Source organism: Paraburkholderia tropica (assembly GCF_900109265.1).
In the GTDB taxonomy this organism is placed as follows: domain Bacteria; phylum Pseudomonadota; class Gammaproteobacteria; order Burkholderiales; family Burkholderiaceae; genus Paraburkholderia; species Paraburkholderia tropica.
The window spans coordinates 1-56834 of record NZ_FNZM01000027.1 but is presented as its reverse complement, the minus strand read 5'-3'; the positions used below and the strand labels follow the sequence as shown (position 1 = coordinate 56834).

Sequence of the window (56834 nt, the reverse complement as noted above, 5' to 3'; positions counted from 1 at the left end):
GCGCATTTTCGGCTACGCGGAAGCGGAAATGATCGGCCGCTCGGCCGACGTGCTCTCGACCGAGGAGGATCGCGCCAACAACGTCGCGCAGCGCGAATTCGCCGAAGCGCGGCTGAACGGCCGCACCGAGGAAGACCGATGGCACCTGCGCAAGGACGGTAGCCGTTTCCTCGCGAGTGGTGTGCTCTCGCGGCTCGACGAACCGGGCGTCAGCGGTTTCGCCAAGATCGCACGCGATCTGAGCGAATTCCAGACCGGCTCGTCGCCCCGGAGCGCGCGCGGCGAAATGCCGGCGGAAAATGGCGAGCGCGACGCGCAGCGCCGCCGCGACGAATTCCTCGCCGTGGTCTCGCACGAACTCAAGCATCCGCTCAATCTGATTTCGGCGAGCGCAGAAATGATTGCCCGCGCGCCCGAAACGCGGCAGAACCTGAATCTCTCGCGCGCCACCGACACGATCCGACGCACGGTGATCGGCCAGGCGCAGATCATCGACGACCTGCTCGATATTTCGCGTGTGCGCACCGGCAAGCTCTCGATCGTGCGCACCATCGTGGATATGCGGGAAATCGTGCAGCGCGTGGCGAGCGCGGTGCGCGAGGAAGCGGAACACCGTGGCCTCGCGCTGCATGTTTCGACGGGCGCGGTTCCCGTGATCGTGCATGCCGACCTGACGCGTGTCGAGCAGATCGTCTGGAACCTCGTCAGCAATGCGCTGAAGTTTACGTCGCGTGGAGCGGTCAGCGTGACGCTGGAAGTCAGCGAACATGCCGAAGCCGTCTTTCGCGTGGCTGATACCGGCAGCGGCATCGAGCAGTCGCTGTTGCCGCACGTCTTCGACATGTATCAGCAGAGCCGCGATTCCGCGGTGCGCCGCTCGGGCTTGGGTATCGGACTTGCGCTCGTTCGTGATCTGGTGACGCTGCACGGCGGCGCGGTGCGCGCAGAATCCGAGGGCGCGGGCCGTGGCGCGACGTTCACGATCACGCTCCCGACGCATCGCGCCCGCTTGCAGACGCCGCACGACGACGGCGTGTCGTCTGCCTCGTTTCACGGTCTCGAGATTGTGATGGTCGATGATGACCCGACCACTGTGGAGACCTTCAAGTTGCTGCTCGAAGGCGAGGGCGCGACCGTGCGAACGGCCACGAGCGGGCCGGATGCGCTCGCGATGCTCGACGGCAACCGCCCCGACCTCGTGCTGTCCGATCTGGGCATGCCGGGCATGGACGGATTCGAGTTCGTCGGCAAGCTGCGTGAGATGCCCGCCATGGAGTCGATCGTCTGTATCGCGTTGAGCGGCTATGGCAACGAATCCGATATGCACGAGGCGCTGAGCGCCGGTTTCAACGCGCTGCTGAAGAAGCCCGTGCTGCTTGACGACCTGCTCGCTGTCGTGTCGCGCTTGCGGCAATGAGATCGCGCGAGCCGTACTGGAGAAAGGATTGGCCCACACCTATTTCTACATCAACAGCGCGAGCGACGGCAATTTTCCGGAGCAGGAACTCATACGGCTCGACAAGGCCGGTTATACCGTGGCGCTGAACCGCGTGGCGGTCGACAACGTGCCGCCGTACGTCGGCGCGCAGGAGCGCAGCGCGTTGACCAATGTGCTGCGGCGCGCGGCGGCGGGCGACGAACTGGTGGTGCTCGATCTGTCGTGCCTCGGTTCGAGCGCGCGCGACGTGCTGTCCACGTTGCTCAAATGCCGCAAGGAAAGGATCGCCGTTCGCTGCGTCGAACTCGGTGCTATCGACCTCGCCGGTCGTCCGGAGCCGGCCGCGTTCAAGATGCTGCGCGCCGTGGTGCGCCTCGAAACCGCCACGCGCAGCGAACGCAGCAGTTTGAGCCTCAAGCTTGCGCAACAGTGTGGGCGTTCCACCGGGCGTCCTGTGTCGCTCTCCGGTCAAGATCGCGAGCGCGTCGCCGCCCTGCTGAAAAAAGGCGTGTCTGTAAGCGAGACAGCGCGCCGGTTCGGCACCTCCCGGCAGACCGTCATGCGCATACGCGCTGCTTTCTCGGCCCCCAATATTCCCACCGTTGCCCGGCGCGCCTGAAAGCGGCGCGAGCACGACCCGTCCCTGCGCAGCCCCGCTCGCCAACGAAGGGCAGATGTCCGCAAGCGACCCTTTACGGACAAGCTCAACACGTCCACAAATCACTCCCATTGGGCTAGGCTGTCCTTAACGGTCGCGCTGCGGACACCGGAACTCAGCCTTCAACATCGAGCCCTATCGGGCCGCCGCATTGATCGTTCCCGTTAGTGTCGAAGCGCGCGACGGATTGAACCGTCATGGGACGCCGCCGTCGCGTCGTGCATGCAAACGCGCATGAACAAACAGGAAAGACCTGCACGCCTCATATTTCCGTTGCATGCCGGAGATAGCATGGACAGCGACAACACGCAGACATTGTCTCTCGATGACGTGCTCATCACTCACGCAATGGCGCGCCGACCTCAGCGCCGGCGCGACCCGAGCGCCATCGCTACGGCCTTTGAGCAACTCGGCCGCGAGCTGGCTGGCGATTGCAGGCCCGTTTTGCAGTCTGTGTCTGAGATCGCGATTGGACTGTGCGGTGCCGATTCGGCGGGCGTCTGCGTGATCGAAACCGCGCGCCCCGACCTGTTGCATCTGTGCGTGGCCTCCGGGCCGCTTTCCCGTTATATCGGCTCTCGCATGCGCCGCGACGAGCGCCCGTGCGGGCTGGCCATCGAGCGCAACGCGCCGCAACTGTTCTACGAACCGTCGCGCCACTACGCCGCGCTGGCCCGGATTGAGCCGCGCGTCTTCGAAACCCTGGTTGTACCGTGGTCGGTGGACGGCCTGGTCGCGGGCAGTCTTTGGGCGTGCGCTCACGCGCCCGGGGAACGCTTTTACCCGGGCGACATGCGCTTGCTTGCCGATCTCGGTGCGTTCGTGGCGGCGGCGTGGCGTCTGAATCTTGCGCTCGACGCGGCGAAGCTCGCCTGTGAGCGCGAGCGCGTGAAGGACGAGTTTCTCGTGACGCTGGCGCACGAACTGCGCAATCCGCTAGCGTCGATCAGCAATGTTGTCGAGTTATGGCGGCGGGAGCGAACGGACGGGCCGCCGCCCGAACGGCCCTTGGAGATTCTCACGCGCCAGGTGCGGCACGTGACGCGCCTTGTGGACGATCTGCTCGACGTGTCTCGTATCGCTCGCGGCAAGATCGACTGCAACCTGCAACCGACGCTGCTGGCCGACGTCGTGAATAGCGCGGTGCAGACCTGCAAACCGTTTTTCGAGAAGAGTGGACAGGCGCTCATCGTCGTGCTGCCCGATGGGCCGATCCGTGTGCTGGCGGATGCGGTGCGCCTTGAACAGATCATCACGAATCTTCTGCACAATGCGGCAAAGTACAGCGAGCCCGGCGCGCAGACGCGCTTGACAATTGCGCGCGCCGACGACGGATCTGCCGAAATCGCGGTTCTCGACCGCGGTGCGGGCATTCCTGAGCATCAGCTTGCCCATATTTTCGAAATGTTCGCGCAGGCACACCGGAACACCACGGCCGGCAAACGTGGACTGGGAATCGGCCTTACGATGGTTCGAAGGCTTGTCGAACTGCATGGCGGCCAGGTCGAAGCGCGCAGCGCCGGCGTCGGCCATGGCAGCGAGTTCGTGGTGCATCTGCCGGCGTTTCACGGTGCCGACGCGACGCCGCAGGCACAAGTTGCTGATCGCATCACGGATAACGTTGTCCGCGCTACTCGCGATTTCGCTGCCGATGCATCCCGCAAGCGCGCCACGAGGCCCAGCCGGTTTCTTTCTGGATTCCCCTCTATGTCTCGCGATATGGAGCACACGCTTGCCGTTACGACCGCGGTGTTGCGCCCCGATGACTACGAGGTTTCATGCGGGCAGAAGGTGAACGCGCTGGGGAGCTATATCGGCTATCTGCGCGTGCGCCGGAAAACCGACGGCAAGCTTATCTATCCCTTCGACGGATGCGCAGTACCCGGACCATTCGCCACGCCGGACGAAGCGCGGCGCGCGGCGCTATCGATGGCGCAAGAGCTGGTGCGCCTCGACATCGCCAGTCCGGAGAGTTGAGCCGCCGCGTCGTTTTGCTCCGGGCTGCAGAAGAAATCCGCGTGCGTATCCGGGGGATCGAAGGGAAGGCACGCGCGATGCGCGTCGATTGGCATTCGTCCAGTCGATGAGGTCCGCATCGTGAACCCTCGGAAAATCGTAGTCATCGCGGCGTCGCGCGGCGGCTTTTACGCATTGCGGACCCTCGTGGCGGGTTTGCCGGCGACGTTGCCAGCGGCGGTCTGCATCGTACTGCACATTGGTCGTCACAAAAGTACGTTACCCGAATTGATGCGCGGCTGGGGGCCGCTGCACGCGACACATGCGAAAGATGGCGAAGCGTTGATCGCGGCTCGGATCTATATCGCGCCGCCGGACCGTCATCTGCTCGTCGAACGAGGTCACATGCGCCTTTCCGATAGCGCGCCGGAGAATTTTTCGCGTCCGGCCGCGGATCCGCTGATGCGCAGCGCGTCGATGGCGTACGGCAATCGAGTCGTCGGAGTGGTGCTGAGTGGCGATCTCGACGATGGCGCGGCAGGGCTCGCCATGGTGCATGCGCGCGGCGGCCAGTGTCTTGTGCAACGCCCCGCCGAGTGCGAGGCGCCTTCCATGCCGAACGCGGCGCTGCGCGCCGTGGATGGGGCCGCCATTATTGAAAGTGTGGAGACGATGGCGGCGGCCATCGTGAGCGCCGTGCATGCGGCGCCGCGCAAATCGGAGGATGCAGTGAAAGCGGACAGACTGATCAGAGAGGAGGCGGAAGTGGCTTCGCGAGGCGTCGTTTCGCCGCAGGATCTGGATCGGATAGGCCAGCGCTCCGCGCTGACTTGTCCCGAATGCGGCGGGTCACTGTGGCAACTGGAAGACGAGCGCCCGCATCGATACCGCTGCCACACAGGACACGCGTTTTCCGAATTGTCGCTGGAGGACGGCATTGTGCGCGACGTCGAACGGGCGATATGGAGCGCCGTGCGCACCGTTAGGGAGCATCGTGTGTTCGCGCGCGAACAGCACGAACGCGCGCTGCGCTCGGGCGACACCGCACGCGCCGCGAAAGAGGACTCGCGCGTCGAGCAGGCCGAGGCGCTCGATGCCATTTTGCGGGACGCGTTGCACAAGATGGCGGACAGTGAGCGAGCCGACGATTGAGGTCAGCCGCGTGTGGGGCCGACTTTCGTGCGTGCCGGGGTCACCGCCTGGCCGCCAGGTTCACATGTCGACGGCCCGCGAAGGCCAGCAGGACAGCGTCGCCGCGCGGCGTCAGCCTAGGCGATGCCGGACCGGTAACGGCTGCGTCCAGGCTCACCAGTTCGAGGCGCAGCAGGGCTGCCAGTTCGTCGTGACCGATGTCTAGCCGGGGGGCTGTATCCCGGATCACCATCAGTGTTGCGATTTCGTGTGGGCTCAACATGGCGGGTGCCTTGGGGATAAGGCGCTGGACGCGCGGTGTGACGTTGAGAGTAAACCAATCGGAAATCAAAAAATAGCGACGCCTGCCGTACGTATAGCGAGTGTTGCGGACAGAGCGCTCGGGACGATTGTGCGATTTCGCGTTTGGGCACACTCGATGCGCTATGTCGACTCGAGCATGTCCATGCTCCGCCCCGCGCGGCGGCGGTGGAAGATCCGCTACCCCGGGTTTTACATGTTTGATGCAATGGAGGCAGCGATGACAGCCGGTTCGAATCAGCAACAGAGCGTGGGAGGCAAGTCCGAGAACCGCATCGATAACGCGGTCGAAGCGACTTTTCCGGCAAGCGATCCGCCTGCCATCGGTGGGGCGACTCGCATTGATGAGGGCGCGTCCGAGCGTCACGATCGCGAAGATCGCATTCGCCAGCGCGCGTATCAACTGTGGGAACTGGCGGGCGCGCCGGAAGGCCGCCCCGACGATTACTGGCATCAGGCCGAAGCGGAAATCAACGAGGCGCAGCCCGACAAGCACAGCCGTGAGGAAAGCGGACGATGACTGCGGATTTCGGGCGTTACGAGTCCGTCGCATGGCGCGGAGAAGTCATGACACTTGCACAGATCTATTCCCGAATATGGGACTGCCTAACCCGCGCGGCGGCTGACGCGCCGCCGCAACCGTCGTCCTTCAGCACGGTGCAGGCGGCGACCGTCGGCCCTGACGGTTCGCCGAGGGTGCGCACAGTGTTACTGCGCGGAGTCAACGAGCCGGACGGTCGGCTAGCGTTTTATACAGATCGGCGCTCGCCGAAGATCGCTGAACTGGGCAGGGACCCGCGCATCGCGCTCGTCGGCGTGGATGCCATGCACAATATGCAGATACGAGTGACCGGTGAAGCGTCGATCCTGCTTGACGAAGGGGTGCGGCGGCTCGCTTGGAAATCGAGCTCCGATCAGAGCCGACGCATTTATCGGACCACGCTTGGTCCCGGTACACCAATTGACGATCCCGAAGATGCGTTTGCCAAAGGACACGGCGCCGATGAAATGGAAGGGTTCGCGAATTTTTGTGTCGTGGAAGTGCGCGTGAACACTCTCGAATGGCTAAAGCACTCGGCCAATGAGCGCCATGAGCGCGCCCGATACGTTCGAAACGGAGACGGGTGGGAGGCAGGCTGGATTACGCCGTGAAGCTGCTAGAGTGGGCTCAACCGTGCATAGCCGCCAAGGCGATTCGCCCTTACACACAGGTCATGCCACCGATAAGCGCTTGCGCGACTTGACGACCATGCTCGAATAGCCTGCAGCTGTATCTAAGTGCGGCGGTGCATGTGCAGGTGTAGGTGCAGTGATATGTCGGCATTCACCGGCAGATGATAACGACGACACCTTGTGGTTGCGTAGCTCGCGGATACAGGCTGTAAGGCGAGCGCCTTTCGCGTGGCCGAGACGCTGGCTTGGCAGAAGGATCACTTCTTGCCTGCGTTCCCGGCGTTTGCCGCCTTTCTCCGCTCCTCTTTGCCATGACAAAATTGCGACCGCCGTATCCCGCCGAATCTCGCACGGACGTGACGGCAACGTCCAAATTGGATCCAGACGGGTTCGTTCAGGTCCGCGGCGCGCGCGAGCACAACCTCAAGAGCGTCGATGTCGATGTCCCACGCAATTCGCTTGTGGTGTTCACGGGCGTATCCGGTTCAGGCAAATCGTCGCTTGCGTTCGGCACGTTGTACGCGGAAGCGCAACGGCGCTATTTCGAGTCCGTCGCGCCGTACGCGCGGCGCCTGATCGAGCAGGTCGGCGCGCCCGATGTGGATGCGATCGAAGGTCTGCCACCCGCCGTCGCATTGCAGCAGCAACGCGGAGCGCCGAACGCGCGTTCTTCGGTGGGCAGCGTGACGACGCTGTCGAGCGTCATCCGCATGATGTATTCGCGCGTGGGCAGCTATCCGCCGAAACAGCCGATGCTGTACGCCGAGGATTTTTCTCCCAATACGGTGCAAGGCGCCTGCAAGACCTGTCACGGACTGGGCCGCGTGTACGACGCAACCGAGCGCTCGATGGTCCCCGATGACTCGCTGACGATCCGCGAGCGCGCGATTGCCGCGTGGCCGCCTGCGTGGCACGGGCAGAATCTGCGCGACATCCTCGTTACGCTGGGATATGACGTCGATACGCCGTGGCGCGATCTGCCCAGGCGGGATCGCGACTGGATCCTGTTCACCGACGAGCAACCGACCGTGCCGGTCTATGCGGGATTCACGCCGAAGGAGACGCGCGCCGCGCTCAAGCGCAAGGCGGAGCCCAGCTATCAAGGCACGTTCTCCGGCGCGCGCCGCTACGTGCTGCACACTTTCGCGAGCACGCAGAGCGCGTTGATGAAGAAGCGTGTCTCGCAGTACATGATCAGCAGCGTCTGCCCCACGTGCCACGGCAAACGCCTGAAACCGGAAGCGCTTTCGGTGACCTTCGCGGGTTTCGATATCGGCGAACTCTCGCAGTTGCCCATCGCGCGGCTCGCGTCCCTGCTCGAACCCGTGTCGCGCGGCGAGTGGGCGCTCGACGCGGTGGAGAAGGGCGGCGCGGCGCTCGACCGCGAGGCGCGTCGCGCGGCCACGAAACGCCGCGTCGCGGCGGGCGGCGCGAGGCACGATTCCGCGCCGGACGTGCGCCGCACGCCCAACCTCTCGGAAGAAAAACGCGTGGCGGCGCAACGGCTCGCGATCGAGTTGCTCGACCGGCTCAAGACGCTGATCGACCTGGGGCTGGGCTATCTCTCACTCGACCGCGCGACGCCGACGCTCTCCTCGGGCGAGTTGCAGCGGCTGCGGCTCGCGACCCAGCTTTCGTCGCAACTGTTCGGTGTGGTGTATGTGCTCGACGAACCGTCGGCCGGACTGCATCCCGCCGATGGCGATGCGTTGCTCGAAGCGCTACAGCGCCTCAAGGCCGCGGGCAATTCGCTGTTCGTCGTCGAACACGATCTCGGCGTGATGCGGCAAGCCGACTGGCTGGTCGATGTCGGGCCGGACGCGGGCGAAGCGGGCGGCGAAGTGATCTACAGCGGGCCGCCGGATGGCTTGAAGCAGGTGGCCGATTCGCATACGCGCCGGTATCTGTTCGCGGACGATGACGCCCGGCCCGCGCGCACGGCGGCGCAGCGCCGCGAACCTCGCGGCTGGTTGCGGCTGAAGGGTGTGACCCGCAACAATCTTCACGCGCTGGATGCCGCCTTCCCGCTCGGATGCCTGAGCGTCGTGACCGGCATTTCGGGCTCCGGCAAATCGAGCCTCGTCAGCCAGGCGCTGCCGGATCTCGTCGCTGAGCATGTGGGCCGCGTGGCCGAGACGCCCGAAGAAGACGAAGTCGATCCGTTGTTCGCCGCCGGGTACGCCGGCACGGAAGGGCGGATTACCGCGGGCATGGAGCATATCCGTCGTCTGGTGCGCGTCGATCAGAAGCCGATCGGCCGCACGCCGCGCTCGAATCTCGCTACCTACAGCGGGCTGTTCGATCATGTGCGCAAGCTGTTCGCGCAAACGCCTGCCGCGCGCAAGCGTCGCTACAGCGCCGGACGGTTTTCGTTCAACGTCGCCCAGGGACGCTGCCCGACCTGCGAGGGCGAAGGCTTCGTGATGGTGGAACTGCTGTTTCTGCCGAGTGTCTATGCCGCCTGCTCGACCTGTCACGGCAGCCGCTACAACCCGCAGACGCTCGAAATCCGCTGGCGCGAACGCACGATCGCTGATGTGCTCGCGATGACCGTGGAGAGCGCGTGCGAATTTTTTGCGGGCGAAGCGCCGATCATGCGATCGCTCGACGTGCTCCGTGCGATCGGCCTGGGCTATCTGCGTCTTGGACAGCCCGCCACCGAACTCTCGGGCGGCGAGGCGCAGCGCATCAAGCTCGCCACGGAGCTACAGCGCGCGCAGCGCGGCGACACGCTCTACATTCTCGATGAACCGACAACGGGCCTTCATCCTTCCGATGCCGACCGGCTGCTGGAGCAGTTGCACGGTCTGGTCGATGCGGGCAACACAGTCATTCTCGTCGAGCATGACATGCGTGTGGCTGCCCAAAGCGACTGGTTGATCGACGTGGGGCCGGGGGCGGGCGACGAGGGCGGCAAGATCGTTGCAGAGGGCGTCCCCGAGGCCGTGGCGCGGCGAGCGCAAAGTCGGACCGCGCGCTACCTGCGGGACGCACTTTCGTTGGAGGATTAGTGGCAATGGATGCGCTGCAGTCTCCGGCTCGGTCTTAAGTGAGCGAAGAGGAAATGAGAGGCTTGCTGCGCCTTGAACGACCAAGCGAAACGAGCGTTTCTACGCTTTCTGCGTTGTGCACGTCATGTTAAGGAAAGATTGGCGCTAGTCGGGACGGTGCGAAGCTCTCGCCGAGCGGTGCAGGCAATGTGCCGGACAATCGTCTCTCCCGAACAGCATGAATGCTAATGCTCGGGGCTCAGCAATCGCCCCACGCAAGCCACCTGCTTAGCTTGTGGGGGCGATGTCCCTATTGGCCCTTCGTATCACTGCTCGCGTCGGCTCCGGGCGTGTTCGTCGTATCGTTCATGGGCTTTTTCGAATGCGACTTGGAATGGGAGCGATGCGTAGACTTGGAGTGAGTCGATGACGGGGTCGACGCGGCTTGATCCGCGTAGCCGCCGCTGCCTTCACCGCTCGCACCGGCCGTTCCGTTTCCCGTGCTACCCCCGCCAGTCCCGCCGTTTCCCCCAGTACCACCAGCGCCTTGGGCGAGCGTGGCGCCTGACGCGACTACGATACCGGCAAGCGCAGCAAGTAAAGTTTGACGTGCTTTCATGGCCTTCTCCATCATTGCGTTGAGAGATCGCGAACGCACCGAATGACAGACGCAGCTCGCCCCGAGCAATGCGCAGATTGCATGCCGTAAGTGGGTTGGCGGATGCAAAGTCTTTTGGCTACGAACCAGTTCGAAGAGCATCGCGGCAGACATTGCTTTAACGGCCCAATCGGACAAATGGCGTTGGGGATCTGAGCGAGCGGAGATCGAGGCCGCAGGCTATGCTGCGGCTCGCACCAGAGTCAACGGGCCCAAGCGCGTGCGACTCGACGTCGCTTGGGGTGTACGCGTGAGAGCCGTTCGCGTGGGCTAACGCCGAGCGCAATGAGTGATTAGCGCGGGGTTAGCGCTTTGGCCGGCGCACTGCTCGCCGCGTCGCCCGACGGTTTGCCCGCGCCGGTCACGCGCCAGACGGAGTTGCCCACATCGTCGGCGATGATGAGCGCGCCGTCCTGATCCTGTGTCACGCCCACGGGCGCGCCATACGACTCCTTGCTGTCGTCGGAGTTGAAGCCAGTGACGACTGGGCGCGGCGCGCCGACCGGCTCGCCGTTCGCGAATGGCACGAAAGCCACCATATAACCGCTGATGGGCGAACGGTCCCAACTGCCGTGTTCGCCGATGAACGCACCGCCGCGATAGGGCGCTGGCAGGTTCTCGCCGGTATAAAACATCAGACCCAGCGGCGCCACGTGCGATCCGATCGCATAGTCCGGTCGGATCGCCTTCGCGACGAGATCGGGGCGCTGCGGCTGCGCCCGCCGATCGACGTGCTGGCCGTAATAGCTGTATGGCCAGCCGTAGAATCCGCCTGCACGCACGAAGGTCAAGTAGTCGGGCACGAGGTCCGCGCCGATTTCGTCGCGCTCATTGGCGATGGCCCAAAGGCGTCCGGTCTTCGGTTCCCACTGAAGGCCCGTCGGATTGCGGATGCCCGAAGCGTAAATGCGGCTGCCGCCCTTGGCGATATCAACTTCGAGCACGTCCGCGCGGCGATATTCGACGTCGAGCCCGTTCTCGCCGACATTGCTGTTCGATCCTACGCCCACGTAGAGCTTCTTGCCGTCACGGCTGGCGAGTAGCGCCTTGGTCCAGTGATGATTCACCGTGTCGGGGAGGTCGGTCAGTTCGACGCCGCGGCCGTCGATATGCGTTTCACCGGGTTGGTAGGGGAACGCGAGGATCGCGTCGGTGTCGGCCACGAACAGCGTATTGCCGACTAGTTGCATGCCGAACGGCGAGTGCAATTGATCGATGAACACGAAACGATCCCATAGACCGCTGCCGTCGCTGCGTTTGCGCAGCAAGCTGATTCGATTCGCGCCTTTCGCTTTTTTGCCCGAGCGTGCGGTGATTAGCCCCGCAATTAGCTGCTTCGGCGTGGTCACCGCTTCTTCGTTCGGACTGTTCGATTCTGCTACGAGCAGGTCGCCGTTGGGCAAGGCGTACACCTGCCGCGGATGCGCGAGTCCCGCCGCGATTTTTTCGATCTTGAGGCCGGGCGCCACCTTGGGCGAGGCGCCTTCTCGCCAGCCAACGAATTTCGGCACGTCAATCGGCGGTGCGAGAAAATCATGCGCGGCAGGCATCGGCGGATTGGCGCCCGCCTGCTGCGCCGAGTCGTATTGCGCGCGGTTGCCGCAACTACTCGCGCTCAGCGTGGCCACGGCAGCGAGCGCACACGTCGATATCAGCAATCTACTCATGGCGCGTCTCCCTGGCGGCGAAGCGCGCGAGCGCGCGCATTAGTAGCGCGAGACTCAAGAATGCCACGGTGATCGCCGAGAGCACCACGTTTTGCGGCACCATCGCGTACGCATCGCGGCTATGCACAAAGGCGTTGAGGATCGCCGCGACGATGCCGACCAGGTAGAACCAGAAGTCGAGTCTTTGGAACCTCCTGGCCGGGAGGGGGGCGGACGATGGCACCCATACTTGCACGAGGTTCATAAAGCGCGGAATGATGGCGAACAGAAGTCCCACGCTGACAAGCCACGCCGCGCCCTTTCCCCAGAACACGTTGCGCGTGAGCGCGTAGGTGATGTCGAAGATCAGCGTGCCGACGAACAAGCCAAACGGAATGGGATCGAGCAGTTCGAAAAGCGCGGCGGCGAATCGCGATCGATAAGTCGTGACGAGCGGCGTCATGGTGCCTTCCTTGCGCAACGGGCGGGGTGCGTCTGTCGCGCGCATACGGCGTACCTGTTACGAGCAAGGTATTGTGATGCGCCGTGTGCCGGAGTGGAGGCTTCGCCCGAAGGGAGTGTAGCGCCGTGTGCATGCGCGGCAGGACCACCGGTAATGATCGTCGCGTGCGGAGTGACTATCGGACGCTGAAAAGAGGCGCTCAAGGCCGCAAACGACAGCACGAGCGTTCGGCACGTCGGCGTTTCGGCGGGAGGTACCGCACCGCCGACGCGGGCATTGAGTGGGGCCTTGCCGGCGACGATCCGTGTATCGCCCAGCGCGCGGGTGTAGGTCGACGACTTTCTCGGAGCGGGCGACCGGCCTTTACGGCAGATGATGCCCACCCGTCACGCCATAGACCTCTCCGGTGACGAAGCTCGATTCTTGCGAGGCCAGCAACACGTAGACGGGTGCTAACTCCGCTGGTTGCCCGGGCCGTTTCATGGGCGTTTCCGCACCAAAATGTTCCACCTTTTCCTGCGGCTGCCCGCCGCTCGGTTGCAGCGGCGTCCAGACCGGGCCCGGCGCGACGGCGTTCACGCGAATGCCGCGCGATGCGACCTGTTTTGCGAGAGCGTGTGTGAAGGCAGTAATCGCGGCTTTGGTCGAGGCATAATCAAGCAGGCCCGGGCTCGGCTGGTAGCTCTGGATCGATGATGTATTGATGATCGTTGCGCCGGGCGGCATATGCGGCAGCGCCGCCTTGCACAGCCAGAACATCGCGAATACATTGGTGCGGAACGTCGCCTCGAACTGCGCGGTTTCCAGATCGGCGATCTGCTCGACATAGTGCTGCTTGCCAGCCACGTTCACAAGAATATCCAGACCGCCGAGCTGCGCGTTGCTATCTTGCACAAGACGATGACAGAAGGTTTCATCGCCGATGTCGCCGGGCAGCGCGATCGTTTTCACGCCGGCCGCGTGGGCGAGCGCGATCACCTCCTGCGCATCACGCTCCTCGCTCGGGAGGTAGTTGAGCGCCACGTCAGCGCCTTCGCGCGCAAAGGCAATCGCTACCGCCCGGCCGATGCCGCTGTCCGCGCCGGTAATCAAGGCACGGCGCCCCTTCAGTCGTCCGAAACCTTGATAGCTCGATTCCCCATGGTCGGGCTGTGGCGTCATCTCCTGCGCGAGCCCGGGCGCGGATTGGGGCTGGCGTTCGAAGTCCGGACCCGGATACTGCTTCGTTGGGTCCTGCATGGTGTACTGATTCAGGGTCGGTGGCATAGTCGGCTCCTTCGAACATTGGATGTGGATTGACGCTGGTGCGCGGGTAACTTTCGCAGCGCAAATCCCGTTCCGTTCACACCAACCTTTCGCCCCGTTGTGAATTTAAAGCTCACAGTTCGCCGCACGCGGCCATGGTGCGAATGCGCTCAGCGGTCCGGCAGGCGATTGCCTGTATCGTCAACGAAGGATTCACGCCGCCCACCGTCGGAAACACTGAGCCGTCGCAGATCCACAGATTCGGAATATCCCAGCTTCGGCAGTCCGCATTGACGACGCTGTTGCTCGGATCGTCGCCCATCCGCGCCGTGCCGTTGAGGTGGCAAGTGTCGTCGTCCTGCGTCCAGATGTCTCGCCCGCCGGCCGCGTCGAGCGCGCGGCGCATGAAGCCGAGTGCGTGCCGCACCATCCGGCGGTCGTTGTCGTGCATTGACCACGTCACACGTGCGACGGGCAGGCCAAGTGCGTCTCGTTCGTCGGCGAGGGTCACGCGGTTGCGTTCCTGCGGCAGTGTTTCGCCGACGATCTTCAATCCGGCCTGATGGTTGTACTTCGCCATTTCGTGCGTAAGCGCGTCGCCCCAGAGACCGCGTCCGGCCTGCGTGCCGGCCCAGACGACCGGCAACGGGCCTTGGCTCATGTAGCAATAGCCGCCGAAGAAGTCCTTGCCGCGATCCGTGTAATTCCAGTGTTCGGTGAGGGCGAGCGACGGCGGCCCCTTGTACCAGCGGATCGCCTCGTCCATGGTGCCCCACGCGGCCTGGTTGAGCTGCACCATCAGATATTTGCCGACGAGTCCGGATCTGTTCGCCAGTCCGTCCGGAAAGCGCCCGTTGGCCGAGTTGAGCAGCAAACGGGGCGTCTCGATCGCATAACCGGCCACGACCACGTTGCGCGCGCGCTGGAAATGCCAGCGGCCTTCGCGATGGAAATGCACGCCGCTCGCGAGTCCCTGTGCGTTAGTTTCGATGCGGCCGACCATCGCGAGATCGCGAATCTCCGCGCCCGCGTTCACCGCGCGAGGAATCCATGTGACGAGCGTGCTCTGCTTCGCGTTGGTCGAACATCCCGTCACGCAGAAGCCGCGATAGACGCACTGATGTGCGTCGCCGCGCGGCGCGGAGAGCGTGGCGAGCGGCGTCGGCGACCACGGAATGCCAAGCGCCTCGCAGCCCCGCGCAAGCACGAGACCCGCGCCATTGACCTCGTGCGCGCGATATGGATAGCGCGGCCGCTTTGGTCCCCACGGATAGCGCACCGGTCCCGAAATACCGAGCACGCGCTCGACTTCGGTGTAATAGCGCCACATCTCGCGCCAGTCGATGGGCCAGTCCGCGCCATAGCCTAGCAGCGAGCGCGACTTGAACCATTCGGGACGAAAACGCAGCGACACCATCGCGAAATGCACCATGCTGCCGCCGACCGCCTTGCCGCTGTTGTTGCTGCCGAGCTGAAGTGGATTGTCGCCGTCGCAGAGGCGTTCGTCGGTCCAGTACAGTTTCGACTGATGGGTTTCGTCCGAGGCGAATTCTTCGAGCGGCCGCCACCACGCGCCAGCGTCGAATGCCACGACGCTGAAGCCGGCTTCGGCGAGTTTGCAGGCGAGCGTCGCGCCGCCCGCGCCGGTCCCGACAATAGCGAAATCGACCGCTTCGTCGTGCGGATATTCGCGCATCGGTATCCAGCCGCCGCGCCGGAACACATCGGGCGCGTGCCCTGCTTTGCCGCGCGGTGCCGTCTGGGCGTCGTGTGTATCTGCGCTCATGGCTGGGCTCGATGGCGTCTGGACGCCCCGATATGTGCGTTGGCGCGTCGCGCACGTGCCTTGGCCGACTCGCTGTCGTCGCGCGCTTCGACGGCTTCCCACGGATCCCGGCGATCAGCGACGAGGCGTACGTAGCCGCGCGGATTTGCCGGGCCGCCAAAACCCAGGGCGCTCCACGCTGCGGGATGCGAATAGAATGCCGAGCAGATGTCGTGCAGCACGCGCTTCGCGAAGAACACGTCGGCAGGCATGCCTTCCCATGCTCGTCCATGGAACTCGCCTCGTTGAAGCATGATGAGCAGATCGCGCTGTTGTTGCGGTTTGATATCGGCGAACGGATGGCGATGACGCCTATCGCTTTCTGCATCGAGAGCCGCGAGCCCAATACGCCACGCCTCCCGCAGCGGTGGCAGGCGGCTGTCGCGAAAGCCGTCACGGCGATCTTCGAGCAGCTTGCCGTCGACGAGCGCCGCGACGGGCACGATGGTCGCGCCCTCAGCATTCTGTGCGGGCGCGGCGATTCGGGCTTGCGCGTTTGTCTGTTGCGGCACGATGCATTCGCACAGCGCCACCAGCGCGCGCCACGCCGACGGGCCTAGCCAGCGGGCGGCGTCGTGCGTGCGCATCCGCTCGTCGATGACCCGACGTGTCGGTGTATCCCACGAAGGCGTGTCCCGCTTCGCGAGCACGTCGTAGCCTGGATAGCGGCCTTCGGTCATCGCTCGGTCTCCCGCATGCGCAGCGCCGCAAGGCCTGCCACGGCGAGGGCGCTAAAGGCAGGCGGCGCGGGCAGCGGCGGCCCGGCCAGCAGATTCTGCGACCAGTTGCGCCAGCCGCCTTGCGCGCGCGCCACGCCATTCGCGTGAAAGCCCGCGCCCGCGAAACCGAGCGCCGATGTCAGCCGCAGCCACGTGCGTGCGAATCCGCCCAGACGCCGGGCTTGCGTCGGCGCGGCTAGCGCCGCGTGCGCGAGCAGCGCGGCGCCGATGGGCGCGACGGTCACGGGTGCGTACATCGCCGGATGCTGGTAGGAGCCGCGAAAATGCAGCAGCGCCGCCTCGGCGGCCGTGCCCAGCAAACCCGCGCTCGCAACGAGCGCGAGCGCCTTGCCCGCGGGCAGGCCAAACAGACGCGGGTCGTGTTCCGGCTCATCGCGCAGTTGCTCCGCGATCGCGCCGAGCGCGCCCGACAGCAGCAGCGCGAACGGTGCACCCGCCGGTGCGCCGTAAAAGAGGTTTTGCCAGCTCCAGCCGCCCGGCCGCTTGCCCACGTTGTAGAGATGGAAGGCGGTTCCCGCCGTGCCGGTCGCGGTGGCCCCGAGCTGGATCGCGTGACGCAAGGCGTGCGAGGCCTCGGTGCGGTCGGCGCTGCCATGCAGGCTCGCGCCCAATGCTGCCGCGGCGCTCGCGAGCGCCGCGTACATGGCGCGATTCTCGAAGCCTCCGCGGTAATGCTCCATCGCGCTGTCGGCGAGCACGGAAAGCGCAAGCAGTGCCGAACCGTGATTGAAAGCGCGCGCCGCAGCGACATGTTTGCCGATGGCAGGTGCGCTGCGCGCCTCGCGCAGCGAGCGGGTCGCGACGAACGCGAGCGCGGCACCCGCCGCGAGGCTCGCCAGTCCGCCCGCAAATCGTGAAGCCTGAGTCATGTCGCCCGATCTCCGTGGTCAGATTGCAAAACGTTCGGCATCGGCGTGACGAAGCGCGAGGCCGTGGCCGGGACGGCCGAGATCGGGCGCGATCGCGCCGTCACGTAGCGCGGGGGCGCCGTCGAACAGCATCGACTCGATGCGTGCATGGTCGTGGAACCATTCGATATGCTCGAGTCGCCGCGCGGCGCACGCCGCATGCAGATGCAGCGCGGGCGCGCAATGCGCCGAGAGCGGAACATGCCACGCATCGCAGAGCGCGTCGGCCTGTAGAAAGCCGGTGAAGCCGCCGCAACGCGTTACATCGGCTTGGAGTACGTCGACGGCGTGCGTGTCGAGCAGCGCCCGGAAATCGTCGGCGCTCCAGCCGTATTCGCCCGCGGCGAGCGCCATGCCGGAGGGCAACGCGGCGCGCAGGGCGGCGAGGCCGCGCCGATCGTCGGAAGAGAGCGGCTCTTCGAACCACCGGACGTCCTGCTTTGCGAATGCGGCCGCAAGGCGCTGCGCCTGCTTGAGCGTGTAGGCGCCATTGGCATCGACGAACAGTCCCGCGCCGCCGATCGCAGCACGCGCCGCAGCTACCCGTTGCGGGTCGTCGTCTGGCGCGCTGCCGACTTTCATCTTGACCCAGCGGCAACCGTCGCGCTCGACCCAGCCGCGCAGTTGGGCCTGGAGCGCGTCGATGTCGTAGCTCGTGAAGCCGCCGCTGCCATAGACCGGCACGTTGTCGCGCTGCTTTCCGAGCAGCACGGCGAGGGGTACGTTCAATACGTGCGCCTTGAGATCCCATAAGGCCGTATCGACGGCGGAAATCGCGCACGCCGCCACGCCGGGACGGCCGATGTTGCGCACGGCGCGCTGCATCGCGAACGCGATCCGGCCGATGTCGAACGCGTCGTGACGGTGCACGATCTCGGCGAACTCGCCGACGATCAACTCCGCCGCGCTTGCATGCGCATAGGTGTAGCCAAGTCCGGTGTGACCCATTCCGTCGATTTCCACGACGACGAGCGTGGTTGATTGCCATGCGATCGTGCCGTCTGCTTCTTCGCGATCGGTTGGGATCGTGTAGGCACGTGCATCGATACGGTTCACCTGATGCGGATTCATCGCGGTCGCATGTCCTCGAATGGGATGGGCCTGAAGGGCCGGGTCGATGTTCGTGATCTTGGTGCTGTTATTTGTGGCTATTTATGCGGTCGTGCGGTTTGGGAAAATTTCCCACTTGCTCATATCCGCGCGCAAATCGCGCGCCTGGCTGCGTAGCCGAAAGGCGTTTGTCGGAATAGAACCGGGTCACGCCCGCGCTCGGTTCAGGATTGCGCTTTGCGCAAGTCGACTCATCAATCCCGCAAGCACTGCAAAAGGAGAGCGTCGATGGCTAGCGCAACCGTAAGCGATTTCATCGTCGAACGTCTGCACGAATGGGGCGTGCGACGGCTGTTCGGCTATCCCGGCGACGGCATCAACGGCATGTTCGGCGCCTTGCAGCGCGCCGAGGGCAAGATTGACTTCGTGCAGGCGCGGCATGAAGAAATGGCGGCATTCATGGCGAGCGCCTATGCGAAATTCAGTGGCGGGCTCGGTGTCTGCATCGCGACTTCGGGGCCAGGCGCGGCGCATCTGCTCACGGGTCTCTACGATGCGCGGCTCGATCACATGCCGGTGCTGGCGATCGCGGGCCAGCAGGCGCGTGCGGCGCTGGGCGCGCACTACCAGCAGGAACTCGATCTCGTGTCGATGTTCAAGGACGTGGCCGGCGCCTATGTGCAGCAGCCGAGCGTGGCCGCGCAGGTGCGCCATGTGGTCGATCGCGCCGTGCGCATCGCGCTGTCGCGCCGCACGGTGACCGCCATCGTGCTGCCGAACGATCTTCAGGAACTCGAATACGAAGCGCCGCCGCGCAAGCATGGCACGGCACACTCCGGGGTTGGGTACGCCGCGCCTGAGGTCCTGCCGCGTCAAGAGGATCTGCAGCGCGCGGCAGATGTGCTCAACGCCGGGCATCGCGTGGCGATGCTGGTGGGTGCAGGTGCGATGCAGGCCACCGACGAAGTGATCGCCGTGGCTGAACGCCTGCATGCGGGGGTAGCCAAGGCGCTGCTAGGTAAAGCCGTCGTGCCTGACGACCTCCCCTGGGTGACTGGTTCGATCGGCCTGCTCGGCACGAAGCCGACCGACGAGATGATGTCGTCGTGCGATACCTTGCTGATGGTGGGATCAGGTTTTCCGTACTCCGAATTTTTGCCTAAGGAGGGCGATGCGCGCGCCGTGCAGATCGACATCGACGCGGGCATGTTAAGCCTGCGCTATCCGATGGAAGTCAGCCTCGTCGGCGACAGCGCGGCCACGCTGCGCGCGTTGCTGCCGCTGCTCGAACAGAAGAGCCAGGAGAGCTGGCGCAACCGCATCGTCCATGCAAACGAGCGCTGGCAACGCGTGCTCGACGAGCGTGCGCAGGCGCCCACAGGCGGCAAGGTCAATCCGCAGCGTGTGGTCACGGAGCTGTCGCCGCGTCTGCCCGATGGCGCGATCGTCACGAGCGACTCCGGCTCGTGCGCAAACTGGTACGCGCGCGATCTGAAAATCCGCCGCGGCATGATGTGTTCACTGTCGGGTGGGCTGGCGTCGATGGGCGCGGCGGTGCCTTATGCCATCGCCGCGAAATTCGCGCATCCCGAACGGCCCGTGATCGCGCTGGTCGGCGACGGCGCGATGCAGATGAACAACATGGCCGAGCTCATTACGGTCGCGAAATACTGGCGCAACTGGGCCAGTCCGAACTGGATCTGCGCGGTGTTCAACAACGAGGATCTGAATCAGGTCACCTGGGAGCAGCGCGTGATGATGGGCGATCCGAAATTCGAGGCCTCGCAGGATATTCCGAACGTGCCGTATCACCGCTTCGCGGAATTGATCGGTCTGACCGGCATTTATGTGGACGACGCCGATCAGCTCGGCGACGCCTGGGAGCAGGCGCTGGCTGCGCCGCGTCCGGTTGTGATCGAGGTGAAGACCGATCCCGAGGTGCCCCCGCTGCCGCCGCATGTGACGCTCGATCAGGCGCGCCATTTCGCGACGGCCCTGATGCAGGGCGACCCCGGCGAGCGCGGCATCATCGCCAATACGGCGCGGCAGGTGATGGCTTCGGTGCTGCCGGGCAAGAAGTCCTGAACGCTGGCGCTCAACGAGGATGCTCGATGGCACGCAACAAGCTGAAAGTGGTCATCACGGGCGGGAGCGCGGGCGTGGGCCGGGCCGCCGCCGAAGCCTTCGCGCAGCATGGGCACGACGTGGCCCTTATCGCGCGAGATCCGGCGCGCCTTGAGCGCGCGGCGAACGAGCTGGCCGGGCGCTATGGCGTGCGAGCGCTCGCGCTGCCAGCCGATGTGGCGAACGCTGAAGCGGTCGACGGCGCCGCCGAGGCGGCGCTCCAAGCCTTTGGCCGTCTCGACGTCTGGGTCAACGTGGCGATGGCGACCGCGTTCGCACCCGTTGCCGCGCTGAACGCGCGCGACATCGAGCGCGGGACTCAGGTGACCTATCTGGGCCAGGTGAACGGTATGCTCGCCGCGCTGCGCTGTATGCGCGCGGCGGGGCACTCTGGCCGCGGCACCATCGTCAACGTGGGCTCGGCGCTGAGTTATCGCGCGGTGCCGCTGCAGTCGGTGTATTGTGGCGCGAAGTTCGCGATACGTGGCTTCACCGATGCCCTACGTAGCGAACTGCTGCACGACGGCGTCGACATCCACTTGACGATGGTCGATCTGCCCGCGATCAATACCCCCCAATTCGACTGGGCGATGAATCTCACGGGGCGACGCGCCCGACCGGTCCCGCCGGTGTTTCAGCCCGAGGTGGCGGCTCGGGCGATTTACTTTGCGGCGACGCACCGGCGGCGTCAGGTGTGGGTCGGCTGGTCGACGGCGAAGGCCATTCTCGCCAACCGGTTTGCGCCGGGACTGCTCGACCGCTATCTCGCGCGCGCCGGTTATCGCGGACAGATTACCGGCGAGCCACTGCCGCCCGATGCGCCGTCGAATCTCTACACGCCAGTGCCGGGCGACTACGGCGCGCACGGCCGCTTCGACGACGAAGCCCGCGCGCGCAGCCTGGAAATGTTCACGGATCGCCACCGCTCGGCGGCCATCGCGGCGACGATCTGCGCGTTCGGGTGCGGCGTGTTATGGGTATGGCGCAGAAACCGGCGATGAACGACCCGCCGCAGGCATCCAGCACATCCGCCGCACCCGGAACATCGAGATATCGGCCGCTCGAGGACTATGCGCTGCTCGGTGATGGCCAGAGCGCCGCGCTCGCCGATCGAGACGGCGCGATCGACTGGCTGTGCTGGCCGCGCTTCGACAGTCCGGCGGTGTTCGCGCGCCTGCTCGGCGGCACGGAAGAAAGCGGCCATTGGACCGTGCATCCCGCGCAAGGCACGCACTGGACGGTGTCGCGCGGGTATCTCGCTGATACGCTGGTGCTCGTCACCACGTTCGAGACCGTCACCGGCCGCGCCACGCTAACCGACTTTCTCCATACCGACGGCAGCCGTTCGCCGCGCGCGATGTATCGCATCATCGAGTGCACGTCCGGCGAAATGGCGATGCGCTCGGACCTTCAACTGCGCTTCGACTTCGGCCAGTTGCGGCCCTGGATTGAAGCGCAAGGCGAGGCGTTCAGTGTGCGTTGCGGCGTGCATCGCGTCCGGCTTTCCTGCGAGGGCCAGATTGCGCATGAAATCGACGATGCATGCGTGCGCTCCCACTTCGTCCTGCGCCAGGGTGAGCGCAACGCATTGCGCCTCACACACGCGCTTGAAGCAGAGGTGTCATCCGCCGCGCCGTTGCCCGCATGGCCGGATGCCGATGTCGCGCTCGACCAGACCGTCGCGTATTGGCGCGGCTGGATATCCGGCGTCGATATGCGGTCGTGCCCGTGGGCGCAATCGGTCAGGCGCAGTCTGCTCACATTGAAAGCGCTGATCTACAGGCCGAGCGGGGCGATGGTTGCGGCCTGCACGAGCAGCTTGCCCGAGGTGCCGGGCGGTAGCGCGAACTGGGACTATCGCTATAGCTGGCTGCGCGACGGCTGCTTTGCGATGGGTGCGTTTCTGAACGCCGGTTTGCGCGACGAAGCGCAGCGCTGGCTCCACTGGATGTTCGATGCGGTGGGCACGTCGCCGGACGGGGTGCAAACGCTCTATCGCGTGGACGGCGAGCGGCAGATTCCGGAATGGGAGCTCGGCGCGCTGGAAGGTTATCGCTACAGCCAGCCAGTGCGCGTGGGTAACGCGGCTTCAACCCAACGTCAGGTCGATGTGATTGGCGAAGTGCTATACGGGCTGTCGCTCGCGCGGCGCGCGGGTCTGGACGTAAGCGCGCGACAGCGCGCCGTGGAGCGTCAGCTTGCCGATGAACTGACGCGCTGCTGGCACTGGCGTGACAGCGGAATGTGGGAATCGCGCGGCGAATTACGCCACTACACCTGGTCGAAGGTCATGGCGTGGAAGGGGCTGCGTTGCGCGCTCGACGCGGCGCAATGCGATACGCGGAATGGCTCAATCCCGCCCGATCCCGATGAGCAAAAGCGTCACGCGCGGCTGACGAAGCTGTGCGCCACAATCCATGGCGAAGTGTGCAGGGAAGCCTGGGACGCGGGCCTCGGAAGCTTCGTGTCGTTTTACGGGGCACGCGACATCGACGCCAGTCTGTTGCTGCTTCCGCTGGTGGGCTTTCTGCCGCCCGACGATGGGCGTATGGTCGGTACCGTCGAACGCATCGTCGCGGAACTCGACGATGGCGGCCTCATCCGGCGCTGGCGCCGCGGTGCGGAAAATCAAGCGGGCCAAGACGAAGGCGCGTTCATCGCCTGCAGTTGCTGGCTCGTGGACTGCCTTCGTCTGATGGGGCGCGAGGCCGAGGCACGCGAGCGGCTGGAGTCGGTACTGCGCGTCGCCAACGATGTCGGCTTGCTCGCGGAAGAATTTGATGTGGGCCGCGCCTGCCTTTCCGGAAATTTTCCGCAGGCCTTGAGCCATCTGGGCCTCATCACGGCGGCGCTGGGATTGTGCGGCGGAGTGCTGGATCCGGGCGGCGGGTAGCGGCGCAGAGCCGCAGGAGAGTGCCCCCAAGGGTCGTCGGCGCACGAAGTTTCCCGCGCGCGCCGTTGCGCAAATGTGCGGCTAATGATGGGATGACGAGGCACGCGCCGCGCGAGTTTTCGCGGCTTTCTTCGCGGCAGTGGAACGGCCCGCCGCGCCCTTGGTTTGCGCCGCTTTCGTCGCCGCCGCCGAACGACTGGCGGCCGGCCTACGCGCCGCCGCCCTCTTGGTTTGCTGCGACAACGCGGCTGCCGAAGCGCCCGCCTGGCCTTCCTTCTTCAGCACGGCGGTGGTCGTTTTCGAGCGCTTCGTGCTCGACTCGGTACTCGCCGACGACGCGTGCTTGCCCTGTCCCGCGGCGCGGTCCTTCACGGCTTTCTTGCGCGTCGCCTCGCTGGTGCTGCCCTTAGAAGGCGGCGCGACGTCCACGCCTGCGCGGCGCGCCTTCGACAACCCGATCGCGACGGCCTGTTTCGCCGAGCGCACCCCGTGCTTGCCTTCGCGCACGTGATCGATCTCTTCCTTCACGAACTCGCCCGCCTGCGTGCTGGCGGCTTTGCCGGCGCGCTTGTCGGCGCGCGCCCGCTCGATAGTTTTCTTCTCCGGCATGGTGGCTCTCCTTGAAAGGGACACCGCTCGTTGCGCAATGCGCGTACCGTGGCGCGACGGCCGCTCGCGGCGTTCGATCGACGAAGGTCGCGATGCCCGCGCGAGTCGGTAAACGGCGAGGAAATTGCGAGCAGACTGCGAGGAAAGCGAGCCGCGTTTATTTATGGATCGCTTCGCGCAAGCGCGTGACGTCCGCGGGCGCGACGGGCGCGGCCTGATTCCCCCACGCGCCGCGCACGAAGCTGGCGACCTGCGCGATTTCGGCGTCGGTCAACTGGCTGCGGAAGGCGGGCATTTTGTGCGGTTCGCCGCCGGTCGCGGTGCGCGGGCTTTCGCTGCCCTCAATCACGAGCCGCAGCATGCTGGTCGTATCGGCGGACAGCGCCAGCGTGCTGCCCGCGAGCGGGGGCGCCTTGTCGCCGACGCCGCGGCCGTCCGCGCCGTGACACTTCGCGCAGAACGCCAGATAGACGCCCGCGCCGGGATGCTCGGGCGTGCCGGTGCGCAGCGCGGCCATCGTCGCGTCGCGCGGTGCGCGCGCGTCGTCGTAGGCGCCGCTCGGCTCGCGCGCGGGCAACGATTTCAGATAGACGGCGATGGCGTGCACGTCGTCGTCGCTCAGATACTGCGTGCTCGCGCCGATCACGGGCGCCATCGCGCCGAACGCATAGGCGCGCGCGTTGTGGCCGTCGTGCAGGAAGGCGGCGATGTCGTCGGCGCTCCAGCGGCCGAGTCCGCTGCCGGGGTCGCCGGTCAGATTCGGCGCGTACCAGTGATCGGCTATGCCGCCGGTGAGATACAGCGGGCTGCGTTCGTCGTAGCCCATTTCGTTATACGCGGGCCCGCGCGGCGTGTGGCACGCGCCGCAATGGCCGAGCCCCTGCACGAGCCACGCGCCGCGATTCCATTGCGCCGATTGCCGCGCGTCCGGCGTATACGCGTCCTGGCGCGCGAACGCCATGCGCCAGAAGGCGAGCACCCAGCGCTGATTGAACGGGAAGGGCAACTGCGTTTCGCGCACGGCGTTCGGCACGGGCGTGACGCCGTACATGAAGTACTGGTAGAGCGCATCGACGTCGCGCGGCTGCAGGTTGGCGAACGAGGGCCAGGGCATCGCCGGATAGAGGCGCTTGCCGCCGGGCGCGACGCCGCGCTGGAGCGCATCGGCGAATTGCGCGGGCGTGTAGCGGCCAATGCCGTGCACCGGGTCGGGCGTGATGTTGCTCGCGTAGATCGCGCCGAACGGCGAGTTCACGGGCTGGCCGCCCGCATAGGGCTGATGCTGCGCGGAGTCGTGGCAGGACGCGCAATCGCCCGCCTTGGCGAGCTGGGCGCCGAGCGCGATGAGCGCGGCGTCGGGCGCGGGCTTCTGCGTGGCGTGGGTCGCGTCGTGCTGGGCGTTGCCGTTGTGCCGGGTGCAGGCGGCGAGCGAGGTGAGTGCGATGAGCGCGCCCGTCAGCGCGCCGCTCGCGATGGTGCGCGCGAGGCGGTTCGAACGCGGTGCGGGTACCGGCTTCATCGCAGCGACTCGCACAGCGGTTGCAGCGGCAACAGCAGCAGCACCGATATCGTGAAGGCCAACCCAATCGCGAATGCAATGGAAACGGCCGAGCCGCACCAGGCCACGAAGCGGAAGGTCTCGCGCTGCGGCGCGACGAAGGCGGCGCTGTCCCGCCAGGCGCGGCGCGCGGCCAGCACGCCGGCGAGCGCGAGCGCGACGGCGAACAGCGAGGCGAACGCCAGCGCCCAGTGCACGAGCGGCCACGGCAAGGCGTTGCGTTGCACGACGCCGCCCGCGCAGGCGGTCGCGACCAATCCTGTGCAAAGCAGCACGTGCGTCATCCAGATGAGCGGCACGCCGACGAGGCCGAACCAAGCGGCGGCGTGCTGCGCGCGCGTCGGTGCGTGGCGGACGTGGCGCTCGCCCGGGTGCGGATTCGCGGCGTTTTTCATCAGCGGCCTCGCATCCAGTACGGCGACAGATAGAGCATGGAAAAAATGAACAGCCACACCACGTCGACGAAATGCCAGTACAAGCCGCCGATCATGAGCGCCGCGTCGCGGCGGCCATCGAAATAGCCGCGCGCGATCCAGACCGCGAGCGCGATCAGCATGACGATCCCCACGATCACATGCGCCATGTGCAAGCCCGTGATGGTGAAATACAGCGAGCCGTAGAGATTCGACGCGATGCCATAGGGCCGCTCGCGCCACTCGGAAAACTGGATGCTCACGAAGGCGATGCCGAGCGCGATCGCAAACGCCATCGAGGCGAAAGCGAGCCGTGCGCGGGCGCGCCGCACGAGCGCACCCGCGAGCCAGACGAACACACTGCTCGCCAGCAGCAAAACGGTATTCAGGCCGCTGATGCCGAGCTTGGGCAAGCCTTCGGGCGGCCACGGCTGCGCGCTCTGCGAGGCGAGATAGAGATACGAAAAGATCAGATAGCCGAACAGCGCCGCCTCCGTGACGACGAGCGTGAGCACGCCCCACCAGCCGCCTGCGTGTTCGCCCGCGCTGCCGATGGGGAGCGCGAGCGTGTCGTCTTCGCTGCCGGGTTCCGGGCCGTCGGTCGCCGGCGGCGGCGCGGGCTGGAGCGCGAACGGCTCGCGTTGCAGCAGTTCGCGGCGCGGCCAGAGCCAGGCCAGCAGTGCGGCGGCGCAGATCAGCACCGCGATCGCCGTGACGGACACGGAGCGCAGCAGCAGCCCCACGAAAGCCAGCGTCGCGGCCACGCCCAGCACGAAGGGCGCGTACGAGTCGGAGGGCATCTTGAGGATCACGTCGGGCTCGCCTGTGAGCGGGGTGACGCCGAGCGCCTCGCGTCCGCGATGCAGCAGAAAGCCGCGGCGCGGCTCGCGCGCGTCGTCGGCCCAGAGCGGATCGCGCGAGCGTACGCTGGGCAGGATTGCGAAGTTATAAGGCGGCGGCGGAGACGGCACCGACCATTCGAGCCCCGCCGCCTGCCACGGATTCGCGCCCGCGCGCTCGCCGCGCCGCAAGCTGTAGAACACGTTGCCGATGAACATGGCGATGCCGATGGCGAACACGAACGCGCCGATTGTCGTGACGAGGTTGGCGGTGTTCCAGCCCATGTCCGCCGGATAGGTGTAGACGCGGCGCGGCATGCCGAGCAGCCCCGAGATGTGCATCGGAAAGAAGCCGAGATTGAAGCCCGCGAACAGCACCCAGAAGGTCCACTGGCCGAAGCGTTCGTTCATGAGCCGGCCCGTGAATTTCGGGAACCAGTAGACGAGGCCGCCGAGCACCGGAAACACGTTGATGCCGAGCAGCACGTAGTGCAGGTGCGCGACCACGAAATAGGTGTCGGTGAGCTGCCAGTCGAGCGGCACGGCGGCCGTCATCACGCCTGAGACGCCGCCCACGGTGAACATAAGCACGAAGCCCGCGAAATAGAAAAAGGGCGTTTTGAAGACCGGCTTGCCGGTCCAGATCGTGGCGATCCAGGCGAACACGGCAATCGCGCTCGGCACCGAAATCAGCATGCTGGCCGCGCCGAAGAACGCCAGCGCGAGCGGCGGCAGGCCGGTCGCGAACATGTGATGCAGCCAGACCTCGAAGCCCACCAGCATGGTCGCGACGGTCGAGAGCGCCACGGCGGAATAGGCCGCGATCGGCCGCCTGCAAAACGTCGGCAGCGCCTCGGAGACGATGCCCATGGCGGGCAGCACCACGACATAGACCCACGGGTGCGCGAAGATCCAGAACAGGTGCTGCCAGAGCAGCGGGCGGCCGTCGGCGCTCGTGTCGAAGAAATGCGTGCCGACGTTGCGGTCGAGCCAGAGCATGAAGAACGCGAGGCTCACCGACGGCACCGCGAGCAGGTTCGCGCACGAGGCCGTGAGCGTGCCCCAGATGAGGATCGGCAGACGCGCGATCGACATGCCGGTTGCGCGCATGCGCAAGAACGTGATGACGAAATTCGCGGCGCCGACAGTCGTCGAGATGCCGAGCAGGACCATTCCGAGCGCGTACACGTCGATGTTCGGCCCGGGATCGTAGGTGGCCGAAGCGAGCGGCACGTAGTTGAACCAGCCCGCGTTCGCGCCCTGGCCGCGCGGAAAGCTCGCGTAGAGCAGGATGCCCGCGCCGAGAAAGACCCAGTACGACAGCGCGTTCAGGCGCGGAAACGCCATGTCGCGCGAGCCGAGCACGAGCGGCCACAGATAGTTCGAGAAGCCGCTCAGCACGGGCAGCGCGTAGAGAAAGATCATCGTCACGCCGTGCATCGTGAAGAGTTGGTCGTATTGCTGCGGCGTGAGCAGCGTTTCGTTGGGGCGCGCGAGCTGCGCGCGCATGATGAGCGCTTCCGTGCCGCCGAGCAGCAGGAACACGAACGCCGTGACGAGATAGCGGATGCCGATGGTCTTGTGATCCACGCTCGAGAGCCAGCCGCGCCAGCCGGGCCGGGTTTCCCAGATCGCTTTGAGGCGGCGTTCGGTAGCGGCGTCGAGCGGCGGCAGGCCGGTTTCCGGCACGCGCGAGAGCCGCGCGCCGCGCGGCCGTGCCGGCACGGTAACGCGTGACGGCGGGTGGGCGGGGGAAGGGGCCGGGGTCTCGTTCATGTCGTCGGGGCGCGTGATTGAAGTGTGCTCATTGAAGCGTATCCAGCCAGGCCGACAGATCGTGGGCGTCGGCGGGCGTGAGGACGACGTCGGGCATCAACGAACCCGGCTTGATGCGCTGCGCGTGCGCGACCCAGTCGAGCCGGTTCGCGGACGTATTCGCGAGCGTCCCCGCTGCGATCAGCCGGCGCGAGGCGAGATGAGTGAGATCGGGGGCTTGCGCGCCGTCCGCGCGCGTGCCGCGCACCGTGTGGCACGCGGCGCATTGCGCGGCGAAAATCTGCTCGCCGTGGTGTGCGGCGGCGTTCGCGGGCGGCGCGGCGGGGCGCGACTGGACGTCGAGCCAGTGCGCGAAGTCGCCGGGCGTTTGCGCGACCACTTCGAGCGCCATGTGCGCGTGCTGCGCGCCGCAGAACTGCGTGCATTGCCCGCGCCAAACGCCCGGATGATCGGCTTCGAGCCACTGATGGTTGACCTGGCCTGGAATCGCCTGCGTCTTGCCCGCGAGCGCAGGCACCCAGAACGCGTGGATCACGTCAGCGCTGTCGAGATCGATCTGTACGGGTTCGCCGGTGGGCAAGTGGATCTCGTTGGCGGTGGCGAAATGCGCGCCCGACGGCGTCGTATACGTCACCTTCCACCACCAGTCGTACGCTGTGACGCGCACGCTCAGCGCGGCGGCGCGCGGCGGATCCGCGACCGCGGCGAGCACGCGCAGCATTGCCACGAGCGCGCCGAGCAGGAGCACCGTCGAAATCGCCGTGCCGATGGCGACGATGCGGTGGGCGTCGCGGTCCCCGGTGTTGTCGACGACGGCGTGTTCGCCAGTCCGAGCCCGCGCGACGCGCGAACCCGGTCTGCGCATCGCTAGCACGAGCAAGACGGCAATCGCGATGCAAACGCCCACGCACAGCGCCGCGAGCGCCCACCCGAGCAGCCGCACGGGCGCGGCGGCGGGCCCGGCGCTATGCAGAAAGTACGCGAGCGGCATCGACGATCTCCTGACGGCACGCGCCGCTTCGCACGAAGCGCGCAGAACCCATGCCCGCCTGGGGCGCGCGAGCGTTGTCGTACCGTGATGTCGATTGCACAAAGGGCGTCGGCGCACCCCGGCCGGGCCGGTTAGACACACAGCCGGCGGCCCGACAAACTCATAGGGGAGCGCTCGCGCGCACGATGGACGCGCTTGTCCACTGGCCGCGCGGGCGACCCGTCCCACCGAAGCGGCATCGTCGAGCGCGCGCCAACCGCTCGCGCCCGACGGGCCGTAATTCGGTGCAACCGGCATCGCGCGCTTCGTCGTTGTCCAGCTAAAGGCGGCCGTTGGTCAGCGTGACAGCCGAACACCTGAGGGAAGTTCGCCAAGCCTCCTCAAGAGATCGGCGTCGAGGGGTTAGCCTTGTTGTTGGCGATCTCGCTCGTTCAGGCCCGAAACTTGCGCACCCTAACCTCCCGCGGCGGACGCGGGCCATCCGGCTGGTCGCAAGATCAGGACGCGAACGATAGAGGCTCCGATGAAATTTGCCGGCCCTGCGGACTGGGAACGATTGCTCGCCGAGAAAGTTTCCGAGTATGCGATTTTTCGCCTCACGGACGCTGGAATCGTCTCGAGCTGGAACCCCGGCGCCGAACGCATCAAGGGATATGCCGCTGCGGAGATCATAGGTCAGCACTTTTCCATTTTTTATCCTGCTGAGGATCGCGAGGCCGGGGTCCCCGATGCCCTGTTGCAGACGGCGCGAGAGCATGGGCACTGTGAAACAGAAGGATGGAGGCTACGCAGGGACGGATCGCGCTTCTGGGCGAGCGTTGTGATCACACCTCTGTCATCCGCCGAATGCGGGGGCGGCGGATTCGCCAAAATCGTAAGAGACGTTACGGATAAGCGTCAGGCGCACGAAGCGGTGCTTGAAAGCGAACGAAAGTTCAGGCTTCTCGTGCAAGGCGTAACCGACTATGCGCTCTTCATGCTCTCGCCGGATGGAATCGTTACGAACTGGAATGCTGGTGCGGCGCGGATCAAGGGATACGAGGCAAACCAGATCATTGGCGAACATTTTCGGAAATTCTATACACCCGAGGACGCGGCGCAGGGGGTGCCTGAGCGAGGCCTGCGGACGGCGGCCACGGAGGGACGTTTCGAGACAGAAGGTTGGCGAGTGCGAAAAGACGGAACGCGCTTTTGGGCCAACGTGATTATCGACGCAATACGGGACGAGCAAGGCGAACTCTTGGGTTTTGCAAAAATTACCCGGGACGTGACAGAGCGCAAGGTGGCGCAGGAGCAACTCGATAATGCGCGTTCAGCGCTTTTACAAGCGCAGAAAATGGAGGCAATCGGAAAGCTGACGGGCGGCGTTGCGCACGACTTCAACAATGTCCTTCAGGTCCTCCGCGGTAACCTGCAGTTACTTGAGCGGCGGCATGGGCGTGACCGGTGGACCAGCGAGCGCCTCGGCAAGGCCGTGGATGCGGTCGAGCAGGCCGCCAATCTTGCATCCCAGCTTCTCGCGTTCGGGAGACGGCAGGCTCTGCAACCCGCAGTCGTGAATCTGGCGACAATGCTGCGCTACATGGACGATCTGCTGCGTCGTGCTCTTGGAGAGTTGATCCATGTGGAAACGATAGTGGCGGGTGGTCTGTGGAATACGCTGGTCGATCCGAATCACCTGGAAAATGTCGTGCTCAACCTCGCCATCAATAGCCGCGACGCAATGCCAGCAGGTGGGAAGCTTACGCTGGAATTGTCCAATGCCTTCCTCGATAGCCACTATACGGCGCTTCCGCAAGACGTGCCGGAAGGACAATATGTATTGCTGGCCATCACCGACAGCGGAACAGGAATGGAACGCGAAGTACTCGAGCGGGCTTTTGAGCCATATTTCAGTACTAAAGCGGAAGGTGAGGGGACGGGGCTAGGGCTGAGCATGGCATATGGCTTCGTCAAACAGTCTGGCGGTCACATGAGGATATACAGCGAACCCGGACATGGAACGACGGTGAAGATTTACCTTCAGCGCTCCGTGGGCGAGGTCGTCGATTCTGAAACGTCTCATTCGCGCGCCGTTACCGGTGGCTCAGAAACGATCCTCGTGGCTGAGGACGATCGGAGGGTTCAGTCGACCGTTATAGAGCTGCTGACCGGCCTTGGTTACACGGTGCTCAAGGCCGATGACGCACAGAGCGCGATGGTCATCGTGAGAAGTGGTGCCAGGATTGATCTGCTTTTCTCCGATGTTGTCATGCCTGGACCTCTGCGCAGCGTCGAGATGGCGCGGCTGGCCGCTCGTGCCATCCCAGACCTCAAGGTTCTTTTTACTTCCGGTTACACGCAGAATGCCATCGTTCATGGAGGCCGCCTGGATCCCGGTGTCCATTTGCTAAGCAAACCTTACAGTCGCGAGCAACTTGCTACCCGGATTCGTCGTCTGTTGGGTGCTTCCACCAATGTTCTCGCCTCGGAGAGTGATAGCGATAACGGCGCAGCCCCCGATCCACATCAAACGCCTGTCATGGTGGTCGACGACAATGTTGGTTCATGCGACGCGACAAGCGAGTTGCTTCGTGAACTGGGCTACGAGGTACTTCAGGAAAATAATGCACATTCGGCTTTGGTTGCACTGCGAGGAACATGTTGCCGAGTGCTTCTGACTGACATTGACCTGTCGGGGGAGTCAGGAATCGAGCTCGCTCGAAGCGCGCTGGAGGTGAGCCCTGCTCTGCGAATAATCCTGGCCTCAGGCGTGCAGCCGCACCTATCCGCGTGTGGTTTCGCACACGTGTTTCTACAAAAACCATTCTCTTTGCAAAATCTGAGAGCTGCACTCGATAAGGTCGCGGGAAACACGTAGCTTTGCCGCGACCAGGTCGTGGGTCTGGAGCGCATCATGGTGTCATCTAGAGTTGTCGTAATGCGTAAAGCTGGATTGGACAACGCTGCCCGATCAGCACAAATATCGTCCCGGAAAGTGATTGTGCATGACTGTATGCCGCGCGTACTTGTGGTCGACGATCTTGCCGCTGCGCGCCAGGCGATAGTCGCTCTCCTCGCATTAGAGGGATTCGATGTGAGGGCCGCCGCCTCGGGGCCCGAGGCGGTAGACCTCGTACGTGAATGGCCCCCCCATGTCGTCGTGCTCGACGTCACCATGCCAGAGCATGATGGGTTTGCCGTCGCGGCTGTCCTTCGCGGGCTCCGCTCAACGGCGGAAGCTGTAATCGTCGCGACCACTGGCTATGACATTGACGAGTTAAAGGCAAAGGGGCCGATCGAGAACTTTGACGCGTTATTTCTGAAGGGCGAGGACGGCGCTCTGCTAACGACGCTTATCCGGGCGGCAATAGTTCAGAAGGGCGAGGCGGCGTAGTCGTGTGGTGCGGCGCGGGCGATCGGGTCCTGAGCGCTCCCAATTTTGCCGCTTTGGAGGGCACGCGGTCGCGCTCGCCTGCGGGCATCGTCGGCACTGGACGTAACGAAAATCGCCTGTCTGCGAGACGCTCATCGCCCTCACCGAATCTCACCCGCTGTTTGCGCCTTGCCGCGCAGCGAAGTCCCGCTTCAAATTCGCCGAAGGGCTTCCATTGTTACGTGCGATGTCGGAAGGAGAGCGGGCTCCGGCCCGGGATTTGAACTGCGACTTAGGAACGGCGTCGTGTTGTAAACGTCTGAAGGCGGTTTTCTAGCTCCGTGCCCACGTTGGACCCTTCAAGTCGACCGAGAAAAATAGAGTCGGGCACGTCCCATGCGAAAAGGAGCCACTTACCATATCCGGAGGTCCATCATGGCGACAAAAATCGCTCAAAAAAAGGGTGCCCGCGCTCCTGCGAATTTGACTACCCCAACGGACCTTGGGGACGATGTGCGAAAGGAAGTATCCGCCGGTTTGACGAAGTTGCTCGCTGATGTGTTTGCACTATTCGTCAAGACGAAGAACTTTCATTGGCACGTTAGCGGGCCGCACTTCCGGGATTATCATCTCCTGCTCGATGATCAGGCGTCGCTGGTTTTTGCGATGATCGATCCCGTAGCCGAGCGTGCAAGAAAATTAGGTGGCGTGACGATTCGCTCGATCGGCGAGATCGCATCCCTCAAGCGCTTGTCCGATAATGATGAAAAGTTCGTCGCGCCCGAAGCAATGCTCGACGAGCTACGTAAGGATAACGAATCATTGGTTCAATACATGCGACAGCTTCACCAGCTTTGCGACGATAAAGAAGATGTAGCTACCGCGAGCTTAATAGAAAACTGGATCGATCAAACTGAAGAGCGTGTCTGGTTCCTGTTCGAAACAACCCGCCACAGCGGCCGTTGAAGAGTGGGACGGCAGCGCACCGTCATCTGCCGCGACGCTTTCTCGAAACGAATGATCGATAGGAGAATTTAGGATGCATTCGATTGATCCAGTCTGCCTTGCGGAGATTCGCGGGCGCGTCGCACGGTTTCTGCTCAACCCAGAAGGTGAAATCGACGGATTCATTTTAGTTAATCGGCGCGCGCGGCAGGTTCATGTTCCGCCCCACTTGGGGCGCAAATTGACCCGTCGCGTCGCGGTGGGTGATAGCGTCAGCGTAAGGGGCGTGAAACCCCGAGATGTTGAAGTGATTGACATGGTCCTTATAACCTCGAAGGGGGGTCGGCAGCTCGTCGATGATGGGCCACAATGGGATTTAGTCCGGCACCAGAGCGTAAAAAGAAGGGAGGGCGAAACGTCAGGAGAAATCGCTCTACTTCTTTATGGACCCAAAGGCGAATTACGCGGTGCGTTGTTGGACAACGGCGTATCTTTAAGGATGCCGCATGAGGTCGCGGAGAATCTGGGCGCGTATCTTGAAATTGGGAAGTGGGTCCAGGCTTGGGGCCATGCGGTGAATTCGAGATTAGGACAAACGTTGGACGTGACTGAAATCGCGCAATTGATTGACCTTTAATCAAGGGGGACGGCCACGTCGAGACGGTGTCCACGACATGAAGCTAGAGATGCGTTGCCATTGCCTTGGGAAACGGCCCGAGAGACGGTTTTACCTGTGTAGAGGAAACCGGCCCCCGGTGTCCTGCGAAAAGCTCCTATACGTCGACCGGGTTGTTGCCTTCCGACAAGCCCGCATCCCGCGCAGCCAGAGTCGTGTCACTAGACCAATAGGGTCTGCGGCCGTAGTAGTCGTGAAGCTGCGTGCCCCAAGTTGTATCGGCCATGGACGGCCAATGGTCCTTGTCGAAACCGGGGTCATCCTTGATGCGTTGGGCGGTGATGTCTACACGAAAACACTTCTCCGCGGTGTCCAGCGTTAAGGCGCTCCAGGGAATCGCGTGCAGCGTGTTGCCCATTCCTAGAAAACCGCCTTCGGAAAGTACAGCGTAGGCTATACGCCCGCCGCGGACGTCAAGCATGATGTTCGAGATTTTTCCGACATGCTCACCGTCCGACGTGATGACCTTGTTACCGTCGAGCGTCGCTGCGTCCATGACTTCGGGCCCCGGCCCATCGCCCGCGCCGCCGCCGACAATTTGCGCGCCGGTCCGTCCTGATTGGGGATCTAACGTGGTCATTGTGAACTCCTCAGTTCATGTTGAGACAATCCCCCAGTGCATATGGCGTGCCGCCCGGGAATTCTCGCTGCGGCTTTGGTGAGAATGCAAAGAAAGCGTTCATTCGCCCTCGCAGGGCCGGTGTTTGAGGATCAGAGTGACGTCACCGTTCCGCTCTAGTAGCGCGGAATCCACTCTATCGAGCGAGTCTATGTGAAGTTTGGCACGAACCGCCTCGCTTACGTCTTTCCGGGTGAGGAGCGCGGCGGACATCTGCGCATCATCGAATTTCCCGTCGTGATAAATCGTTCTGTGCGCTCCGCCAACGAGCTTGTCAATGCTCGCCGAACGGACGCAGAGCCAACCGAGAGCCCGGTGCATGAGGACCAGCACCAGTGACGCGGCCAATGTCGGAATCGCGGGCGATGCGCCAACGATAAAGCGGCTGAGCGTCGCACCCAGCAATATCGCGACAACATAGTCGAATGACGAACGCTGCCCAAAGGAGCGTCGTCCGGAAATCCGAATCAGAAGCAGTGTGCAGAGAAACGTCGCCGCGCCGCGAAACGACATTTGCAGTGCGTTCAAGTCCTTCCCGTCGCCGAACAGGGCAATCAGCAGGTTCATTTTACTTTCCCTCCCTTGCCCCCCAGGTATCCGGGCATGCCGACAGCCAGCCTGCTCCTCGACAGCTTTAGCGCTTTCTTCACCATCGCATCGAACCGGGTCTCGGGACAGGTAAGCGGCAAAATGGAACGAAACAGGTCCGCCCAGCGAAATTCGGCGAGCGGCACCTGCGTACGCTCGAACCCTCCGGCGTCTCTCACGAATGCAGCAAGGCTACGATATTCATCGTCGACCAGATCGTTCACGTGACGGGGAATTGACAGGAAGGAAATCCGTCTTCCCTCTCTGTCGAACGGATGCACCCAGCAATGCTCTTCCAGCCTCAGCCAGAACTGTGCTGGAGAAAGGGTCGAGAGGTCGGCGACAAGCACGCATGGCACGGCGTCAATCTTGATCCGATTGAGGGCCGCCGCTACGTGGTGGTGATCGATGGCGAAGGGAACCTGGTCGGGGCCAAGAACGATCGGTATTGGTTTCTCAGCGATGGCCATTTTCAGTTCATGGCGCGACATCGAACGGTATTGGGCTGCCTTCTGCTCGACCTCGCGGAGACCGTGTGTCGCTTGCGTTGGGCGAAGCTCGTCGATTGATACGTTCTTCATCGTCTATAACCCTCAAAGGGCGACGTGCGGTGCAACATGTCTGGCGGCTTTAACAGAGCCGGCGTCAGCATCGCAATTCGTACTATGTCTTTTCAAGAGCTTCCCGCAAAAAGTGAACCTGAAACAGCAGGTGGGAGTTGCTTGCGGGACTGATCTTTGCTCAAGGAGGGGATCAAAATTGATCGAACTGCGAATAAGTTTCCGATTTGCCGGCCCCGAGCTCGAATCTCGAAGGGACGCCGGAAGGCGAATCGTCCTAAGCGCTTTATCGAGGTGCGCGCTATGAAAAAAGACACGTCTATAGTCGATGCCCCACTGGTACGCAAAGGCCAAATGCAGAACGGCCTATCGCGACTGGCGTACCGAGAGCGCTTTATTACGCGCTACGCCGATCCCGCCTTTCGCGCGGAGGATGACGCCTTGCAGCGGCTTGAACGGATCGCATGGCAGGCATATAAGCGAGGGGCGTAAGTCTCCGGAGACAGAGCCTGCGGGCAGAGGTTACGCTGATCCGGACTATGCGCTGTCAGCAGAATGGCGGGCTGCGCGTCAGCGGATCGAGGCTGCGCAGGCGCGACAGTGTTCAAAAGAGGCACCCTCGCGAGTCCTAATCGTGAATGCTTCGCCCCGTAACGATTACACCTGTCCCGGCGAGATGTCGAAGAGCTTTCGTCTCGCGCAGATATGCCAGGCGGAGCTTGCCGCAGCGACGATTGAGTCCGATTTGCTAGACTTATCCCGACTGGGCGCCGAACCAGACCTTCATATTCACCCCTGCAAGGGCTGCGTGTCGACGGCAATGCCGCTTTGTCACTGGCCGTGCAGCTGCTATCCAAATCACTCTCTTGGACAAGTAAACGACTGGATGGCCGAGATCTACGAGCGCTTTGCGGCTTGCCACGGAGCCATCTTCATCACGCCGGTGCACTGGTATCAGGTCACGAGCCCACTCAAGCTGATGATGGATCGCCTCGTATGCGCGGATGGCGGCAACCCGGATCCCACGACGACGCACGGCAAACACGCGGACGAAGCCAAGGCGCTCGAGGTTGCGGGGTGGGACTTCCCGAAGCATCTCGCTGGACGGACCTATGGCATGGTGGTGCACGGTGACGTTGCGGGCATTGAGGGCACTCGTCGAGCGTTGGCGGACTGGCTCGACTGGATGGGATGGATCGATGCTGGTGCATCGGCACGAATTGACCGTATGATCGGTTACTACGAGCCTTACGCGACTTCGCACGACACGCTTGACTCCGATTGCGTTTTGCAGGAGGAGGTGGCCAATGTCGCCCGCGCAGTCGCAAACGCCGTGGGAGCGTTGCGGGAAGGGAGGCTGCATCGCGCAGACGAAGGTATTTCCCCGCCGCGCCCGAAATAAGCAAGATGAGCCCACGATCGGTTCCGCCCTCTTCGCTTTCCGACGCCGCAATGGAACGGGCGACGGTCCGGCGTCAGTCTTGAAGCATTGATCCAGGATCCAGGGTGCAAAAGCAACTGCCCGGCGCGTCGAATTCCGCCCCGGCGGTTAAGAGCGTGAGGGCCGTGTCGGTGCGAGAGTTCAGCATATAGACGTTTGCGGCCGGGTCTTCGCCCATCGCCAGCATCACCTCGATTTCCTCCGTTCCTCGAAACCGTTGACGGCGAATATCCGGCGCAGCGCTTCCAGTCATTCGAGCTTATCAAAGCGCGTAGACCGAGGCTTCGCAAATCACTCGGGCAAACAGGACAGCGCTGATAACGCACGCATCCACCCTTCTCCAAAGGCCGATCTGGCGGCGGGGCGCGGCCGCCAAGGCCGGGCACTAAAAATGCATTGGGATCGCGAAAGAGCTTTATCGGCTATCTGCTCATCATGCCAAGGAGTGGAAAATGATCGGCGTCGTGATACCTGCACATAACGAGGCGAGCTGGCTCGGGCGATGCCTGCTCGCCGCCGCGCTGGCCGCGCGGCACGTCGAGTTGATGGGCGAATCGGTCTGCATCGTCGTCGTGCTCGATAGCTGCACCGACGATTCGGCGTGCGTCACGCAAGCATTCGGGGCAACCGCGCTCACGGTGCAGGCGCGCAACGTAGGCATCGCCCGCGCGACGGGGGCGAGCCATCTGATCGCACTGGGCGCGCGCTGGCTGGCGACGACGGACGCCGATACATGCGTCGCGCCCGACTGGATCGTGGCGCAACTGGCCCTGCGCGCCGATGTGGTCTGCGGAGCGGTCGAGGTCGACGACTGGGGCGCGCATCCACCTTGCGTGCGCGAAACGTGGTCGGCGCGTTATCGAAGTGTCGACGGACATCGCCACGTCCACGGAGCCAACCTCGGCGTGTGCGCGAGGGCGTATCAACGGGCGGGCGGATTTCCGCCGCTTGCGTGCGGCGAGGACGTGGCGCTCGTGGATCGGCTCACGGCGAATGGCGCGACGATCGCCTGGAGCGTTGCGCCGCGCGTGACGACGAGCGCGCGCACCGATTTCCGCATTCGCGGCGGTTTTGGCGATACCTTGTCCTCGTGGTCGACCGGCGTTGCCTGTGCACCCGCAGACGTGACGTTGAACGGGATGCTGCAAGGAGAACATCATGAATAGCGCCGACGGATCGCTCTTTGTCGTCTCGCCTCATCTGGACGATGCGGTGTTCGGATGCGCGACGCTGCTGGCTGCGCAACCCGGCGCCACGGTCTGCACCGTATTCGCCGGGACGCCACGAGCGCCGCAGATTCAACCGTGGGATGAGGCGGCGGGTTTCAGCGATTCGTCCGAGGCGATGCGCGCCCGCACGCTTGGTCGCACGCGCGATTCGCCTGCCATTTCTCGACGGCCAGTATGGCGAACTGCCTTCTGTTCGCACTTTGGTGAGGGCTTTACTCGCGCGCTTTGAGCCGCGTGATCGATCCACGCTTGTCGTTCCGCTCGGGCTGAGGCACCCCGATCATCTGCGCGTAGCCGATGCATGGCTCACGCTGCTGCGAACGCGGACTGAGTCGTGCATCGTCTACGAAGATGCGATTCATCGTGCGGTGCCTGGCATCACGGCGGCACGCCTCGACGAACTCGCGGCTGCGGGACTGCGCGTTGCCGCAGTCGATACGTCCTGGTATCCGCAGCGCGAAAGCGTACGCGCACGGCGTTCGAAGCAGCTTGCGGTGCGGGCTTACGGCAGTCAGCTTCAGGCTTTTGGCGATGACGTACCCGCTGATCTGTCCGAACCGGAACGCTTCTGGCGCGTGGAGTCGCCGAGGCATCCGGCCGTGCCGCTTTCGCCGCGCGAGTGCTACGCCAGCGACTCTCTCGCGGCGACGCTCAGTTGATCGGCGCACCAGACGTCGAGTGTGAAGTCCGCGTCGTCGATGTGCACGGCCTGCTGTAACGAAGCGGCGCGGGCATACCGATCAAACAGGCAGTGAACCGCGTTGCCGGTCATGAGGAAGTCGTCCGCATCGTGTCGCCAGTGACAGCACAGCAGCGTGCCGTCATCGTCGAGGGACGAACACGCGAGTCGCGCGAGGGCGCAGCAACGCGCTTCGTCGAGATAGTACGCAAACTCGCTGATGACAATCAGATCGAAGCGGCCTGCGGGCCAGTCCTGTGGCATGGCTCGCGTTTCGACTCTGGCTTCGGCTCGCTCGCCCAGTCGCTGACGTGCGAGCGCGACGGCATGCGGCGCGAAGTCGGCGCAAAGCAATGCGTCGCAGCGATCGGCAAGCAGCACGGAGAGTTCGCCGGTCGCACAGGCGGGTTCGAAACCGCGTCGATACGTCTCTCGCGGGAGTGCCGCCATCATCAGCGCCCGCTTGCGCGCCTCGTACCAACTCGTGCGATAGCGCCACGGATCGGGATCGCACTCGAACGCTGCGTCGAATCGCGCGGCATCGTCCGCTCGCCGGGTGTGCATGCGGCCTCCTGTCGCCGTTATAGCTGCCAGTTCTCGCCCGTCCCGGCGAGCGCGACGCCCAGCGACGCGAGGTCGCGCTCGGCATGGCTCTGGCGCATGAACACGGCAAGGTCGGCTGTCATGTGCGCGAACCACGCGTCCTGGCACAGCGGTCCGGCGCCTAGGCCACGCGCGCATGCACGCAGGACGGTATCGCAGGCATCTTCGACGGCGGCGCGAACCCTCAATGCAGCGGCTGATCCGAAAGCGCGCGGGTCTGTGTCGATACATCGCGCCGATTCACGCAGTAATGCGCGCGCGGCGGCGAGCGCCGCGTCGGCTTCGCCGAGATGGGCGTGCAGATGTGGATCTTTGCGACGCGCGGCGACTTCGCGCAGGCGGGTGGCGAGCGCTGCCGCCGCGCCATACCAGCAGGCGGCGATACCTGCGCCGCCGTGCCAGAAACCGGGCCGTTCGAGGTAAGCGCGGGGCGGGCCGATGAGGACCGCGTTCGCGCCATCCATGTCGATCTCGACACTTTGCGTGGCCAGCATTCCGACCGCGTGCCACCCGCGCGTGCTGACGCGCAGATTGGGTTGCATCACGCGCAGCGCGGCGAGCCAGTCGTTCTGCTCGTCATCGACACACGTCACGAGTGCGTGCGTGACGAAGGCCGCGCCGGAACACCACGGTTTGGTGCCCGAGAGCCGGACCTGCTGACCCTCTTTCCACGTGATGCGCAGATCGTTGTGCGGCGCCCGCGCGGCCCACACGGCCCAGAGGTCCGGTGCTGCGTCTCCAGTCCGCGGCCGATGTGCGTCGAGTTCAGTCAGGATGGCGATTGCGTCGGCGTGCGCTTCGAAGATCTTCACCAGCGGCAGATCACGCGCGGCAACCGCGGCGAGAAAGCGCCAGCGCGCCAGCGTCTTACCGCCGCCAGGCTGCGGCAACGCGGAGCGGGCTTCGACAAGTCGATAGGCCGCCGCAGCCAGACCGACGGCATCGAGCGGAAACTCGATGCCGTGCAGGGGAGCGCCGATTTCCGGTTCAGCGCGCTCCAGTGCATGCCAGACGTGGCCTTCGTGCATTCGCGCCTCCAGAACGTTGTCGAATCGGCTTATGTCGTACTTCGTGGCGTAGCGCCGCTCCGCGCCATCGTCTGCACAGTCTCGCCACATGAGGCGCGCGTGGAAGTTGCATCTGCGGTGCGCATTGGCAACGCGGTGCACCAGTTTCGTTCCTGACGACGATGAGGTGCGGTAAGGGCCCTCAACGGCGACCGCGGCTTTTGCTGGCTCCAGCTCCTCAACGTCCGATGACCGCGCGCAAATTACGCGTAATCCATCCCGAAACACCCGCTCGTGTGACGACATGCACGACGCGCTTCGGGCCAACGATCAGCGAGCCCAGCATAATCGACCCTAACAGTGTCACCATCGGCGCATCCAGCAGGGCGCGACCGACATTGGAAACGGTCAGTGCCCGTTCAGAGCGCTGCGCCTTGCGATTCCGCATGTCGCGCAGTTCGAGATTGGCCGCCAGTAACTTTGCGCGCGCGAGCGCCAGTCGTTCGAGGACAATCGCTTCCCGCTCGCGCCGCTGCTCGCTGAATTCATTCACTTCAGTGCCTCCTTGAGCGTTTCCAGATCGGCACGAAGCTCACGCTTTAGCACATCGAACGATTGCACCGGCCGCTGCGCATGATGTGCAAACCAGGCGACGAGGGAGACGGCGAACCAGCCGATGGCCACGCCCCAGACCACCGCGAGAAAATGCGGCGTGTTCCATGCGGTGGCAATCAGCGCGATGCAAAAGAACGAGAGGGTGAAGAGGCCGCTTACGGCGAGCGCCATCAACGCGATGAGTTCGCGGGTCAGACGCGCGCGTGTTTCTGCGAGCTCAACGGCGATCAGTTCGCCATATTCACCGACGCAGAGCAGCGCGAAGCGCGAGACATTGCGCCAGCTTTCCAGCCTTGAGTGAATTGACATGCTTCACCTCCCGCGTCTGCGCCGGTCGAACGTCAGTCGAACCTCAGTCGCGCACCGACGCCCAAAGCGCACCTGCCAGGAAGCCAATGGCGGCTGTCGCGCCGAGTACCAGCAGTGGGCTCTCCGAAACAGCGTCGCGCGCGACTTCCGCGGCGTCGGCCATCAATTGCTTCGACTCTCCGCACAGCGCCTTGGCGCTGCCTGAAATGCGCATGGCGGGATCACCGAGCACGGCTCCCGCAGCGTCTTTCAGTTTGCCCGCTGCCTCGTCAACCACCCCTTCCACTTTCGTCGTCATGGTGTTCTCCTCTTCGCGCACAGTTGCGCCATGTGATAGCTCAAAGTCGCTAGGAGCAATAGGTGTGCCGCTCTGCGCGGAAAAGCTGCCGGGCAGGGAAAACGTGTTGAGAGGAGGGAAGCGCCGGCGGTCTGACTGCTCACGGTGTGATGGAACGTAGATTGCGCTTGTTGCACAGACGCACCGTTCCAAATGAGGCCTCTCATGGAAAAACCCCGACACGCCGGGCAACGTGCTCGCGCCCGTTCGAAGCAGCATCCCCACGATTACCCCTATGCGTCGGGGGGATGGGGGTCAGTCAAGGCGGTGACACGGATCCTGGTGCAGGAAAAGACGGTGTTGCGCGACGCGAAAATTCTGCCGCTCCAGAACAAGCCCGACGGTTTCATGTGTGTCAGTTGCTCGTGGGCGAAACCCGCCCATCCGCACGCGTTCGAGTTCTGCGAAAGCGGTGCGAAGGCGACGGCATGGGACACCACGGCAAAACGTGCGAACCGTGCATTTTTCCAGCGCCATACGGTGACCGAGCTGCTCGGCTGGCACGACCACGATCTGGAAGAAGCCGGTCGACTGACCGAGCCAATGCGCTACGACGCCGCGAGCGACCGTTTCGTGCCGGTTGCGTGGGCGACGGCATTCGATTCAATCGGAGTGCAATTGCGCGCATTCGATCCCAACAGTGTTGTGTTCTACACGTCGGGCCGCGCGTCGCTCGAAACCTCGTACATGCTGCAGTTATTCGCGCGTATGTATGGCACGAACAACATGCCCGACAGCTCCAATATGTGCCACGAGAGTACAAGTGTGGGACTGACGCAGGGCATTGGCATAGGCGTGGGAACGATCGGGCTCGACGATTTCGAACATACCGATCTGATGTTTTTCTTCGGACAAAACGTCGGCACCAACAGTCCGCGCATGCTTCACCAGTTGCAGGACGCGCGCAACCGCGGGGTGCCCATCATCACATTCAATCCGCTGCGCGAAGCCGGGCTTGTGTCATTTGCCAATCCACAGTCGCCGCACGATATGTTGCTGCCCGGCAATACCCGGATCAGCACGCAGTATCACCAGGTCCGTCCCGGCGGAGATAGTGCGGCGATTGCCGGGATGTGCAAGGCCGCGCTCGAAGCACATGACAGCGCGCTCGCGAGCGGCGCGCCGGAGGTGCTCGACCTGGCGTTCATCCGTGAGCACACAATCGGATTCGAAGACTTCGCGCGATATCTGCGCTGTACCAATTGGGGCGAGATCGAGCGCGTCAGTGGACTGTCGCGTACTGCAATCGAAGCGGCGGCGCGCGTCTATGTGCAGGCGAATGCCGTGATTGCTCACTACGGAATGGGCCTCACACAGCATCGTCTTGGTGTGCAGAACGTGCGCATGCTTTGCAATCTGCTATTTCTGCGCGGCAATATCGGCAAACCTGGCGCCGGGCCGTCACCGGTGCGCGGGCATTCCAACGTGCAGGGGCAGCGCACTGTCGGCATCACGGAAAAACCCGAGCTTGCGCCGCTCGATCAATTGGCGCGGCAATTCAGTTTCGAGCCGCCGCGTGAGGCCGGCTTCAACACCGTTGAAGCCTTCGAGGCGATGATTGATGGGCGCGTGCGTGCCGTGGTGAATCTGGGCGGTAATCTGGTGCGTTCAGTGCCTGACCGCGCACGAACCGAAGCCGCATGGCGCAGCTTACAGTTGACCGTGAACATCGCCACGAAGCTCAATCGCAGCCATCTCGAGCACGGACGCGACGCCTGGCTTTTGCCGTGTTTAAGCCGCATCGAAATCGATCGCTCCGGAGGGCAGGAGCAATGCGTTTCGATGGAAGACAGCACAGCGCATTTTCATGGTTCGCGCGGGGTGGCGGAGCCAGCTTCGCCGGACATCCGCTCCGAACCGTTTATCGTGGCTGGAATAGCGCAGGCGACGCTCGGCGAGCGTTCCACCGTCGACTGGAACGCATGGAGCGAAGATTACGCTCACGTGCGCGCGGAAATCGCAAAGACCTGGCCGGAGATGTTCGGCGATATCGAAACGCGGATGTGGACGCCCGGCGGCTTCGAGCGTCCGCTGCCCGCGCGCGGGCGCAAATGGAAAACGAAAAGCGGCAAGGCGGAATTTCAGGTTCCGGAATCATTGAGCGAAGATCCCGACATGACGGAAAGCGAACCCGGCGCTCTACGCCTGATGACGCTGCGCGCGGATGGGCAGTTCAACACGACGATCTACAACCACGACGATCGTTTTCGCGGCGTGAGGGGTTCGCGCATGGTGTTGTTGATGAACGAGGACGACATGAACGCGCGCGACATTGATGCGGGAGATCGCATCACGCTGCGCACTATCTCAAGCGATGGCGTCGTGCGGGAAGTGCCGGGACTCGCGGCAATGCCGTATGACATTCCGCGCGGGTGTCTTGGCGGCTACTACCCGGAATGCAATCCGTTGCTGCCGCTCTGGCATTACGCGAAGGAAAGCAAGGTGCCAGCGGCGAAGTCGATTCCCGTGCGCGTAGTCGCGGTCGATAAATCGGCTGCCGCGCCCGAAGCGGCCTGAAGCGCTCATGGACGCGAGCCCTCGACATGCGTGGCAGTGCGGCAGCCGCAAGCGGCCGCTTTGAGCGATGGTGCGCATCAGGCCGTGGAGCTTACGCCCGCTAAGGCATGAAGACCGTCCGGCTCACGCGTGGGCGGCAAATGTGGGGGCGGGACTCGCCACTGTCGGCGCCGACAACGATCCGGGTGGCATCCTGACTTACTCGCTGGCGGGCGCGCAGTACGGCTTCGATCTCTTGTGGCTTTGCGTGCTGTCCGTGCCGTCGATGGTAGCGCTGCAATGGATCGCCACGCGCGTTGGCGCGGTGACGGGCCGGGGACTGACGGAGAACATGCGGGAGCATTACGCGCGCTGGTTGTTCCTGCTCGCGGTCGCCCGGTTCCTGTTCGCCAACACGCTCAATATTGCAGCCGATGTGCTGGCGATGGGCGAGGCCGCGCAGTTGATTTTTAACGGCCCGGTTGGCTGGTTCGCGCTCGTGTTTGGTGGACTATCGCTTGCGATGCAATGGTGCGTGCCTTACGCGCGTTATGCGCGCGTCGGAAAGTGGCTTTGCGTCACCTTGTTCTGCTACGCGGGTACGCTGCTCGTGTCGGATGCGCCCTGGCGTGCGGCGCTCTGGGATGCCTTCGTGCCGCACATTACCTGGTCGGAGCATTTTTTCGCCATGGTGCTGGCTGTGCTCGGAACGACCGTCAGCCCCTATCTGTTGTTTTCCCAGGCGGAGCAGGAAGTTGAGGCGCATCCGCGCGGGAGTGCGGCTGTCCAACCCGGCCGCGCGCCGTTGGCCGCCGACTCTGTGCAACTCCAAACGGCACGCCGCGAGACGCTGATTCGAACGATGCTGTCCAACGTCTTCGGCGCGCTGATTCTCGGTGCCGCGGCGGTGACGTTGCATGTACAGCACGCATCCCTCGCCGTTTCGCGCGACGCGGCGCAAAGCATTGCGCCAGTAGCGCACGGCTACGCTACGCAAATCCTCGGCATCGCGCTGCTCGGTACGGCGATGCTCGCGCTGCCACCGCTGGCCGGTTCGGCGGCGCACGCGGCGGCAAGCACATTCGGCTGGACGCGCGGAGCCGAACGCGACCGCCGGATCGCCCTCACGCTGGTTGGACTCATGACAGGCGGCGCACTCATCGCAATACTGCTTCATGCGTGCCGCGTCGACGCAGTCAGGGCCTGCTACTGGAGCGCGCTCGCCAACGGCATGACAGTGACGCCTGTGCTTTTCCTGCTTGTGCTCCTGAGCCGGCATCGCGAGGCCGTGGGCGCGCTGAAAACGCACGTCGTCGTGCAGTTGCTGAGCTGGTTTGCGGTGATGGCTACCGGCGCGGCGCTGACTGCTCATACGTTGCTGGAGATTTTTTGACGGGGGCGCGCTTGATCCGGGCGCGAAATGCCCGATTGTTGGCGCGCTCTCACGGCTCTGCGTCGGTGGCGCGTGCAACCGGGGCTGCCGTGCCCGTCGCAGCTGGTTCGATATCGTTCCATCCGCCGCCCAGCGCCTTGTAAAGCGAGACGAGATCGGTGCAGACCTCAAGCTGCCCTTGCTGCGCGTTCTGCCGCGCCGTGCTCAGCTGGCGCTCGGCGTCGAGCACATCGATGAAGGTCACGATGCCTTTGCGGTAGCTGTCGCGCGCGAGGTCGAAAGCATGCTGCTGGTCGGCGACGCTTTCGTCGAGCGAGCTCAGACGCTGCTGATCGGTCCGATAGACGACGAGCGCATTGTTCACGTCGCGCAGCGCGGCGAGCACCGTCTTGCGGTAATCGAGCGCGGCTTCCACCTGCTGCAATTTCGACAGCCGCAGATTCGACACCAGCGCGCCGCCCTGGAAGATCGGCAGCGACACACTCGGTCCCCACGACCAGAAGAGGCTCGCCCAGTGCGCGAGATCGTGCGGCGTGGTCGCGCGCGTGCCCGCCTGGGCGCTGAGGGAGATGTCCGGATAGAACTGCGCGACCGCCACGCCGACATTGGCCGTCGCTACGTGCAGCGACGCTTCGGCGCGGCGGATGTCGGGGCGGCGGCGGGCGAGCGTCGCGGGCAGGCCGACGGGCACGGAAGGCGGCGTGGCGGGCAGCGTGCCAGCGGGAGAAAGTTCGGCATCGAGTGCGCCCGGCGCCACGCCGGTCAGCACTGCGAGCGCGTTGAGCGACTGCGCGATCTGCTGGTTGTATTGCGGCAGAATCGACTCGGTCTGGGCGCGCTGCGCCTGCGAGCGCGCCACGTCGAGCTGGCTTTCGAGTCCGTGCGCGGCGGCGCTTTGAGCGAGCGCCACCACCTCGCGTTGCTGGGCGATCAGCGCCTGCGTGGTCGCGCGCAGCATCTGTGCGCCGCGCAGTTGCAGATAGGTTTCGGCGACTTCGGCTTCGAGCGACACCTGCGCGTCGTGCTGTGACTCCACGGCTTCGTCGGCTTGCGCGTTGGCCGCCTCGACGGAGCGCCTCACGCGCCCGAACAGGTCGAGTTCCCACGAGGCGTCGAAACCCAGTTGCCAGAGATTGACCGGCGCGGTCAGCTGATCGAGCGCGCTTTGCACGCCGCGCTCGACGCTCGCTCCCGAGCCCGGCGCGAAGCTGTTCACGGGCGAGTCCGGCGCGCCGAGCCCATCGACCTTGTCGTACACGCCCGCCGACTCGAGTAAGCCCTTCGCGCCCAGTTGCTCGCGTTTGTAGCTCGCACTCGCGCGCACGTTCGGCAAGCCTTGTGCGGCGGCCTGCTGGGTCTGCTCGCGCGCCTCGGCAATGCGCACGACCGCGATGCGCAAATCCGGATTGCCCTGTACGGCACGCGCGATCAGCGAATCGAGCGTGGGGTCATTGAAGCTGCGCCACCAGGCCGGATCGGGATCGGACTCGATGGTGGGACTCGATGCAGTCCGGGCGTCTGACTGACCGTTCGTCTGCATCGCATGCCACTGGTCGGGCGCGTTTGCTTGCAGCGGCCTGAAATCGGGGCCGACCGTGCAGGCGCTGAGCGCCAACAGCGTGGCGAACGCGGGCAGCAGCGTAGTGGACAAGCTGGCGCGGTTGCGGGGCATGAGCGGGCGCATCTCAATGTCCTCCCGCCGCGCCGGACGCTTTCACCGGCGAGAATAGCAGCGCGAGCGGGATGAACAGCGCGCAGAAGCAGGCGAGGATGCCGAATACGTCGATATAGGCCAGGATCGTCGCCTGGGAAACAAAGGTCTCGTAGAGATGGCCGCTCGCGGTCTGCATGGCCTGAACAAGCGGCTCGCCCGTGCTGTCCATGATCGACTGGGCGTTGCGAGCGAGCGTGTCCTGATAATTCTGCGAGAACGGCGACATGTGCCCCGAGAGATGCGCCATCCACGCTTGCGAGCGTTCGCGGATCAGCGCCGTCGACACCGAAATGCCAATCGATCCCGCCACGTTGCGGAACATCGTGAAGAGCGCGGACGCATCGTTGTTGAGGGCCGTCGGCACCGTGAGATAGGCGAGCGTCGTGACCGGCACGAACAGGAAGCCGATGGCGATCGACTGCGCGCTGCGCAGCTTCACGAGCGTCGTGTAGTCGATATCCGGCGTGAGCGTGCGTGCATAGATCAGCGCGGCCACGAGCAGGATGAATCCCGTCATGATGAGCAGGCGCGTTTGTACATGGGGCATCAAGCGGCTGATAATGGGAATCTCCAGCGTGATGAGCAGCGCGCCGGGCGACAGCACGAGACCCGCGAGCGTGGCCGTGTAACCGAGCTGCTGCTGGGCGAGTTGCGGCACGATCACGGCGCTGCCGTACAGGACGGTCGCGAACGCGGCGATCATCACGCAGCCGAGCGCGAAATTCCGGTCGCGCATGCAGCGCAGGTCGACCACGGGATGCTTCGCGTAAAGCAGACGGCAGATCGCGCCGATAATGCCCAGCGCGGCCAGCACCGCGAACGTCACGATGAACGGCGACGAAAACCAGTCGTCGTCCTCGCCGCGGTCGAGCATGACCTGCAGGCAGCCGAGCCCAATCGCGATCAGCGCGATGCCCGGAAAATCAACCGTGCGCCAGTTCAGGCGCTGCCGCGTCTCGCGCTTGACCCACGGCGGATCTTCCACGAGTTGCAGCACGGCCAGTGTCGTGATCACGCCAACCGGCACGTTGAGCAGAAATACCCAGCGCCAGGTGAAGTTGTCGGTGATCCAGCCGCCGAGCGTCGGGCCGAGCACGGGCGCGACCACGATGGCCACGGCGGAAATGGAGAAGGCGCGGCCGCGCTGGCTCGGCTCGAAGGTATCGAGAATGATCGATTGCTGGTTTGGTTGCAGACCGCCGCCGAAAAACCCTTGCAGCACGCGAAAAATCACCAGTTGACCGAGACTCGACGCGACACCGCAGAGAAACGAGCAGATCGTGAACGCCACAATGCAGAGCATGAAATAGCGTTTGCGTCCCAGCACGCGGCCAAAGAACGCCGAGATCGGCAGCACAATGCCGTTGGCGACGAGATAGGACGTGAGCACCCAGGTCGCCTCGTCGTAGCTCGCCGACATCGTGCCGGCGATATGCGGCAGCGCGACGTTCACGATGGTCGTGTCGAGCACTTCCATGAAGGCCGCGAGCGTGACGGCGATCGCGGTCAGCCACGGATTGCCGGCGGGGCGCCAGGTGCGGGAAGCGTCGGTCATGGAGGTGGGCTCAATGGCTCAGGTACACCGTCGGCACGACGGAAATACCCAGTGGCAAGGGCTGATTCGCCTGCAGGCCGCTGTCGATCACGATCTTGACCGGCACGCGCTGCACGATTTTCACAAAATTCCCCGTGGCGTTTTCGGCGGGAAACGCGGAAAAGCGCGAGCCGCTGCCGAGCTGCATGCTGTCGACATGGCCGCGCAGATCGAGCTTCGGCCACGCATCGACGCTGATCTTGACCTTGTCCCCGGGCCGCATGCGAGTCAGTTGCGACTCCTTGAAATTGGCCGTGATCCACACTTGCGGCGTGACGATCGAAAAAAGCGAGGTGCCCGCCTGGAGGAAGCTGCCGAACTGCACGTTGCGGCGCGTGATCCAGCCGTCCGACGGCGCCTGCAGATCGCACCACGCGAGGTTGAGGCGCGCGGATTCGAGCTGCGCCTGCGCTTGTGCCACCTGCTCGCGACGCGCCTCGACAGCGGCCACCGCCTGGCGGATCTGCTGCGGCACGAGCGCGGCGGTTTTCAACTGCGCCTGCGCGCTCATGACGTCGGCGTGCGAGCTGCGCTGCTGGGCGTTGGCGGTATCGATGTTTTGCTGCGTGGTCGCGCGCGGATCGACGCCATGCTGCCGCTCGTAGTCTGCCTGCGCGCGGGCGAAGTTCGCGTTGGCCGTTTCGATCTGCGCACGCGCCTGTTCGTACTGCGCGGGATACTGGACGCGCGCGATATCGAGCTGTGCCTGCGCGGAGAGCAATTGCGCCTTCGCAAGACCCAGTTGTGCACGCGCCTGATCCACCTGGGCCGCGTAGTCGCGCTTGTCGATCTCGACGAGCAGGTCGCCCTTGTGCACAAACACGTTGTCGTTGACGTTCAATCGCGTGACGTAGCCGGAGACTTTCGGCGCGATGGTGATGGCGTTGCCGTCGGTGTAGGCGTCATCGGTGCTGACTTCGTTGCGCGTGGCGAACCACCAGATCAGCGCACCGATCGCGATGACGAGCACCACCACGCCAAGAATGATCAGTGGTTTTTTGCCCGGCCGTTTGCGGTCGGGGTTCTTGCCGCTTTTTTCGCTCTTGTCGTTCCTGCCGTCCTGTTCGCCGTCGCTGTGTTGCCGGGCGGCGAGCCGACGCGGTTTGTCCTTGTGGGCGCGCGACCATGCGCCGATGCCGCCGGGCGCTTCTCGGTCAGCCATGGGCGGCTCCCTGGAGGCGTGCGGTGGCCAAAGCAACGAAGAGAGAGGGCATGCGGTGCTCGAATGAGGAGGACGGGGTGTCGACGGTGAGCAGACGTCCGGACGGCGCAAAGCGCGTGCCCATGCGAGTGCTGAAAGCGAATCGTCGGCATGAGCTCGGGAGTCAGAGGCGCGTCTATCGAGGGATCGCTTCGCGCAGACGCATGACGTCCCGGCCGCGACGGGCGCGGTGTCGTTTGCCCACGCGTTGCGCATGGAACGCGCGATCGTGGGGGATTTCGGCGTCGGTCAATTGGATGCCCATTGCGGTCATCTTGCGCGGGTCGCCGCATTGCACGATGCGCGGGTGTGCGGAGTTTTCAATGGGTTGTCCCCACGGCATGTCGATTGCGCGAAGGCCAGTGGAACCATGCCGCTGCCCGCACGCGGAGGCGGCGAACCCATCGGGAGATAAGTGATGAAGACACGACTCGCAGCACTCGCCTGCACGCTGGCCTGCACCTTGCCGCTGACCGCGCGCTCGCAATCGCAACCGCAGCCCACCGAAGCCGCTTCGACGACCGCGTCCAATCCGCTCGCGCCCAGCGACCGCGATTTCGTGCAGGCGGCCTCGTCGGCGTCGTCCACGGAGATCGACGCCGCGAAGCTCGCGATGCACAACACGCAGAACAAGGACGTGCACGCCTTCGCGCGCAAGATGATGCTCGACCATATGAAGCTCACCGCCGAGCTGAAGATTGCCGCGCCGCACGGCGTGACGGTTCCGAAGGACAACTCGGACACCTCCGTGCTCGATGCGCTGCGTTCGCTCAAGGGCGCGGAGTTCGACAAGGCCTACACGCAAAAGGTGGGTGTCGAGGGCCACAAGGAAGCGATTCAGGCGTTCCAGAAGGAGATCACCGGAGGGCAGGACGACAAGCTCAAGAGCGCCGCGCAAAAGGCGCTGCCGACGATCGAGGAGCATTACCGCATGTCGCAGACGCTGGCGCAAAAGGTGGGCGTGAAGGCGAACTGAGCGCGCGTTGTCGATGGTGCGCGAATGTAGTGCGCGCTAGCATCTCGTCTGCGAATGGGGCCGCAAGCGTGTGGCCCCTGCAGTCGACGCCAGCGCCATTCAGAGCTTCACGCCCCCGGCTTCGGGTGGTTCGCGCGGCTCGTCAATAGGCGCCCCGGATTCGATGCGCTCCGCGTGCGCGAGCGGATCGCTCAGCCAGTGCGGCTCGGCGTGATAGTACTCGTGCAATTGCGTGGCCCAGCCGATATCGGCCATGCTCGGCCACGCCTCCTTGTCGAAGCCCGGCGCGTTCTTGACGTGTTCCGCTGTAACGTTGAGCAGAAAGCACTTCTGCGTGGTGTCGAGCGTGAGCGCGGACCACGGCAGCGCCAGCAATTTATCGCCGATACCGAGAAAACCGCCGCTCGACAGGACGGCATAAGCGATCCGACCGCGTTGCACGTCGAGCATGATTTCCTTTATTTTTCCGAGATCCTGATCGTCCGAACTCAACACGCGATTTCCCTCCAGCGTGTTGGCGGCCATGATGTCCGGGCCGGGACCGGCAGCGGTCTCGCTGCCATTGCCGATGATCCGTGCGCCGGTCTGAGTGGATTGCGACTGGATTGCCATGTTGGCCTCCTTGAATGCTATGAGAGCAGCGGGGTGCGTTGCGTGAATAGTCTCGCAAGGCTCGCTCCCGAGTCGCATATCGATATGGATGTCTGAATAAAGTTTGGCTACTCGCGATCACCGCACGGTCTAGTCAGTGCTGAGGCCGTTGCGTGCGTTCGCCACGCCGTCGATGCCGGCGACGATACGGCCAGCGTTCTCCGTCCGCGCCGCGCGCGCCACGACGCCGCTGCGCGTTATGTCGCCGTTGCGCGTAGTAAATCGCCGCACGACCCGCGCCGTGAGCTGCGCACGCGTGGGCGGTCAGGCTCCGTTTCCGCCTTGCACCACAACGGCGCCCGTGCAGTCGATCAGCGCGCTGAAATTCGGCGACGCGGCACGTTGATCTGGAGTCCGAAACGGAACGACCCAGTGACGTGCTTCGTCATCCCAGTGGCTGCCAGGCTGGATTGCGAACTGCTTGCTGGCGAACGCGGGCGCAGTCGCGGCGGCGATCTTGCCTCTGAGCGCCTTCTCGCGCCATTGCGGCGGATGGTCGGCACACAGGCCGGCTTCCGTCGGCTTACGGGACCACGGTTTCATTTCGGCGAGCACGAAGGTGGTGATCAACAGGGCGGCGCAAACGAGCGCGGCGAGGGCCGAGTTCTGGCGCGAGCGGCGACGGACGGCTGGCTGCATGAAGACTCCCGGAGATGAGGGGCGCGGCGCCCCGTTTGAGGTAGCTGCATGCTCCAAAGCGCAAGCACGATGCCCGTGAGATCGATCGATACCGGCGGCATGTCAATTGCTGGCGTCCTGGCGAACAAAGCTGGCGCGGGAGGCGGCGATGGCGAGGCAGCAGCCACTGATCGAGGTCTCCGAGCGGATTGCTGGCTCGCGCAAGGCGTTGGCGGGCGAGCTTCCTTGGGGGCTGCGCTATGTCGATGACTCGCGCCGTGGCTATACGCGAAAACGCCGCCATGGCGGATTCGTGTATTTCGATACGCAGGGCAAGCGCATCGACGGCAAACGGGAAATCCGCCGCATCCGAGCGCTGGCCATTCCACCGGCCTATACCGATGTCTGGATCTGCCCGGATGCGCGCGGCCATCTTCAGGCGACGGGCCGAGACGCGCGCGGGCGCAAACAGTATCGCTATCATCCCGAGTGGCGCGCGACACGCGACGCCGACAAGTACGGGCGTTTGCTCGCGTTTGGCGCGGCGCTGCCGAAGCTGCGCGCCTGCGTCGAACGCGACCTCGCGCTCGACGGCATGCCGCGTGACAAGGTGCTCGCGACCGTGGTGCGTCTGCTCGATACGACGCTGATCCGGATCGGGAGCGAAGAGTACGCGCGCGACAATCGCTCATACGGATTGACGACGCTGCGCAAGCGGCATCTGACCGTGTCGCCAGCTGGGCTGCGCTTCAGGTTTCGCGGCAAAAGCGGCATCGAGCATGACGTCGCCGTGAGCGATCCGCGCGTAGCGCGCATCATGAAGCGCTGTATGGATTTGCCGGGCCAGGAACTGTTTCAGTATCTCGATGCGGACGGCACGCGACACGTCGTCGATTCGTCGGACGTCAACGATTACCTGCGCGAGGCAACCGGCGCGGAATTCACGGCGAAGGACTATCGAACATGGGCCGGCAGCGTGTTCGCGCTCGCGGCGCTACGGAAGCTGGAGTGGGCGACGGTGATCGAGGCGCGCGCGCAACTGGTCAGCACCATCAAGGCGGTCTCGCAACTGCTGCGCAATACGCCCGCCGTCTGCCGCAAGTGTTACGTGCATCCGGCCATTATCGCGGCATTCGAGGCCGGTGAGCTCGCCGCAGCGATGTGCATTTCGCGCCGGCGCGGTTTGAAGCGCGATGAAGCTGCGCTCGTGATGTTTCTCGGCAAGCATGCAAAGGCGGTCGTGCAAACTGCCGCTTGAACGGCCTTCAAAGCTCGACGAAGCGAGCTGAACCGGGAACCCGGCATCCCGATTTCGTGCCGCATGGCATAGGGATTGCGCTGAAAGCAGGCTCACTTTCCAGGCTCACTTTCAGGAGACATCCATGCCACATCGCAATCGTCCCAATAGCAAGGAACCCGCACAAACCCGCAGCGCCAGCCACACGGATGCCAAGTCTGAAAGTCTGGAGTCGTTCCGCACGCGCGCAGAGGGCGAAGCGTTGCGCACCAATCAGGGCGTGAAGATCGCCGACAACCAGAACTCGTTGCGCGCCGGTCCCCGTGGTCCATCGCTTCTCGAAGATTTCATCATGCGCGAGAAGATCACGCACTTCGACCACGAGCGCATTCCCGAAAGGATCGTACACGCACGCGGTTCCGCCGCACACGGCGTTTTTCAGGTCTACGAATCGCAAGCCGATCTCACGCGCGCAGGCTTTCTGCAGGACCCCGCGAAGCTGACGCCCGTTTATGTCCGTTTTTCGACTGTGCAAGGTCCGCGCGGCTCTGCAGATACCGTGCGCGACGTACGCGGTTTCGCAACCAAGTTTTATACCGATGAAGGTAATTTCGACCTCGTCGGGAATAACGTTCCGGTGTTCTTTATTCAGGACGCGATCAAGTTTCCCGATTTCGTTCACGCGGTCAAACCCGAGGCCCCCAACGAAATGCCGACGGGAGCCACCGCGCACGACACGTTCTGGGATTTCGTCTCGCTCGTGCCAGAAAGTGCGCATACAGTCATCTGGGCCATGTCGGATCGTGCGATTCCGCGCAGCCTGCGCACGATGGAAGGATTCGGCGTGCACACGTTCCGCCTGGTTAACGCGAAAGGGCAGGCGCGTTTCATTAAATGGCACTGGCGGCCGGTGCTCGGTTCCTATTCGCTGATCTGGGATGAAGCACAGAAGATCGCGGGCAAGGACCCGGATTTTCATCGGCGCGATTTGTGGGAGGCGATTGAGCGCGGAGATTATCCGGAGTACGAATTAGGTGTTCAGGTCATCGAGGAGGCCGACGAGCACAAATTCGGTTTCGATTTGCTCGATCCGACCAAACTCGTGCCGGAAGAACTGGTGCCGGTGAAGATCATCGGCAAAATGACGCTCAACCGCAATCCGGATAATTTTTTCGCGGAAACGGAGCAGGTTGCGTTTCATCCGGGTCATGTCGTTCCGGGCATAGATTTCACGAACGACCCGCTTTTGCAGGGGCGCTTGTTCTCGTACACCGACACGCAGATCAGCCGTCTTGGCGGCCCCAATTTTCACGAGATTCCTGTCAATCGACCCGTGTGCCCGTATGCGAACAACCAGCGCGACGCCATGCACCGGCAGACGATTAACGTCGGACAGGCCTCTTATGAGCCCAATTCCGTCGGCGATGGCTGGCCGAAGGAAACGCCGCCGGCCAAAGGCGGCTTCGAAAGTTATCAGGAGCGCGTGGAAGGCACGAAGATCCGTGTGCGCAGCGAGTCGTTCTCCGATCACTTCTCGCAGGCGACGATGTTCTATCAGAGCATGTCGACGCCCGAGAAGGAGCACATTGCGGCGGCTTATACGTTCGAGCTGGGCAAGGTGACGAAGCCGGAAATCCGTGAGCGCGTCGTCAACGAGATTCTCGCCAATATCGATGTCGACCTCGCCGCCCGCGTCGCACTGGCGCTGGGCATGCCAAAGGCGAAGGCTGGCAAGAAGCAAAGCAAGCCGGATCCGGCCGTTTCGCCTGCGCTCAGTCTGCTCAATCGCGTGAAGCCTGGCATCAAGACACGCAAGATCGCTTTGTTGGCGGCGCCGGGCGCGGATGCCGCCACGATCACTGCCGTGCGCGACGCACTGGCCAAGGAGGGCGCAACGGCGCTGATCGTCGCGCCGACGCTCGCGCCTATCGACGGCCTCGTGCCCGACGCCACGATCGCGGGCATGCCGTCGGTGATGTTCGATGCGGTGTTCGTGACGGGCGGCGAGGTCGCGTCGCAAACGCTCGCGCAATCGGGCGACGCGCGCCATTTCGTGGCTGAGGCGTTCCGTCATCTGAAAGCGCTCGCCGCGATCGACACGGGGCGTTTGCTGCTTGCTGCCGCGCAGCTGCCCACGCAGGCGGACGGCGTGGCGCAAGGCGACGCGTCGGAGCTCAAGGCCGTGCTCAAGGCGTTCATCGAGTCGGCCGGACAGCATCGCGTCTGGACGCGCGCGGCACAGGCGGAATCGGTGCCGGCATGATGGGTGCTGATATCACGGCAGGGCACTGTCAGGTTGCTGGAGGTGTGGCAGTAGAATGAAGCGATGAAGAAGACGAAATCGCTTTATCACGGCCATCGCTTCCCCGCTATCGTCATCAGCTGCGCCGTTCGCTGGTACTTCCGGTTCAGCCTGAGCCTGCGCGACATCGAAGAGTTGTTGCTCGAGCGTGGCGTCGTGGTCACATACGAAACCATCCGTTGCTGGTGCGACAAGTTCGGCGCTGGATTCGCTAAGTGCGCCAAGGCGGCGCGGCGCAAGCCAGCCAACACCTGGCATTTAGACGAGATGTTCGTGACGCTACG

Annotated in this window: 49 protein-coding genes and 2 pseudogenes (1 of these 51 running past the window's edge); 23 read left to right on the top strand and 28 right to left on the bottom strand. The window is 64.1% G+C overall.

What is annotated here, in order from left to right; genetic code table 11:
- The 4 genes from BMY06_RS33780 to BMY06_RS33765 form a co-directional block, all read left to right on the top strand.
- Nucleotides 1–1417: the end of a CheR family methyltransferase gene (locus BMY06_RS33780; RefSeq protein WP_074987333.1), read on the top strand. It extends 2663 nt beyond the left edge of the window; the window shows 1417 of its 4080 coding nt (coding positions 2664–4080); the start codon falls outside the window, past its left edge; the stop codon is at nucleotides 1415–1417.
- A gap of 28 nt (nucleotides 1418–1445) precedes the next feature.
- Nucleotides 1446–2057, top strand: coding sequence for a recombinase family protein (locus BMY06_RS33775; protein WP_065065781.1), 612 nt, complete (start codon nucleotides 1446–1448; stop codon nucleotides 2055–2057).
- A 330-nt stretch (nucleotides 2058–2387) separates the two neighbouring features.
- Nucleotides 2388–4073: a sensor histidine kinase gene (locus BMY06_RS33770; protein WP_161495528.1), complete on the top strand. Its 1686-nt coding sequence runs from the start codon at nucleotides 2388–2390 to the stop codon at nucleotides 4071–4073.
- Between the two features lie 120 nt (nucleotides 4074–4193).
- On the top strand, nucleotides 4194–5204 hold the full coding sequence (locus BMY06_RS33765; RefSeq protein WP_074987331.1) for a chemotaxis protein CheB: 1011 nt from the start codon (nucleotides 4194–4196) through the stop codon (nucleotides 5202–5204).
- 40 nt (nucleotides 5205–5244) lie between these two features.
- On the opposite strand, the gene BMY06_RS33760 is transcribed toward BMY06_RS33765, so the two are convergent.
- The gene (locus BMY06_RS33760; protein ID WP_074987330.1) at nucleotides 5245–5466 is read right to left on the bottom strand and encodes a hypothetical protein; all 222 of its coding nucleotides are present in this window, start codon (nucleotides 5464–5466) and stop codon (nucleotides 5245–5247) included.
- A 177-nt stretch (nucleotides 5467–5643) separates the two neighbouring features.
- Between BMY06_RS33760 and BMY06_RS38250 the strand changes: the two genes are divergently transcribed.
- From BMY06_RS38250 to BMY06_RS33745, 3 genes are all read left to right on the top strand, one after another.
- The gene (locus BMY06_RS38250) at nucleotides 5644–6024 is read left to right on the top strand and encodes a DUF2934 domain-containing protein (RefSeq protein WP_390971716.1); all 381 of its coding nucleotides are present in this window, start codon (nucleotides 5644–5646) and stop codon (nucleotides 6022–6024) included.
- Nucleotides 6021–6656, top strand: coding sequence for a pyridoxamine 5'-phosphate oxidase family protein (locus BMY06_RS33750; protein WP_244174739.1), 636 nt, complete (start codon nucleotides 6021–6023; stop codon nucleotides 6654–6656). Before BMY06_RS38250 ends, BMY06_RS33750 begins: the two co-directional genes overlap by 4 nt.
- A 332-nt stretch (nucleotides 6657–6988) precedes the next feature.
- Nucleotides 6989–9688, top strand: coding sequence for an excinuclease ABC subunit UvrA (locus BMY06_RS33745; RefSeq protein WP_074987329.1), 2700 nt, complete (start codon nucleotides 6989–6991; stop codon nucleotides 9686–9688).
- Nucleotides 9689–10618: 930 nt separating this feature from the next.
- On the opposite strand, the gene BMY06_RS33735 is transcribed toward BMY06_RS33745, so the two are convergent.
- The 7 genes from BMY06_RS33735 to BMY06_RS33705 form a co-directional block, all read right to left on the bottom strand.
- A complete protein-coding gene (locus tag BMY06_RS33735; protein ID WP_074987328.1) occupies nucleotides 10619–11992 on the bottom strand; it encodes a PQQ-dependent sugar dehydrogenase in 1374 nt (457 codons plus the stop codon).
- Complete coding sequence (locus tag BMY06_RS33730; RefSeq protein ID WP_074987327.1) at nucleotides 11985–12434, bottom strand: DUF2231 domain-containing protein; 450 nt, start codon at nucleotides 12432–12434, stop codon at nucleotides 11985–11987. Before BMY06_RS33730 ends, BMY06_RS33735 begins: the two co-directional genes overlap by 8 nt.
- 363 nt (nucleotides 12435–12797) lie before the next feature.
- Nucleotides 12798–13700 (bottom strand): SDR family oxidoreductase, encoded by a 903-nt coding sequence (locus BMY06_RS33725; protein ID WP_074987326.1) that lies wholly within the window; start codon nucleotides 13698–13700, stop codon nucleotides 12798–12800.
- Between the two features lie 112 nt (nucleotides 13701–13812).
- Nucleotides 13813–15465: a GMC family oxidoreductase gene (locus BMY06_RS33720; RefSeq protein ID WP_065065787.1), complete on the bottom strand. Its 1653-nt coding sequence runs from the start codon at nucleotides 15463–15465 to the stop codon at nucleotides 13813–13815.
- The gene (locus tag BMY06_RS33715) at nucleotides 15462–16184 is read right to left on the bottom strand and encodes a gluconate 2-dehydrogenase subunit 3 family protein (RefSeq protein ID WP_074987325.1); all 723 of its coding nucleotides are present in this window, start codon (nucleotides 16182–16184) and stop codon (nucleotides 15462–15464) included. Before BMY06_RS33715 ends, BMY06_RS33720 begins: the two co-directional genes overlap by 4 nt.
- Nucleotides 16181–17113 (bottom strand): hypothetical protein, encoded by a 933-nt coding sequence (locus BMY06_RS33710; protein WP_074987324.1) that lies wholly within the window; start codon nucleotides 17111–17113, stop codon nucleotides 16181–16183. The genes BMY06_RS33715 and BMY06_RS33710 overlap by 4 nt, the downstream gene beginning before the upstream one ends.
- Before the next feature lie 18 nt (nucleotides 17114–17131).
- Complete coding sequence (locus tag BMY06_RS33705; protein WP_124263353.1) at nucleotides 17132–18223, bottom strand: enolase C-terminal domain-like protein; 1092 nt, start codon at nucleotides 18221–18223, stop codon at nucleotides 17132–17134.
- A 267-nt stretch (nucleotides 18224–18490) separates the two neighbouring features.
- Between BMY06_RS33705 and BMY06_RS33700 the strand changes: the two genes are divergently transcribed.
- From BMY06_RS33700 to BMY06_RS33690, 3 genes are read left to right on the top strand one after another with little or no spacing between them, the layout of a single operon-like run.
- Complete coding sequence (locus BMY06_RS33700; protein ID WP_074987323.1) at nucleotides 18491–20287, top strand: thiamine pyrophosphate-requiring protein; 1797 nt, start codon at nucleotides 18491–18493, stop codon at nucleotides 20285–20287.
- A gap of 26 nt (nucleotides 20288–20313) precedes the next feature.
- On the top strand, nucleotides 20314–21327 hold the full coding sequence (locus tag BMY06_RS33695; protein WP_074987322.1) for an SDR family oxidoreductase: 1014 nt from the start codon (nucleotides 20314–20316) through the stop codon (nucleotides 21325–21327).
- On the top strand, nucleotides 21300–23219 hold the full coding sequence (locus BMY06_RS33690) for a glycoside hydrolase family 15 protein (protein WP_254055495.1): 1920 nt from the start codon (nucleotides 21300–21302) through the stop codon (nucleotides 23217–23219). Before BMY06_RS33695 ends, BMY06_RS33690 begins: the two co-directional genes overlap by 28 nt.
- Before the next feature lie 81 nt (nucleotides 23220–23300).
- On the opposite strand, the gene BMY06_RS33685 is transcribed toward BMY06_RS33690, so the two are convergent.
- From BMY06_RS33685 to BMY06_RS33665, 5 genes are all read right to left on the bottom strand, one after another.
- Nucleotides 23301–23828 (bottom strand): DUF6496 domain-containing protein, encoded by a 528-nt coding sequence (locus BMY06_RS33685; protein ID WP_074987321.1) that lies wholly within the window; start codon nucleotides 23826–23828, stop codon nucleotides 23301–23303.
- Nucleotides 23829–23985: 157 nt separating this feature from the next.
- Entirely contained in the window at nucleotides 23986–25347 is a 1362-nt protein-coding gene (locus BMY06_RS33680) for a cytochrome c (protein ID WP_074987320.1), read from the bottom strand.
- A complete protein-coding gene (locus BMY06_RS33675) occupies nucleotides 25344–25781 on the bottom strand; it encodes a hypothetical protein (RefSeq protein ID WP_080180139.1) in 438 nt (145 codons plus the stop codon). The genes BMY06_RS33680 and BMY06_RS33675 overlap by 4 nt, the downstream gene beginning before the upstream one ends.
- The gene (gene ctaD / locus BMY06_RS33670; protein ID WP_074987319.1) at nucleotides 25781–28414 is read right to left on the bottom strand and encodes a cytochrome c oxidase subunit I; all 2634 of its coding nucleotides are present in this window, start codon (nucleotides 28412–28414) and stop codon (nucleotides 25781–25783) included. Before ctaD ends, BMY06_RS33675 begins: the two co-directional genes overlap by 1 nt.
- A 28-nt stretch (nucleotides 28415–28442) precedes the next feature.
- Complete coding sequence (locus BMY06_RS33665) at nucleotides 28443–29702, bottom strand: cytochrome c oxidase subunit II (protein WP_080180138.1); 1260 nt, start codon at nucleotides 29700–29702, stop codon at nucleotides 28443–28445.
- A 226-nt stretch (nucleotides 29703–29928) separates the two neighbouring features.
- On the opposite strand from BMY06_RS33665, the gene BMY06_RS33660 reads away from it, so the two are divergent.
- From BMY06_RS33660 to BMY06_RS33645, 4 genes are all read left to right on the top strand, one after another.
- Nucleotides 29929–32265 carry a hybrid sensor histidine kinase/response regulator gene (locus tag BMY06_RS33660; protein ID WP_074987317.1) on the top strand — a complete coding sequence of 779 codons (2337 nt, stop codon included), beginning with the start codon at nucleotides 29929–29931 and terminating at the stop codon, nucleotides 32263–32265.
- Nucleotides 32266–32415: 150 nt separating this feature from the next.
- Entirely contained in the window at nucleotides 32416–32781 is a 366-nt protein-coding gene (locus BMY06_RS33655) for a response regulator (protein ID WP_161495527.1), read from the top strand.
- A 414-nt stretch (nucleotides 32782–33195) separates the two neighbouring features.
- The gene (locus BMY06_RS33650; protein ID WP_074987316.1) at nucleotides 33196–33726 is read left to right on the top strand and encodes a Dps family protein; all 531 of its coding nucleotides are present in this window, start codon (nucleotides 33196–33198) and stop codon (nucleotides 33724–33726) included.
- Nucleotides 33727–33799: 73 nt separating this feature from the next.
- On the top strand, nucleotides 33800–34342 hold the full coding sequence (locus BMY06_RS33645; RefSeq protein ID WP_074987315.1) for a hypothetical protein: 543 nt from the start codon (nucleotides 33800–33802) through the stop codon (nucleotides 34340–34342).
- Nucleotides 34343–34478: 136 nt separating this feature from the next.
- Here BMY06_RS33645 and BMY06_RS33640 read toward each other — a convergent pair whose 3' ends face one another.
- The 3 genes from BMY06_RS33640 to BMY06_RS33630 form a co-directional block, all read right to left on the bottom strand.
- Nucleotides 34479–34961, bottom strand: a complete 483-nt coding sequence (locus BMY06_RS33640) for a PRC-barrel domain-containing protein (protein ID WP_074987314.1) — start codon at nucleotides 34959–34961, stop codon at nucleotides 34479–34481.
- A gap of 99 nt (nucleotides 34962–35060) precedes the next feature.
- Complete coding sequence (locus BMY06_RS33635; protein WP_074987313.1) at nucleotides 35061–35567, bottom strand: DUF421 domain-containing protein; 507 nt, start codon at nucleotides 35565–35567, stop codon at nucleotides 35061–35063.
- On the bottom strand, nucleotides 35564–36169 hold the full coding sequence (locus tag BMY06_RS33630; protein WP_074987312.1) for a ParB-like protein: 606 nt from the start codon (nucleotides 36167–36169) through the stop codon (nucleotides 35564–35566). Before BMY06_RS33630 ends, BMY06_RS33635 begins: the two co-directional genes overlap by 4 nt.
- Before the next feature lie 333 nt (nucleotides 36170–36502).
- Here BMY06_RS33630 and BMY06_RS33625 point away from each other — a divergent pair.
- Nucleotides 36503–37550 (top strand): annotated as a pseudogene (locus BMY06_RS33625) (flavodoxin family protein).
- Between the two features lie 73 nt (nucleotides 37551–37623).
- Here BMY06_RS33625 and BMY06_RS39225 read toward each other — a convergent pair.
- On the bottom strand, nucleotides 37624–37842 hold the full coding sequence (locus BMY06_RS39225) for a hypothetical protein (RefSeq protein WP_124263383.1): 219 nt from the start codon (nucleotides 37840–37842) through the stop codon (nucleotides 37624–37626).
- Nucleotides 37843–38041: 199 nt separating this feature from the next.
- Between BMY06_RS39225 and BMY06_RS33620 the strand changes: the two genes are divergently transcribed.
- Nucleotides 38042–38755 (top strand): glycosyltransferase family 2 protein, encoded by a 714-nt coding sequence (locus BMY06_RS33620; protein WP_065065802.1) that lies wholly within the window; start codon nucleotides 38042–38044, stop codon nucleotides 38753–38755.
- Nucleotides 38748–39047 carry a PIG-L family deacetylase gene (locus tag BMY06_RS39220; RefSeq protein ID WP_124263382.1) on the top strand — a complete coding sequence of 100 codons (300 nt, stop codon included), beginning with the start codon at nucleotides 38748–38750 and terminating at the stop codon, nucleotides 39045–39047. Before BMY06_RS33620 ends, BMY06_RS39220 begins: the two co-directional genes overlap by 8 nt.
- On the opposite strand, the gene BMY06_RS33615 is transcribed toward BMY06_RS39220, so the two are convergent.
- From BMY06_RS33615 to BMY06_RS33590, 6 genes are read right to left on the bottom strand one after another with little or no spacing between them, the layout of a single operon-like run.
- A complete protein-coding gene (locus BMY06_RS33615) occupies nucleotides 39031–39411 on the bottom strand; it encodes a hypothetical protein (protein ID WP_074987311.1) in 381 nt (126 codons plus the stop codon). The genes BMY06_RS39220 and BMY06_RS33615 overlap by 17 nt on opposite strands.
- A gap of 29 nt (nucleotides 39412–39440) precedes the next feature.
- Nucleotides 39441–40061, bottom strand: coding sequence for an SAM-dependent methyltransferase (locus BMY06_RS33610; RefSeq protein ID WP_074987310.1), 621 nt, complete (start codon nucleotides 40059–40061; stop codon nucleotides 39441–39443).
- 17 nt (nucleotides 40062–40078) lie between these two features.
- Nucleotides 40079–41413, bottom strand: coding sequence for an acyl-CoA dehydrogenase family protein (locus tag BMY06_RS33605; RefSeq protein ID WP_143064454.1), 1335 nt, complete (start codon nucleotides 41411–41413; stop codon nucleotides 40079–40081).
- Nucleotides 41346–41660, bottom strand: a complete 315-nt coding sequence (locus BMY06_RS33600) for a hypothetical protein (protein ID WP_074987308.1) — start codon at nucleotides 41658–41660, stop codon at nucleotides 41346–41348. The genes BMY06_RS33605 and BMY06_RS33600 overlap by 68 nt, the downstream gene beginning before the upstream one ends.
- Complete coding sequence (locus BMY06_RS33595; protein WP_065065807.1) at nucleotides 41657–42031, bottom strand: phage holin family protein; 375 nt, start codon at nucleotides 42029–42031, stop codon at nucleotides 41657–41659. The genes BMY06_RS33600 and BMY06_RS33595 overlap by 4 nt, the downstream gene beginning before the upstream one ends.
- Before the next feature lie 43 nt (nucleotides 42032–42074).
- Entirely contained in the window at nucleotides 42075–42329 is a 255-nt protein-coding gene (locus tag BMY06_RS33590) for a CsbD family protein (protein WP_065065830.1), read from the bottom strand.
- 204 nt (nucleotides 42330–42533) lie between these two features.
- Between BMY06_RS33590 and BMY06_RS33585 the strand changes: the two genes are divergently transcribed.
- Nucleotides 42534–44885 carry an FdhF/YdeP family oxidoreductase gene (locus tag BMY06_RS33585; RefSeq protein WP_074987307.1) on the top strand — a complete coding sequence of 784 codons (2352 nt, stop codon included), beginning with the start codon at nucleotides 42534–42536 and terminating at the stop codon, nucleotides 44883–44885.
- 142 nt (nucleotides 44886–45027) lie between these two features.
- Entirely contained in the window at nucleotides 45028–46257 is a 1230-nt protein-coding gene (locus BMY06_RS33580; RefSeq protein WP_074987306.1) for an NRAMP family divalent metal transporter, read from the top strand.
- A gap of 49 nt (nucleotides 46258–46306) precedes the next feature.
- Here the strand turns inward: BMY06_RS33580 and BMY06_RS33575 are convergent, their stop codons facing one another.
- Genes BMY06_RS33575 through BMY06_RS33565 form a run of 3 tightly spaced genes read right to left on the bottom strand, consistent with a single transcriptional unit; the run spans nucleotide 46307 to nucleotide 50727 of the window.
- Nucleotides 46307–47941 (bottom strand): efflux transporter outer membrane subunit, encoded by a 1635-nt coding sequence (locus BMY06_RS33575; RefSeq protein WP_074987305.1) that lies wholly within the window; start codon nucleotides 47939–47941, stop codon nucleotides 46307–46309.
- 1 nt (nucleotide 47942) lies between these two features.
- Nucleotides 47943–49526 (bottom strand): DHA2 family efflux MFS transporter permease subunit, encoded by a 1584-nt coding sequence (locus tag BMY06_RS33570; RefSeq protein WP_074987304.1) that lies wholly within the window; start codon nucleotides 49524–49526, stop codon nucleotides 47943–47945.
- Between the two features lie 10 nt (nucleotides 49527–49536).
- Entirely contained in the window at nucleotides 49537–50727 is a 1191-nt protein-coding gene (locus BMY06_RS33565) for an HlyD family secretion protein (protein ID WP_080180134.1), read from the bottom strand.
- A 457-nt stretch (nucleotides 50728–51184) separates the two neighbouring features.
- Between BMY06_RS33565 and BMY06_RS33560 the strand changes: the two genes are divergently transcribed.
- On the top strand, nucleotides 51185–51742 hold the full coding sequence (locus BMY06_RS33560; protein WP_074987303.1) for a DUF4142 domain-containing protein: 558 nt from the start codon (nucleotides 51185–51187) through the stop codon (nucleotides 51740–51742).
- A 99-nt stretch (nucleotides 51743–51841) separates the two neighbouring features.
- Here the strand turns inward: BMY06_RS33560 and BMY06_RS33555 are convergent, their stop codons facing one another.
- Nucleotides 51842–52354 (bottom strand): PRC-barrel domain-containing protein, encoded by a 513-nt coding sequence (locus BMY06_RS33555; protein ID WP_074987302.1) that lies wholly within the window; start codon nucleotides 52352–52354, stop codon nucleotides 51842–51844.
- A 303-nt stretch (nucleotides 52355–52657) separates the two neighbouring features.
- The gene (locus tag BMY06_RS33550; protein WP_074987301.1) at nucleotides 52658–53032 is read right to left on the bottom strand and encodes a hypothetical protein; all 375 of its coding nucleotides are present in this window, start codon (nucleotides 53030–53032) and stop codon (nucleotides 52658–52660) included.
- Between the two features lie 109 nt (nucleotides 53033–53141).
- On the opposite strand from BMY06_RS33550, the gene BMY06_RS33545 reads away from it, so the two are divergent.
- The 3 genes and pseudogenes from BMY06_RS33545 to BMY06_RS33535 all read left to right on the top strand — a co-directional run.
- A complete protein-coding gene (locus tag BMY06_RS33545; protein ID WP_390971731.1) occupies nucleotides 53142–54269 on the top strand; it encodes a DNA topoisomerase IB in 1128 nt (375 codons plus the stop codon).
- A 124-nt stretch (nucleotides 54270–54393) separates the two neighbouring features.
- A complete protein-coding gene (gene katE / locus BMY06_RS33540) occupies nucleotides 54394–56511 on the top strand; it encodes a catalase HPII (RefSeq protein ID WP_074987300.1) in 2118 nt (705 codons plus the stop codon).
- 63 nt (nucleotides 56512–56574) lie between these two features.
- Nucleotides 56575–56834, top strand: a pseudogene (locus BMY06_RS33535) (IS6 family transposase); the annotation flags it as partial.

What these genes read in the sequence shown, in the direction of transcription:
- BMY06_RS33630 (WP_074987312.1), bottom strand. Translation starts at nt 36,169, where the DNA reads ATGAAGAACGTATCAATCGACGAGCTTCGCCCAACGCAAGCGACACAC.
- BMY06_RS33770 (WP_161495528.1), top strand. Translation starts at nt 2,388, where the DNA reads ATGGACAGCGACAACACGCAGACATTGTCTCTCGATGACGTGCTCATC.
- BMY06_RS33640 (WP_074987314.1), bottom strand. Translation starts at nt 34,961, where the DNA reads ATGACCACGTTAGATCCCCAATCAGGACGGACCGGCGCGCAAATTGTC.
- BMY06_RS33725 (WP_074987326.1), bottom strand. Translation starts at nt 13,700, where the DNA reads ATGCCACCGACCCTGAATCAGTACACCATGCAGGACCCAACGAAGCAG.
- BMY06_RS33660 (WP_074987317.1), top strand. Translation starts at nt 29,929, where the DNA reads ATGAAATTTGCCGGCCCTGCGGACTGGGAACGATTGCTCGCCGAGAAA.
- BMY06_RS33610 (WP_074987310.1), bottom strand. Translation starts at nt 40,061, where the DNA reads ATGCACACCCGGCGAGCGGACGATGCCGCGCGATTCGACGCAGCGTTC.
- BMY06_RS33645 (WP_074987315.1), top strand. Translation starts at nt 33,800, where the DNA reads ATGCATTCGATTGATCCAGTCTGCCTTGCGGAGATTCGCGGGCGCGTC.
- BMY06_RS33635 (WP_074987313.1), bottom strand. Translation starts at nt 35,567, where the DNA reads ATGAACCTGCTGATTGCCCTGTTCGGCGACGGGAAGGACTTGAACGCA.
- BMY06_RS33595 (WP_065065807.1), bottom strand. Translation starts at nt 42,031, where the DNA reads ATGTCAATTCACTCAAGGCTGGAAAGCTGGCGCAATGTCTCGCGCTTC.
- BMY06_RS33665 (WP_080180138.1), bottom strand. Translation starts at nt 29,702, where the DNA reads ATGCCGGTTGCACCGAATTACGGCCCGTCGGGCGCGAGCGGTTGGCGC.
- BMY06_RS33585 (WP_074987307.1), top strand. Translation starts at nt 42,534, where the DNA reads ATGGAAAAACCCCGACACGCCGGGCAACGTGCTCGCGCCCGTTCGAAG.
- BMY06_RS33550 (WP_074987301.1), bottom strand. Translation starts at nt 53,032, where the DNA reads ATGCAGCCAGCCGTCCGTCGCCGCTCGCGCCAGAACTCGGCCCTCGCC.
- BMY06_RS33710 (WP_074987324.1), bottom strand. Translation starts at nt 17,113, where the DNA reads ATGACTCAGGCTTCACGATTTGCGGGCGGACTGGCGAGCCTCGCGGCG.
- BMY06_RS39225 (WP_124263383.1), bottom strand. Translation starts at nt 37,842, where the DNA reads ATGACTGGAAGCGCTGCGCCGGATATTCGCCGTCAACGGTTTCGAGGA.
- BMY06_RS33615 (WP_074987311.1), bottom strand. Translation starts at nt 39,411, where the DNA reads ATGCCTCGGCGACTCCACGCGCCAGAAGCGTTCCGGTTCGGACAGATC.
- BMY06_RS33760 (WP_074987330.1), bottom strand. Translation starts at nt 5,466, where the DNA reads ATGTTGAGCCCACACGAAATCGCAACACTGATGGTGATCCGGGATACA.
- BMY06_RS33720 (WP_065065787.1), bottom strand. Translation starts at nt 15,465, where the DNA reads ATGAGCGCAGATACACACGACGCCCAGACGGCACCGCGCGGCAAAGCA.
- katE (WP_074987300.1), top strand. Translation starts at nt 54,394, where the DNA reads ATGCCACATCGCAATCGTCCCAATAGCAAGGAACCCGCACAAACCCGC.
- BMY06_RS39220 (WP_124263382.1), top strand. Translation starts at nt 38,748, where the DNA reads ATGAATAGCGCCGACGGATCGCTCTTTGTCGTCTCGCCTCATCTGGAC.
- BMY06_RS33690 (WP_254055495.1), top strand. Translation starts at nt 21,300, where the DNA reads ATGGGTATGGCGCAGAAACCGGCGATGAACGACCCGCCGCAGGCATCC.
- BMY06_RS33570 (WP_074987304.1), bottom strand. Translation starts at nt 49,526, where the DNA reads ATGACCGACGCTTCCCGCACCTGGCGCCCCGCCGGCAATCCGTGGCTG.
- BMY06_RS33560 (WP_074987303.1), top strand. Translation starts at nt 51,185, where the DNA reads ATGAAGACACGACTCGCAGCACTCGCCTGCACGCTGGCCTGCACCTTG.
- BMY06_RS33555 (WP_074987302.1), bottom strand. Translation starts at nt 52,354, where the DNA reads ATGGCAATCCAGTCGCAATCCACTCAGACCGGCGCACGGATCATCGGC.
- BMY06_RS33735 (WP_074987328.1), bottom strand. Translation starts at nt 11,992, where the DNA reads ATGAGTAGATTGCTGATATCGACGTGTGCGCTCGCTGCCGTGGCCACG.
- BMY06_RS33685 (WP_074987321.1), bottom strand. Translation starts at nt 23,828, where the DNA reads ATGCCGGAGAAGAAAACTATCGAGCGGGCGCGCGCCGACAAGCGCGCC.
- BMY06_RS33680 (WP_074987320.1), bottom strand. Translation starts at nt 25,347, where the DNA reads ATGAAGCCGGTACCCGCACCGCGTTCGAACCGCCTCGCGCGCACCATC.
- BMY06_RS33650 (WP_074987316.1), top strand. Translation starts at nt 33,196, where the DNA reads ATGGCGACAAAAATCGCTCAAAAAAAGGGTGCCCGCGCTCCTGCGAAT.
- BMY06_RS33750 (WP_244174739.1), top strand. Translation starts at nt 6,021, where the DNA reads ATGACTGCGGATTTCGGGCGTTACGAGTCCGTCGCATGGCGCGGAGAA.
- BMY06_RS33605 (WP_143064454.1), bottom strand. Translation starts at nt 41,413, where the DNA reads ATGTCGTCACACGAGCGGGTGTTTCGGGATGGATTACGCGTAATTTGC.
- ctaD (WP_074987319.1), bottom strand. Translation starts at nt 28,414, where the DNA reads ATGAACGAGACCCCGGCCCCTTCCCCCGCCCACCCGCCGTCACGCGTT.
- BMY06_RS38250 (WP_390971716.1), top strand. Translation starts at nt 5,644, where the DNA reads ATGTCCATGCTCCGCCCCGCGCGGCGGCGGTGGAAGATCCGCTACCCC.
- BMY06_RS33695 (WP_074987322.1), top strand. Translation starts at nt 20,314, where the DNA reads ATGGCACGCAACAAGCTGAAAGTGGTCATCACGGGCGGGAGCGCGGGC.
- BMY06_RS33745 (WP_074987329.1), top strand. Translation starts at nt 6,989, where the DNA reads ATGACAAAATTGCGACCGCCGTATCCCGCCGAATCTCGCACGGACGTG.
- BMY06_RS33730 (WP_074987327.1), bottom strand. Translation starts at nt 12,434, where the DNA reads ATGACGCCGCTCGTCACGACTTATCGATCGCGATTCGCCGCCGCGCTT.
- BMY06_RS33620 (WP_065065802.1), top strand. Translation starts at nt 38,042, where the DNA reads ATGATCGGCGTCGTGATACCTGCACATAACGAGGCGAGCTGGCTCGGG.
- BMY06_RS33675 (WP_080180139.1), bottom strand. Translation starts at nt 25,781, where the DNA reads ATGAAAAACGCCGCGAATCCGCACCCGGGCGAGCGCCACGTCCGCCAC.
- BMY06_RS33590 (WP_065065830.1), bottom strand. Translation starts at nt 42,329, where the DNA reads ATGACGACGAAAGTGGAAGGGGTGGTTGACGAGGCAGCGGGCAAACTG.
- BMY06_RS33715 (WP_074987325.1), bottom strand. Translation starts at nt 16,184, where the DNA reads ATGACCGAAGGCCGCTATCCAGGCTACGACGTGCTCGCGAAGCGGGAC.
- BMY06_RS33565 (WP_080180134.1), bottom strand. Translation starts at nt 50,727, where the DNA reads ATGGCTGACCGAGAAGCGCCCGGCGGCATCGGCGCATGGTCGCGCGCC.
- BMY06_RS33705 (WP_124263353.1), bottom strand. Translation starts at nt 18,223, where the DNA reads ATGAATCCGCATCAGGTGAACCGTATCGATGCACGTGCCTACACGATC.
- BMY06_RS33700 (WP_074987323.1), top strand. Translation starts at nt 18,491, where the DNA reads ATGGCTAGCGCAACCGTAAGCGATTTCATCGTCGAACGTCTGCACGAA.
- BMY06_RS33575 (WP_074987305.1), bottom strand. Translation starts at nt 47,941, where the DNA reads ATGCGCCCGCTCATGCCCCGCAACCGCGCCAGCTTGTCCACTACGCTG.